At 26.4% G+C, this 57671-nt stretch carries 50 protein-coding genes, 3 riboswitches and 1 other annotated feature (2 of these 54 running past the window's edge); of the genes, 36 read left to right on the top strand and 14 right to left on the bottom strand.

The features are described from left to right. The 3 genes from ACTG47_RS10395 to ACTG47_RS10385 form a co-directional block, all read left to right on the top strand. A protein-coding gene (locus ACTG47_RS10395; protein ID WP_479924483.1) for an SdpI family protein crosses the window boundary here: on the top strand, positions 1-200 show its final stretch. Its footprint begins 442 nt before the window's first position; only the last 200 of its 642 coding nucleotides appear in the window; the start codon falls outside the window, past its left edge; it ends in the stop codon at positions 198-200. Between the two features lie 260 nt (positions 201-460). Next, positions 461-793: a carboxymuconolactone decarboxylase family protein gene (locus ACTG47_RS10390; protein ID WP_479924482.1), complete on the top strand. Its 333-nt coding sequence runs from the start codon at positions 461-463 to the stop codon at positions 791-793. 529 nt (positions 794-1322) lie between these two features. Then, positions 1323-1487, top strand: a complete 165-nt coding sequence (locus ACTG47_RS10385; RefSeq protein WP_003424195.1) for a hypothetical protein — start codon at positions 1323-1325, stop codon at positions 1485-1487. A 397-nt stretch (positions 1488-1884) separates the two neighbouring features. Here ACTG47_RS10385 and ACTG47_RS10380 read toward each other — a convergent pair whose 3' ends face one another. From ACTG47_RS10380 to ACTG47_RS10370, 3 genes are all read right to left on the bottom strand, one after another. Beyond that, a complete protein-coding gene (locus ACTG47_RS10380; RefSeq protein WP_169467033.1) occupies positions 1885-2730 on the bottom strand; it encodes a hypothetical protein in 846 nt (281 codons plus the stop codon). 101 nt (positions 2731-2831) lie between these two features. Continuing rightward, positions 2832-3593 (bottom strand): ABC transporter ATP-binding protein, encoded by a 762-nt coding sequence (locus ACTG47_RS10375; protein ID WP_479924481.1) that lies wholly within the window; start codon positions 3591-3593, stop codon positions 2832-2834. Between the two features lie 10 nt (positions 3594-3603). After that, positions 3604-5934, bottom strand: a complete 2331-nt coding sequence (locus ACTG47_RS10370) for an ABC transporter permease (protein WP_479924480.1) — start codon at positions 5932-5934, stop codon at positions 3604-3606. Positions 5935-6448: 514 nt separating this feature from the next. Then, positions 6449-6542, top strand: a riboswitch (cyclic di-GMP riboswitch). A gap of 84 nt (positions 6543-6626) precedes the next feature. Here ACTG47_RS10370 and ACTG47_RS10365 point away from each other — a divergent pair. The 6 genes from ACTG47_RS10365 to miaB all read left to right on the top strand — a co-directional run bounded on the left by ACTG47_RS10365 (position 6627) and on the right by miaB (position 13594). After that, positions 6627-7118, top strand: coding sequence for an SH3 domain-containing protein (locus tag ACTG47_RS10365; RefSeq protein WP_169467028.1), 492 nt, complete (start codon positions 6627-6629; stop codon positions 7116-7118). A 351-nt stretch (positions 7119-7469) separates the two neighbouring features. Next, the gene (locus ACTG47_RS10360; RefSeq protein WP_479924479.1) at positions 7470-7868 is read left to right on the top strand and encodes a hypothetical protein; all 399 of its coding nucleotides are present in this window, start codon (positions 7470-7472) and stop codon (positions 7866-7868) included. Positions 7869-7959: 91 nt separating this feature from the next. Beyond that, a complete protein-coding gene (locus ACTG47_RS10355) occupies positions 7960-8562 on the top strand; it encodes a TetR/AcrR family transcriptional regulator (protein ID WP_479924478.1) in 603 nt (200 codons plus the stop codon). A 123-nt stretch (positions 8563-8685) separates the two neighbouring features. Beyond that, positions 8686-8949, top strand: a binding site (T-box leader). Positions 8950-9098: 149 nt separating this feature from the next. Continuing rightward, a complete protein-coding gene (locus ACTG47_RS10350) occupies positions 9099-9650 on the top strand; it encodes a tryptophan transporter (RefSeq protein ID WP_479924477.1) in 552 nt (183 codons plus the stop codon). A gap of 845 nt (positions 9651-10495) precedes the next feature. Then, positions 10496-11935 (top strand): cell wall-binding repeat-containing protein, encoded by a 1440-nt coding sequence (locus ACTG47_RS10345; RefSeq protein ID WP_479924476.1) that lies wholly within the window; start codon positions 10496-10498, stop codon positions 11933-11935. A 222-nt stretch (positions 11936-12157) separates the two neighbouring features. Then, positions 12158-13594: a tRNA (N6-isopentenyl adenosine(37)-C2)-methylthiotransferase MiaB gene (gene miaB, locus ACTG47_RS10340; protein WP_479924475.1), complete on the top strand. Its 1437-nt coding sequence runs from the start codon at positions 12158-12160 to the stop codon at positions 13592-13594. A gap of 278 nt (positions 13595-13872) precedes the next feature. Here miaB and ACTG47_RS10335 read toward each other — a convergent pair whose 3' ends face one another. From ACTG47_RS10335 to ACTG47_RS10325, 3 genes are all read right to left on the bottom strand, one after another. Continuing rightward, a complete protein-coding gene (locus ACTG47_RS10335; RefSeq protein WP_479924474.1) occupies positions 13873-14211 on the bottom strand; it encodes a DUF3784 domain-containing protein in 339 nt (112 codons plus the stop codon). A 319-nt stretch (positions 14212-14530) separates the two neighbouring features. Further along, positions 14531-15142: an NUDIX hydrolase gene (locus tag ACTG47_RS10330; RefSeq protein ID WP_479924473.1), complete on the bottom strand. Its 612-nt coding sequence runs from the start codon at positions 15140-15142 to the stop codon at positions 14531-14533. Between the two features lie 233 nt (positions 15143-15375). Further along, a complete protein-coding gene (locus ACTG47_RS10325) occupies positions 15376-16296 on the bottom strand; it encodes a PhzF family isomerase (protein WP_479924472.1) in 921 nt (306 codons plus the stop codon). A gap of 255 nt (positions 16297-16551) precedes the next feature. On the opposite strand from ACTG47_RS10325, the gene ACTG47_RS10320 reads away from it, so the two are divergent. Then, positions 16552-16908 (top strand): winged helix-turn-helix transcriptional regulator, encoded by a 357-nt coding sequence (locus ACTG47_RS10320; protein ID WP_479924471.1) that lies wholly within the window; start codon positions 16552-16554, stop codon positions 16906-16908. Between the two features lie 115 nt (positions 16909-17023). Here ACTG47_RS10320 and ACTG47_RS10315 read toward each other — a convergent pair whose 3' ends face one another. Continuing rightward, complete coding sequence (locus ACTG47_RS10315) at positions 17024-17200, bottom strand: hypothetical protein (RefSeq protein ID WP_054270407.1); 177 nt, start codon at positions 17198-17200, stop codon at positions 17024-17026. 52 nt (positions 17201-17252) lie between these two features. After that, positions 17253-17342: riboswitch (cyclic di-GMP riboswitch) on the bottom strand. 440 nt (positions 17343-17782) lie between these two features. Continuing rightward, positions 17783-17882: riboswitch (TPP riboswitch) on the top strand. 129 nt (positions 17883-18011) lie between these two features. Here ACTG47_RS10315 and ACTG47_RS10310 point away from each other — a divergent pair. The 17 genes from ACTG47_RS10310 (at position 18012) to ACTG47_RS10230 (ending at position 37422) form a co-directional block, all read left to right on the top strand. Next, positions 18012-18302 (top strand): MTH1187 family thiamine-binding protein, encoded by a 291-nt coding sequence (locus tag ACTG47_RS10310; RefSeq protein WP_003424145.1) that lies wholly within the window; start codon positions 18012-18014, stop codon positions 18300-18302. Continuing rightward, positions 18277-19047, top strand: a complete 771-nt coding sequence (locus ACTG47_RS10305) for an ABC transporter permease (protein WP_479924470.1) — start codon at positions 18277-18279, stop codon at positions 19045-19047. The genes ACTG47_RS10310 and ACTG47_RS10305 overlap by 26 nt, the downstream gene beginning before the upstream one ends. A gap of 21 nt (positions 19048-19068) precedes the next feature. Further along, positions 19069-20082 (top strand): ABC transporter substrate-binding protein, encoded by a 1014-nt coding sequence (locus ACTG47_RS10300; protein ID WP_479924469.1) that lies wholly within the window; start codon positions 19069-19071, stop codon positions 20080-20082. Then, the gene (locus tag ACTG47_RS10295) at positions 20051-20785 is read left to right on the top strand and encodes an ABC transporter ATP-binding protein (RefSeq protein WP_479927077.1); all 735 of its coding nucleotides are present in this window, start codon (positions 20051-20053) and stop codon (positions 20783-20785) included. Before ACTG47_RS10300 ends, ACTG47_RS10295 begins: the two co-directional genes overlap by 32 nt. A gap of 165 nt (positions 20786-20950) precedes the next feature. Beyond that, positions 20951-23794, top strand: coding sequence for a DNA mismatch repair protein MutS (gene mutS / locus ACTG47_RS10290; RefSeq protein WP_479924468.1), 2844 nt, complete (start codon positions 20951-20953; stop codon positions 23792-23794). Between the two features lie 10 nt (positions 23795-23804). Beyond that, positions 23805-25769: a DNA mismatch repair endonuclease MutL gene (gene mutL / locus ACTG47_RS10285; RefSeq protein WP_479924467.1), complete on the top strand. Its 1965-nt coding sequence runs from the start codon at positions 23805-23807 to the stop codon at positions 25767-25769. Between the two features lie 37 nt (positions 25770-25806). Then, entirely contained in the window at positions 25807-26742 is a 936-nt protein-coding gene (gene miaA / locus ACTG47_RS10280) for a tRNA (adenosine(37)-N6)-dimethylallyltransferase MiaA (protein ID WP_479924466.1), read from the top strand. Between the two features lie 113 nt (positions 26743-26855). After that, the gene (gene hfq, locus ACTG47_RS10275; RefSeq protein WP_169466998.1) at positions 26856-27125 is read left to right on the top strand and encodes an RNA chaperone Hfq; all 270 of its coding nucleotides are present in this window, start codon (positions 26856-26858) and stop codon (positions 27123-27125) included. Positions 27126-27252: 127 nt separating this feature from the next. Next, positions 27253-28533 (top strand): methionine gamma-lyase family protein, encoded by a 1281-nt coding sequence (locus ACTG47_RS10270; RefSeq protein ID WP_169466996.1) that lies wholly within the window; start codon positions 27253-27255, stop codon positions 28531-28533. Between the two features lie 68 nt (positions 28534-28601). Then, positions 28602-29948: a M20 family metallopeptidase gene (locus ACTG47_RS10265; RefSeq protein ID WP_479924465.1), complete on the top strand. Its 1347-nt coding sequence runs from the start codon at positions 28602-28604 to the stop codon at positions 29946-29948. Positions 29949-30076: 128 nt separating this feature from the next. Further along, a complete protein-coding gene (locus ACTG47_RS10260; RefSeq protein WP_479924464.1) occupies positions 30077-31159 on the top strand; it encodes an SIR2 family protein in 1083 nt (360 codons plus the stop codon). A gap of 85 nt (positions 31160-31244) precedes the next feature. Continuing rightward, a complete protein-coding gene (locus tag ACTG47_RS10255) occupies positions 31245-31877 on the top strand; it encodes a cyclase family protein (RefSeq protein WP_479924463.1) in 633 nt (210 codons plus the stop codon). A 52-nt stretch (positions 31878-31929) separates the two neighbouring features. Then, positions 31930-32469: a prolyl-tRNA synthetase associated domain-containing protein gene (locus ACTG47_RS10250; protein ID WP_479924462.1), complete on the top strand. Its 540-nt coding sequence runs from the start codon at positions 31930-31932 to the stop codon at positions 32467-32469. A gap of 49 nt (positions 32470-32518) precedes the next feature. After that, positions 32519-33205 carry a DUF554 domain-containing protein gene (locus ACTG47_RS10245; RefSeq protein WP_479924461.1) on the top strand — a complete coding sequence of 229 codons (687 nt, stop codon included), beginning with the start codon at positions 32519-32521 and terminating at the stop codon, positions 33203-33205. A gap of 181 nt (positions 33206-33386) precedes the next feature. Next, complete coding sequence (locus tag ACTG47_RS10240; RefSeq protein WP_479924460.1) at positions 33387-34262, top strand: kinase; 876 nt, start codon at positions 33387-33389, stop codon at positions 34260-34262. A 303-nt stretch (positions 34263-34565) separates the two neighbouring features. After that, positions 34566-35864 (top strand): acyl-CoA thioesterase/bile acid-CoA:amino acid N-acyltransferase family protein, encoded by a 1299-nt coding sequence (locus ACTG47_RS10235; protein WP_479924459.1) that lies wholly within the window; start codon positions 34566-34568, stop codon positions 35862-35864. Positions 35865-36030: 166 nt separating this feature from the next. Further along, the gene (locus ACTG47_RS10230; RefSeq protein WP_479924458.1) at positions 36031-37422 is read left to right on the top strand and encodes a hypothetical protein; all 1392 of its coding nucleotides are present in this window, start codon (positions 36031-36033) and stop codon (positions 37420-37422) included. A 65-nt stretch (positions 37423-37487) separates the two neighbouring features. Here the strand turns inward: ACTG47_RS10230 and ACTG47_RS10225 are convergent, their stop codons facing one another. From ACTG47_RS10225 to ACTG47_RS10205, 5 genes are all read right to left on the bottom strand, one after another. Further along, on the bottom strand, positions 37488-39905 hold the full coding sequence (locus tag ACTG47_RS10225) for an ABC transporter permease (RefSeq protein WP_479924457.1): 2418 nt from the start codon (positions 39903-39905) through the stop codon (positions 37488-37490). A 12-nt stretch (positions 39906-39917) separates the two neighbouring features. Beyond that, positions 39918-40583 (bottom strand): ABC transporter ATP-binding protein, encoded by a 666-nt coding sequence (locus ACTG47_RS10220; protein ID WP_479924456.1) that lies wholly within the window; start codon positions 40581-40583, stop codon positions 39918-39920. A gap of 81 nt (positions 40584-40664) precedes the next feature. Then, on the bottom strand, positions 40665-41696 hold the full coding sequence (locus ACTG47_RS10215; protein WP_479924455.1) for a sensor histidine kinase: 1032 nt from the start codon (positions 41694-41696) through the stop codon (positions 40665-40667). After that, positions 41686-42372, bottom strand: coding sequence for a response regulator transcription factor (locus ACTG47_RS10210; protein ID WP_479924454.1), 687 nt, complete (start codon positions 42370-42372; stop codon positions 41686-41688). Before ACTG47_RS10210 ends, ACTG47_RS10215 begins: the two co-directional genes overlap by 11 nt. 132 nt (positions 42373-42504) lie before the next feature. Then, a complete protein-coding gene (locus ACTG47_RS10205) occupies positions 42505-43569 on the bottom strand; it encodes a 4Fe-4S dicluster domain-containing protein (protein WP_479924453.1) in 1065 nt (354 codons plus the stop codon). Between the two features lie 292 nt (positions 43570-43861). On the opposite strand from ACTG47_RS10205, the gene ACTG47_RS10200 reads away from it, so the two are divergent. From ACTG47_RS10200 to ACTG47_RS10180, 5 genes are all read left to right on the top strand, one after another. Beyond that, positions 43862-44509, top strand: coding sequence for a TetR/AcrR family transcriptional regulator (locus tag ACTG47_RS10200; protein ID WP_479924452.1), 648 nt, complete (start codon positions 43862-43864; stop codon positions 44507-44509). Positions 44510-44632: 123 nt separating this feature from the next. Next, positions 44633-45304: a response regulator transcription factor gene (locus tag ACTG47_RS10195; protein ID WP_479924451.1), complete on the top strand. Its 672-nt coding sequence runs from the start codon at positions 44633-44635 to the stop codon at positions 45302-45304. 1 nt (position 45305) lies between these two features. Next, positions 45306-46214, top strand: coding sequence for a sensor histidine kinase (locus ACTG47_RS10190; RefSeq protein WP_479924450.1), 909 nt, complete (start codon positions 45306-45308; stop codon positions 46212-46214). A 77-nt stretch (positions 46215-46291) separates the two neighbouring features. After that, on the top strand, positions 46292-46978 hold the full coding sequence (locus ACTG47_RS10185) for an ABC transporter ATP-binding protein (protein WP_479924449.1): 687 nt from the start codon (positions 46292-46294) through the stop codon (positions 46976-46978). After that, the gene (locus tag ACTG47_RS10180; RefSeq protein WP_479924448.1) at positions 46975-49530 is read left to right on the top strand and encodes an ABC transporter permease; all 2556 of its coding nucleotides are present in this window, start codon (positions 46975-46977) and stop codon (positions 49528-49530) included. The genes ACTG47_RS10185 and ACTG47_RS10180 overlap by 4 nt, the downstream gene beginning before the upstream one ends. A 106-nt stretch (positions 49531-49636) precedes the next feature. On the opposite strand, the gene ACTG47_RS10175 is transcribed toward ACTG47_RS10180, so the two are convergent. Beyond that, positions 49637-50836, bottom strand: a complete 1200-nt coding sequence (locus ACTG47_RS10175; RefSeq protein ID WP_479924447.1) for a coenzyme F420-0:L-glutamate ligase — start codon at positions 50834-50836, stop codon at positions 49637-49639. A 118-nt stretch (positions 50837-50954) separates the two neighbouring features. On the opposite strand from ACTG47_RS10175, the gene ACTG47_RS10170 reads away from it, so the two are divergent. Both ACTG47_RS10170 and ACTG47_RS10165 read left to right on the top strand, forming a co-directional pair. Continuing rightward, positions 50955-51842, top strand: coding sequence for a LysR family transcriptional regulator (locus ACTG47_RS10170; RefSeq protein ID WP_479924446.1), 888 nt, complete (start codon positions 50955-50957; stop codon positions 51840-51842). 190 nt (positions 51843-52032) lie between these two features. Then, positions 52033-52587, top strand: a complete 555-nt coding sequence (locus ACTG47_RS10165; RefSeq protein WP_479924445.1) for a GNAT family N-acetyltransferase — start codon at positions 52033-52035, stop codon at positions 52585-52587. A 124-nt stretch (positions 52588-52711) separates the two neighbouring features. On the opposite strand, the gene ACTG47_RS10160 is transcribed toward ACTG47_RS10165, so the two are convergent. Continuing rightward, positions 52712-53572: a YitT family protein gene (locus ACTG47_RS10160; RefSeq protein WP_169466954.1), complete on the bottom strand. Its 861-nt coding sequence runs from the start codon at positions 53570-53572 to the stop codon at positions 52712-52714. A 392-nt stretch (positions 53573-53964) separates the two neighbouring features. Here ACTG47_RS10160 and ACTG47_RS10155 point away from each other — a divergent pair, with 392 nt between their 5' ends. Both ACTG47_RS10155 and ACTG47_RS10150 read left to right on the top strand, forming a co-directional pair. After that, a complete protein-coding gene (locus ACTG47_RS10155) occupies positions 53965-55362 on the top strand; it encodes a sensor histidine kinase (RefSeq protein ID WP_479924444.1) in 1398 nt (465 codons plus the stop codon). Positions 55363-55534: 172 nt separating this feature from the next. Then, a protein-coding gene (locus ACTG47_RS10150) for an ABC transporter permease (protein ID WP_479924443.1) crosses the window boundary here: on the top strand, positions 55535-57671 show its 5' portion. Its footprint extends 341 nt past the window's final position; the window shows 2137 of its 2478 coding nt (coding positions 1-2137); it begins with the start codon at positions 55535-55537; its stop codon lies off the right edge, out of view.

Below are 57671 nucleotides of genomic sequence, written 5' to 3'. Positions count from 1 at the left end.
CATGGGCTCTTAATGATGAAGACAATTGGAATAAGACACATCATTTAGCTGGCTGGATTTGGATTATTGGTGGGATATTATTAATTATTAATGCTTTTACGAGTATCCCTTTTTATAATATCTTTGTAATTTTTGTAATTGTAATATTTCCATTTATATATTCTTATTTGCTATATAGAGCTTCAATTAGAAATAACTAATACAATCAATTATTACCATAATATTTAGATAAATATAATACATTTCAGAGCTGAAATATATAATTAAAAATTTACTAAGATATTTGTTTTAGCTCTGAAAAAATATTATTTAATGAAATTAATATGGTTTATTCAAAATTTTAATAACTTATATTAATTAGTTTGTTGAATATAAGTTGAAAATTTGTATTTAATGTTGAAAGTATAAGTATAGTGTGCTACTCTTATAAGAAATTATTTATAAATATAGGAGGTATAACATGAATACTAAAGAAATGAAGGAATATAGAGAATTTTACAATAAAAAATTAAGTGACACAGATGAATTTTTTAGAGTATTTGGAAGCCTTGATGATAAGACTTATTCAGAAGGAGCTATAAGTAAAAAAAATAAAGAACTAATAGGATTAGCTATTTCTATTTTAAGTAGATGTGATGAATGTATTTGTTGCCATATTGAGGGTTGTGTTAATTCTGGGGCAAGTAAGTATGAAATTATAGAAGCAATAAAAATAGGTGTAATTGGTGGAGGCTCTATTACATATCCAAATGCAAGATTTGCGGTAAAGATTTTAGAAGAGTTTGACATATAACTTTAATAGCAATAATTTATTTATATTTGTAGCATTGAGTTATTTAAAATTATACTAAATTTTATTCTTATGATTTTATATTTTTATTAAATTTTCCTAGTTGTATCCAAAAATTCGAAAATACTTTTAAGATTTAGAGTATTTTTATTACAGGCTATATTAAGAATTATATAGTGTTGATTAAATATGTTATATTTTTTATTATTTAAAATAAATTGAATATTGGAATAATTGTATTTATATATTTATATTTCCATGTAATATATATTTTATAATTCATATAAATTTTAATAAAAAGTTTTGGCAAATAGATTAAATAAAGTTTTATTTATTGTATTTTATTATCAAGTTTACTACAAATTAAATTGTCTATTTTTATTTATAGAGTAGAATAAACTGTTTTTGTTAAGAATTTTGAAAGTAAAATCAGACTAAAAAAATAAAGGAACTAATTTGTCTAACGTTTATTGGTGAAAAATAAATATATAGAAGTTATAATAAATATATAAAAGTGTATGAGAGGTGTTATATGTTTGGTAAACCAAAAGAAAGTGTTAGATTTCTAGACTTTAATGATGTAGCAGAAAAGTTTGGGGAGAAAAAGGCTGTTGCAATTTTTGATGCTATAGCTGGAAAAAAATCTAAAGAACATATTATCAAAGATATAGAAAAATTAGTAAAAAATGAAGTTTAGACATTTATAAGGTATATTGAGCTTGAGGGTAGCTCTTTATACCTTCTTTTTTATTATTTGATTGTATTTTAATGTTTTAGATTATGTATATGTCTTTGTATACATAGTATAGGGCTCTTAATAAATAGCATCTAACTTTAGATGAGCGAATTAGTTAATATCCTGTTAATAATATAATTGAAAAATCATCAAGATTTTTAATCTGAATTTTCATAATCAAGTTTTTCTAAATTTTAAAAATTGTGTTTTCTTTTTAAATAAAAAAACTTATTGTTATAGAGTAATATTTATATAGCAATAAGTCTTTATCGTTTAAAATTGTAATTAGTTTCACATAAATTATGATTTAGCAGTTAACCATATATAAGAATGATTTATATAGCTAAAAATTAAATGCTTACATTAAATTATTTTTTAATGTATTAAGATTAAGTTTTGAATCTTCATTATCTTTATTAAAGTATAACGCTTTATTTAAATATTGTTGAGCTTCATCAAATCTTCTATGAAACATAAGTATAACTCCTTTTAAGTTATATATATTACTTGCATTTTTTTTGTAGTCAGAGTCCTTTTTATCTATATATTTTAAAGATTTGTTAATTGAATTCAAAGCATTGTATATTGCATTTGGATAATCAGGATACCCATCAAAACGCATGTAATTACATGCTTGTGCATAATAAAGGTCTGAATCAGTAGGATTAATAGTAATAGCTTTTTTTAGTATGATGTCGACCTCTTTAAAGATTTCCAGTCCATGATCATCAAGTTTAAGTTGAGCAAAATCCATACTATTAATGCCAAATTCTTTTTTAAAATCTTCGTATAACAAGAGCTTGTATTTATTATTTTCTACTATAAAGTATCTATTTACCTTTAAAGATTCATCTTTTTTATAAAGAAGATTTTTTATCTCAAAAGTTTCTTCTAATTTAACCACATTTTTATACTCTTTACCATCATAGTTGTACGTTTCTATAGTTTTCTCTTTACCTATTTTATAGTTAATTATTCTTTTTGTTTCAACTAAAATATTTTGAAATTCTTCAAGATTCTCTAAAATAATTTTTTTCTTGCTGTCTTTACTTAATAAACTATATGCTGTTTCATAGTCGCCAGAGTTCATTCTATCAATATATTGTTTTGCTACTTCACTAGCACTTTTTTTTGGGGAACATCCTGCTAATGATATTACAATTGATAATGTTAAGAGTAAAGTTATGCCTTTAGTAATATTCATAATGCAATCACCTATAATTAAATTTTATTAATTATATTTTAGCATCAAATATTGAATAAGTCATTAGCTTTAAAGTACATAAAGTGAACAGTTTAATAAACTTAAAAATCTAACTCTGATAACCAACTTATTAGTTTATTTTCTCGTTCTTTTAAATTATTATTATTAAACTTGCCTAATTTAATTTCTCCAACAATCATACCATCAGACATAAATAGTACTCGTTCTGTCTTTATTGCTACTTTAGCATCATGAGTTACAATCATAATAGTTGTACCTAATTGATTAATATCTGTAAGAATATCAATTATTTCATTTGTTAACTTGGAGTTAAGTGCACCTGTGGGTTCATCTCCAAATAAAATTTTTGGGTTATTAATTAAAGCACGGCATATAGAAGCTCTTTGAAGTTGACCTCCAGAGACCTGAGTAATATCTTTATCTTTTATTTCTAGAATATTCATTTTTTCCATAAGTCTTGTTGCTTGTTCGTTGATTATTTGACGACTTTTTTCTTTATTTAAGTAAGCAGAAATAATTATGTTATCAAATATATTTAAATTTTTAAGTAAATTACTTTGCTGAAAGATAAAACCCATATTTTTTAACCGAAATTTTGATAATACTTCTTCTGACATATTAGAAATCATTTCACCTGAAAATCTGACTGTACCAGAAGTTAATCTATCCATTCCGCTTATGTTATGTAGTAGTGTTGATTTACCAGAGCCAGAAGCACCCATAACAGATATAAATTCACCATGTTTAATTGACAAATCTATTCCTTTCAAAACTTGTTGTACATTTCCTTTACCAATAGTATACTCTTTAATAATTTTTTTAGTTTCTATAATATTATTCATAACATACTCCTTATTCTATAATAGACATAATTTTTATTTTATTAATTTCTCTACTAATTAATATAATTGTAGTAAATACTGTGAGAGTTAAAACTGATGGACAAAGTACATATACAATTAATGGATTTACTACAAATTGGAGATTGGAGATACCAGAAAGTAGTAATCCTGATATTTTTTGTCCAAGTGTATTTGCCATAACAACACCTAAAATAGTTCCAATTATAAGTACTAGTAAAGCTCTAGTAATATATTGAATGCGTATATCTTTAGTAGAAAATCCTAAGCTAAGCATAATTGCTGTTTGTGGTGTATCTTTAGCTATGAGCATTTTAAAAAACATTGATGTAATTAGTGAAGAAATTACAATAGATATAACAATAGCTAATTTTATAACAAGTCTTAACTGGTTGATAACAGAGCCCAATGTCTGATTTATATAATTATTCATATCAGTAATTTTAGCAGGGTAATAACTTATGCTATATTGCTCTAATTTATCGGCTACATTGACTCCAGATTTTAGATTTAAATTTATAATATGCCATAGAACATTATCTTCACTAGATGGTAGCATAGCTTTTGCAGTCTTACCACCATGTGTAATGTCTTGATATATACCACTAACAGTTAGAATTACCTTTTTATCTTTTGAGAAAATTGATAATGTATCTCCAATGCTTTTTTTTAGTTCATTTGCATTTATAACGGATAATGCAATTTCATTTTCTTTAATTGGAGCAGAACCTTTTACATATGTCAGTGGGAAAGTTTCAAAGTTTCCATTTTCTATTTTAATATTTTCTACTTTACCATCTTTATTTTTTATTTTATATGAACTTGTTGTAAAGGATTCATATTTTTTTATATCATTGTCATCGCTGATTTTTTGTAATATGGAATTAAAAAGATGCTGAGTTTGTTTTGTTTGAGGTAAGTCAATGCGAATATCGCTCTTGCCAGCGCCCATATAAGTGATAAATTCAGGTGATTGAATAGTATTTAAAAAATTAATTGGTACAATCATAAGGAAAATACAAATCATGTATACAAAACAAAGCAACCCATAGACAGTAAATTTTTTTACCACTTCATTTAATCCCAAAAATATGTTAGTATCTGTTATTTTATTTTTGTGTAGTTGAAAGATATAACCATATTTTACCAAGTTAGTAGAATGGCTACCTCTTAATGCATCAACTACAGATATTTTTTTGAATCTTTTAAGAATAATTTTACAAAAGAATATAACACTTAAAAATACAAGAACTGAACCTATAAATGGAATAAGAATGCTAAAAATGGTTTTATCTACTGTTCCCATATAAATATAAATATTTTTTGTAAAAAAAGGTTCTATAAGTAATGAGAGTATGTAACCAAGAAAACTTGCAAAAGATGCAATTAAAAGGTATTTTATCAAATATAGTTTTTGGATGTTATTATTTTGAATACCAATAGCCTTCATAACACCAATTTCTCGATAATCTTCTTCAATTGTTGTAATTAAAGTAAATCGTAAACATAAAATAGAAATTATAATAAGAAGAATACTAATTAAGATAACAATAGCAATTACAATTCCATCAGACACAGAATTTAGTAGTTGGTAAATAGAATAAGTTATTGATGTACCTGTTTGAGGGAGCTCAGTTGATTGATATAGTGCCTCAAACTCACTAATTTTATTTATATCATTTAATAGAAATTCGATTAAATATTCACTTTCTCCTAGATTAGACTTTAACATGTTCCAATCATTATCACTGATTAAAAAACGCTTTGAAGTAACAAGAGAAGGGTTCATTTGTGAGTCACGTATAAAGTCTTTTATTGTAAATTCTATAAAGAAATTACCATTAATAATTTTTATTGTGTCTCCTTTTTTCAAATTGCATTGCTTCATGTAATATACAGGAACTCCTATTTCTCCATCTTTTATTTGCATTATTTGATTGTTCATATCTAATAAAAAATCAAATTTATTGTTTTGCTTCGTAAAACTATTTTCTAGTACACTATTAGCTTGACTTTCTCCTTTACCTCCTAGAAAGATATTAGCTCCATTTATATTTAAAAGTTCAGTAGTTTGCTGTTTTTTTACATATGGAGTTTTAGTTGAAAATTTATCAATTTTTTCTTGGTCTAATTTACCAGAATACATTTGGACATAATGTGGTGTCTGAGATTTTTGAAACAAGGCAGTCACTGAATCAGTGAGTTTTATAGCGATATTTGTTGCACTAGATGCTAACATTGATGCAAGTAAAATAAAAATAAATAGAGTAATTGTTATTACTTTATTTCGTGTTAAATCTTTTAATAATATTCTTTTTAGCATAAATAATCCTCATTTCTTAAAAATTTTATATTGAATATTTTAGATTTAGTTCATAGCAGTTATAGATATATAAGATATAAACTGACCGTCAGTCTATAATGATAATATTATAATATATTTATTTTGTCAAGTCATTTAAAAAATAAAATATACATGTCTTATGATAAAGCCTTTAAAGAGAAGGTACTATAAAAGAGATTAGTAAAAATTTTAAAAAGGGAATAATTAATATAAATTATTTTTAGGCTCTATTAATTAATAATTTTTTAGATTAATTGAATATGTAAAAAGTTATTGATTATTTTGATATATTGATATTTATTGAAAAAGATTTGTTAAAAGTAGAGGTATCATATATAAATTACTATTTTTTGGATGAATTATGAAGAACAATAATTAAATTAATAAATATAAAGATATTTTTTGGTTATTATTAATTAAAAATTTAATTTATATTTAATTAATATAAAATTTGAGAGAATATCATTTTTAAATTGTTTAAATTATGTTATTATTCAGATATAGGCAATATTAGATAAATCTAATGACGCAAAGCTATAGGGACTAAAATCTTTATATAATAAAGGTCATGTCAGCCAGTTGCCAAAAAGATAATAATTCTTTTTGTTAAAAGTATTTTTTAAAGTTATATATTTTTAATAACTTAATATTTGGCAAGAGGAGGGCTTAAGATGATATCTGAGTTAATGTTAAAAAAATTTGGCGAATCAAGCATCAATTTTAAGACTAAGATTAAATTAAATTTAAGGGAAAGACCAGACATAAATAGTATGAAGTTGAAAAGTATACCAGAAGGTAAAATTGTTAAATTAAAATGTGTTGATGGAATATGGGCAGAAGTTGAAAGTAATTATGACAAAGGTTGGTTACTTTATAAATATCTAGAAAAATTTAGCAATGCTAAAAAAAATAATAATAATGACATGATAAAAAACAGAAAAAAGAATTATGTAGGAAATATAAGAACTAATGGTTTAAGTTTAGAACTTAGAAATGATAGAACATTAGACTCTAGAATTATAACTACAATTCCTGATGGTTTTAAGGTTGAAGTATGTTATAGTGTGGGCAAATGGGCAAGAGTTAATATTGATAAAAATGGAAACAGATATTCTGGATATGTATATAATCAATACATAGAAGAATGTTTAAGTTTATCATAATTGGATACTAGTAAGCTTTAAATATACTAAGAAATTTCAGAAAAAGAATCCTATTCATGGGATTCTTTTTCTTTTGTAAAAAACATTATTATAATATTAAATAGAATAAATTAATTAAGTAATTTTAATTTTAAATGGAAGATTTAAGTAAAAATAAGCTTAGCGTGTATTTTGTATGTTAAGTATCATAAATTAATATTGATTTAAAAAAGTTTAATAAAAGAAAGAATTGATGGAATAAAAATTATGTTAAAGATAAGAGAATATATAATAAATTTGAAAAAAATTGTAATTTTTAGTTTCATATATATTATAATAAATTAGATATAAGATTTTTATGAGGGGGAAAATATGAAAAAAAAGAAAACATTGATTGGGTTAGCCATATCTTTTTTACTTATAATTAGTATTATAAATCCATTACAAGTTAATGCAGAAGCTATTATTGATTCTGGTGTATACATTTCTTCAACACAAGAGAATTATAAATCTAATTATACTAGATTTAAAACTATTAAATCTAAAAGTAAACATAAACGTAGTAGGTCTAGTAAAAGCAGAGTAAAATTGAAAAAAAGAATGATAAGAACTAAAAATTATGGACATGGAACTTTAAATAAACATAAAAATCAAGGCATAAGAAGACATAATATTCTATCAAGATTGATATTTTCAATAATGGTTATATTTATTGTTATAGTTTTAATTGTACTAATATTTATTAAAAGGAAAAAGAAGAAATTTTATTAAAAAGAATATCACTTTGCCAACTGTTGATGTTTATTTTATAGCATGATATAATTTAATCGGAATAATGTTCTGTTTAAAAGGAGATATAAAAATGGCACGAAAACGAATATTAAATGGTGGTAAACGAGATGAACTTATTGATAATGCACTTAATTTATTTTTAGAACATGGGTATGAAAATACTTCTATAAGAATGATTTTAGATAGTGTAGGTGGTGAAGTTGGTATGTTTTATCACTATTTTAAATCAAAAGATGAAATATTTAATGAAGTGATAAAATTGTTTCTAGTTCAGTATGAAAAAAGTTTTTCTGATGTTTTATATGATGATTGTATACCAAATAATCTGAAGATTGATGTTGTATTTGAGTTATTACAAAAAACTCTTTTAAAGTATAAAACATTCAAATCAGGTAAATTTCATTGGAGTATGCAAATTGCACTAAATCAATTAACTTTAAAGAGTTTAGTTCCTCATATAGCAAAATATATAAACTATATGCGTGATAAAGGTGTGATTGGAAGTTGTGCAATTGAAACAGATTTAGAGCTTGCAAATGCTGTTCTTTATTCATCATTTGCAATATTACATCAAGACTCACTAACTGAATTAACAGAGGAAGAATTAAAGCAAAAAAAACAGATTATTAGAGGGATTATTCACAGGATTTTGGATATAAAAAGAAATACATAATCTTATTTACTATTTTTTAGAAAAAATAGATTACGAAATATATTTTTAAATTTATAAAAATATATTGACATTTTTTAGAAAAAATAATATTATTATTTCAACGACAAAATTTAATAGAGTAAATTAAATCCTATGACAAGGAAAAGTAGTTAAATTTAGGTTCATTATAGAGAGCTGAGGATGGTGGAATCTTAGCAAGAAAAAATTTGATGAATGGCCCTTAGAGGAGTAAATTGAAATCAGAGTTTTGAGAGTAGACTTTATCGTCAGTCGCACGTTATAGCGAATAGGGTATGTAAGTACCTGACAATGAGATATATAAAAATTGGATTTTGTATTAATTTTTATATAATTTAGGTGGCAACGCGGATAATCTCCGTCCTATTAGTTTAGGACGGAGTTTTTTATTTTACTGAAAAATTAAAATATAGAAGGTGGTGAAAAAGATGTCATGAATTTCCAGCGTTAAAGATGATGATATAGTGAATTGGCAAAAAAATAAATTGAAAATTAAAAAAACAGGAGGAAGTACAAAAATGAAAACAAATACAAAAAAACTAACTTTAAATGCAATACTTTTAGCGATGGGATTATTAATACATCAAATTACACCAGCTATAGGATTACCAATGAAACCAGATATACCACTAGCAATGTTATTTGTAATATTAGTTCTAAATAGAGATGATTATAAAACTTGTTTAATAGCAGGTATAGTAACGGGAATATTTACAGCTCTTACATCAAGTTTTCCAGGAGGTCAAATTCCTAATGTAATAGATAAAACTCTTACAGCAAATGCAGTATTTTTATTAATGAACATTAGTTATAAAATGCCTTTTATAAAAAAATTAGCTAAGAAGGCACAAGATACTATAGTAGTTACAATCATAATGCCAATAGGAACACTTGTAAGTGGAACAATCTTTTTATTAGCAGCTCAAGCTATAGTTGGTCTTCCAGGTGCTTCATTTACAGCTTTATTTTTAGCAGTAGTATTACCAGCTGTTTTAATAAACTTAGTTGCTGGACTATTTTTATTCAAGATTGTTAGCCTATCAATAAGAAGAGTTAGTTATCAAGCTTAAATATGAAATAATACTTTACTTTATAAACTATTATAATAATCAAACAATATAAGAATAGAGTAGATTTTAACTATTCTATTCTTATATCATTTAAAGATTTAGCATTATATTTTTTTCTTTTTAATAAAATATTTATATAATAGTAACATATCTTAAACCCAACAAATAAATTTTCACACCTATGTTAATGTTCTTATATGTATCTCGTTTGTAGTTATTAAATATATAATTTGTTTAAATTTACTTTTTCAGGATAAATTTATGTACTAATTTACTTTGATTTATTAGATTTTTTAATCTGCTAAAATTTCACCTAATTTAATCTGTATATACTTACATTTATAGATTTCTAAAAAATATGGAAAAAGTGAATTTTTTGTGAAAAACTTGCTTAAATTTGATTGAAAAAAGTATATAGTCTACAGTATAAAACGATTTTAGTTAAAACTTATAAAATTGTATCTGTGAAATATATTTTTAATACATAATTTAAATTTCTAATTTTAAATAGCGCTTTAACTGAAGAAAGTAAGTGTAACTATAATAGAAATAGAATATTTTGAGAAATATATCTATATACTTAAAAAAGAAAAATAAATCTATTAAAATAACATAATAAAAAAAATATTAAGAATAAAAATATAATTATAAGCATTTATATAAATCTAGTTGATTTTTAATATAAATGTAAATACAATTATATTTAAATGAATAATTGCATTTGTAATTATTAGCAATACAATCTAATATAGTTTATGATTTGACATAAGTTTGTTAAGTCCATAACCTAATTAAGAAAATGTATTCATATATTAAAAATTTATTATGAGGGGGATAATTTTATTATGAAATTCTGTAAAAGAATGTTAACATTGACTTTGAGTATTTCTTTTGCATTTGCAAATATTCAACTAGTAAATGCAATATCATCTGTAGAGAAAATACAAGGAAATAATAAGTATGAAATTGCAGGTAATGTAGCAGATGAAAATGCATATAAGACTGCTATACTAATTAATACTAATAATTCTATAGCAGATGGTTTAAGTGCAAGTGGATTAGCAGGAGCTTTAAATGCACCTATATTATTAACTGAAAAAAATACTATACCAACTGAGACATCTGCAAGATTAAAAAATGTATCAAAGGTTTATATAATTGGAGGAACATATTCTATTAGTACAACTGTGGAAAGTTCATTAAAATCTAAAAATATAAAAGTTGTAAGAATTCAGGGAAGTGACAGAATAAAAACAAGCTATAACGTTGCAAAAGAAATAAACTCAATAAAAAAAGTTGATACTGTAATGTTAACAAATGCATATAAAGGAGAAGCTGATGCTATAAGTATTGCATCTGTAGCTACAAGAGATAGTACACCAATAATTCTTACTAATGGACGAAGCATACCTTTTTCAACTAGTGGCTTAAAATCTTATGCAATAGGTGGAACATCTTCAATGAGTACTGCTTTAGTAAACAAGACTAAATCCACTAGACTGGGAGGAAGTACTCGCTTTGAAACTAATAAAGCAATAATAAATAAATTTTACAAAGATGCTAAAGATTTTTATATAGCTGGAGCATATGAATTAACAAATGCTCTTGTAGGTTCATCTTTATCAAAAAATAGTCCAATGGTATTAGTTGATAATGGTAGCAATAAAAGTGTCCTAAAGAATGCTAAGAAGATAACTTCTATAGGGTATATAAATTCAACTATAATTCAACAATGTCTAAATGTAACAAATGGAATTGGAGATATTAATACTGGCATTATAAAAGATGATGCTAAGCCAACTACAAAGACTATAAAAGCTGGTATGTATAAAGTTGGCAAAGATATATCAGCAGGGGAATACTTAATAACTTCAAATTCAGGAAGTTATGCTTCTTATTATGAAGTTACAAGTGATAGTACAGGAAATGCTGATAGCATACTTTCAAATGATATTTTTAGTGGAACTAGATACATAACTTTAGAGAATGGGCAGTATATCAAAATTGAGGATTCAACAATGATATTAGCCAAGTATGCTAAAGTTCAAAAGGCTAAGAATGGCAAGTTTGGAAATGGTATGTACAAAATTGGATTAGAAATTCCTGCTGGAGAATATACTATAGTTTCAAATTCTTCTGATGCATATTATGAAGTTAGAGATGATAGCTTAGGTGCTGTAGATGGAATAGTTACTAATGATGTTTTCTCAGGAAACAGATATATAACAGTTGAGGAAGGACAATATTTAATACTAAATAATTGTTACTTGATTGAGAGTAAATAGGTTTTATTGTATTCAGTAGGAAATGATGTTTTAATATAAGAAAGGTGTTTTAAACTAAAATTTAAAACATCTTTTTTTATTGTTTAGAAATAAACTACGCTTAAATTATTAAATTTATTATCAAAATACACATAGAAAAATAATAATATCTTTAAAAGATTTTTCTTATTTGATATAATTAAGGTTATGTGTAATATAAGAAATTAACTAGGAGGAATAGAAGTGAGCAAAAGAAAACAAGTAACAATACCTATAGAGAAAATACAAGAACAAGATAAATATATAGAACAAATACACAGACAAAATGAAGAATACTTCAACAGAACTGGAAAGAGAAAACTCGTGTTTACTCAAACCTTTGGATGTCAGATGAATGAACATGATTCAGAAAAATTATGTTCAATGCTAGAAGAAATGGGATACCAAATGTCAATGATGCTTGAAGAAAGTGATTTAATAATATATAACACATGTGCAGTTAGAGAAAATGCAGAGTTAAAAGTATATGGAAATTTAGGACAATTAAAGCATCTAAAAGGAAAAAATCCAAATATGAAAATAGCTGTGTGTGGATGTATGATGCAACAACCACATGTTGTAGAAGAATTAAGAAAAAAATACAAACATGTGGACCTTATATTTGGGACACATAATCTATATAAATTTCCACAATTACTTACAGAATCAATGAATTCTGAAAAAATGTTAGTAGATGTTTGGGATGTAGATGGAGAGGTAATAGAAGGTCTTAGAAGTAATAGAAAATTTGAATTAAAGGCATTTGTAAATATAATGTATGGATGCAATAATTTTTGTACATACTGTATAGTTCCATATACAAGAGGTAGAGAAAGAAGTAGAACACCTGAAGATATAATTAATGAGATAAAAGAGCTTGTAGCAAATGGGACAAAAGAAATTACTTTACTTGGACAAAATGTCGACTCTTATGGCAAGACACTTGAAAATCCAGTTACATTTTCAGAACTTCTAAGAAAAGTAAATGAGATAGAAGGAATTGAAAGAGTTAGATTTATGACATCTCATCCAAAAGATATATCTGATGAAGTAATATATGCAATTAGAGATTGTGATAAGGTATGTGAATTTTTACACTTACCAATACAATGTGGAAGTAGTAGTCTTTTGAAAAAAATGAATAGACATTATACAAAAGAATATTATTTAGAAATAATAGAAAAGGCTAAAAAAGAAGTACCAGATATTGCTTTTTCAACAGATTTAATGATAGGTTTCCCAGGAGAAACAGAAGAAGATTTATTAGATACTTTAGATGTAATTGAAAAAGTAAAATATGATTCAGCTTTTACGTTTATTTATTCCAAAAGACAGGGAACACCTGCTGCTAAAATGGAAAATCAAATACCAGAAGAAATAAAACATGATAGATTTAATAGAGTGTTAGAAGCTGTAAATAGGATTTCAGCAGATATAAATAATGGATATAAAAATAGAATAGTTGAAGTTTTAGTTGAAGGAAGAAGTAAGAATAATGAGAATAAATTTGCTGGTAGAACTAGACAGAATAAACTTGTAAATTTCGAAGGCGGAAATGATGGTTTGATTGGAAAATTAGTTATGGTTAAAATTACTGAACCTAGGACTTTTTCATTAAATGGTATACTAGTAAATGATTAATATTGTACAATATAATAAAATTATGTAAACTTATTGGAATAGATGTGCTATAAAACAAAATATATTATTTAAAAAAATACATCATATATGTTAATTTTAATTTTTATTATAAATAAGTTTTATATAAAATGTAAACTGATAGTACATCTATTTTTATTCTATTTTATAAAGTTTTACCTAACTATATATTAGTATATCCTTATTATATACTAATATATTATAGAATAACTATAAAAAAGCAGTTAATCTTTCAAAATTAACTGCTTAACTTAAAATTATTATTTTTTACATTTCTTATTAGAATAATAGATATTGAAAAGCACACTAGCAAGTATAACTATTATAAATATTACAGCAAATGGAAGCATTTCTTTTTCAGCCATTTGTCCATTCTCTACTCTATAACCAAAGAATGACATAATAAATAACATTATAGATACAATGAAGGTAACAATACTAGAACTTCTACATAATTTTTTCTTATCATATTGAGCTTTTTCTTTATCACTCATAGTATTATAACCTGCCAATAGCATACTGGCTTTTCCATTAAATAATAATATACTTAAAATGAAAAAGGCAATTGCTGATATAACTATGAATACTACTGCAAACATTATAAGTACCTCCATATATTTTGACTTACAGTTTACTAATTTATTAATATTTTACCATAAACATACATTAAAATCATTTATTTCATACCTTAACCTTATTAGATATATTATTATGCTATAATTTATCCATAGTTTAATAATAATACTTAGAATTTATCTTGAAATTGTATTGGTAATTATGAAATAATAACTGAGCAATAATTAAGTAGAAAAAATATTATAAAATATAGTTTCTTATATTTCTTGGAAGTATCACATTTTAAATTTAGAAAATTTTAAAAACTTATTATCTAAAAATTTAAGTGTTTACTTACATTTATTATTCTGATAAGAAGTTTAAAAAGTTTTCTAGTATTTTTGCTGTCATACCCCAGATTACATAATCTTTGTATTTATAGAATAGAATAGGGTAACTTCCACTTTCAAACTTATAATCTTTTTGGTTTGGAATTGACCCATAAGGTAGATTTTCATCAGGAAAAACTTTTACAGTATTATTATAAGTATGTGGAGGATTTTCTAAAAGATATTTTATAGGGACCAAAAAAGTATGGTCAACTTCATCCTTATTTATATTTAAATTATTAATGTTTTTTATATATCCTAAATAAGGATGTATTATGAATTTTACAGGTGTTATAAGTAGGTCCAGACTTGCTATGATTTCTATATTGTCATTAAAAGTACCTAATTCTTCACAAGTTTCTCTGATAGCAGCATCATATGGAGTTTCGTTGGATTCTATCTTGCCACCTGGAAAAGAAATCTCATTAGGTTGATGTTTTAAATTCTTTGAGCGAACTTCAAATAATATATGATGTATGTTATTTATTTCTACTATTGGAATTAGAACAGATGCTCTTTTCATATTTTTATATCCATTTATATATGGCTTGTAATCTTTGAACTTATTTTTAATATCGTTTATCATTTTTTCCTCCTAAAATAATATTATTAAAAATTATATAATTGAGTTTTAACAATAATATATAATTATGATTTATCTAATTTAAGATATAGTAACTATCTATATTATTATATAATATAATGATAAATATATATTAACAAATAATAAAAAAATTAATTTGATTGTATATAAATTAGTTTGTTATCAATTTATTATTAATTAGAATTAAAAAGTTTGGAATTTTATTTAGAAAAAAACTATAATTCAATTTCTATATTTGTTGAGAATGCAATTATAGCTTTCCCAATTATTTTTACTTCAACTGGCTTATTATCTGAAATAATTACTTTTACTAACATCTTGCCTTTGCGTTTTATTGTTTCTCCTTGTATTGCTTCAAATATAAACTCTGTGTCAGGTATAGGTATTACTTTATAATGTACAAGATATGCACCTAAAGGACCATTAGCATTTCCTGTAACAGGGTCTTCTGAAATACCAATTGCAGGAGCAAACATCCTTCCATTAACCTGTAGATTTTCTTTATTATGTAATGTAAAAATATAATATCCATTACATTTTATTTCTTGACTTATTTTCGATAACTCATTTAAATTTGGAGATAAGTTATTTAATGCTGATAATTCTTTTATTCCAATCATAACTTTTGAATGTCCTGTAGATGCTATGGCAATAGGACAGTCTGTACGAATATCTTCCTTTGAAATACCAAATGCATGAAGTAATCTTTCTTGATAGGTTTGTTGTAATGGTGGAGATACTTCAATTTTTCCTTGTGTCATAATTATTTCATAATCATTACCTTTTTTAATAATATCAACTGGTAATATTCCAGCACCAGTTTTTTGAAATACTGTTGTGTTATGGATTTGATTTTCTACTGCTCTAGCATAGTGAGCAGCAATAGTAGCATGACCACATATAGGAACCTCATTAGTTGGTGTAAAAAATCTGATATGTACATCATAATTTTCTTGATGACTTTTAACAAATTTATTGAAAATAAAAGCAGTTTCTGAATTATTTAATTCTCTTGCTATTTTTTGCATTTGTGATTCAGATAAGCCATCAGCATTTGTAATTACACCAGCTGGATTACCTGTAAATTTTTCTTTTGTAAATGAGTCAACTTGATAAAGATGAAATATTTTATCCATATTATATAATCCTTTCTAAATATTAGAATAGTTTGTGTACATAGAAAACTTGAGATGGATTATTACCTACTATCATCTGTTTAAATAAAATTAATAAGATAGTATATGTCTATATTAGAATTTAAACATATACATCTAAAAAAGTAGTATTATGTAAGGCTCTATGCTACAATCAAAATTATATTACGAATTAATATGTTAAACAAGAATGTACTTTTTAGTTAGCTACTTACCATTTTGAAAGAGAGGATTGGGATGAATATAGATAATAATTTTGAAGAATTTCCAAATATTGAAGAAAGACAAAAAGATTTTAATTGTTCAATTGGTTTTACCATGACTGTGATAGGAAGTAAATGGAGGGCAATTATTCTATGGCATATTTTAAAACAAGAGGCAATACGTTACAGTCAATTAAAAAAAGAAGTTGTTCATATAAGTCATAAGATACTGTCACAAGAATTAAAGCATCTTGAAAGAGATGGGCTTATTAAGAGGGTTTCTTATCCTACTATTCCTCCAAAAGTCGAATATTTGGCTACTAAACGTGGGAAATCATTGGAATCTATATTATTAGAATTATGTAATTGGGGTAAACAGTATATGAGATAAACTCAACTGTTTACTTCATAAAAAGTAGACAATAAAGCCTACTTTAATTAGTTTTTTTAATGCATTATAAAACGTAGATAAAACTAAAAAGGGTTTTCTAGAAAATAAAATTTCTTTAATTATATCTGCTTACCAATACCATCACTTGATGCAAACAAGATTCTACCACGTTCTCTCCATATTCTAGTATAAAGTCATTTAATTGTGTATCTATAAAATTGCAGTAATCGTATGAACTACATATATATGCAGTTAGTATATGTGTACATCTATCCATCTTATCTATAAACATATATCATTTATCCCCCTAAAAAACTTTCATAAAAACAAAAAGAAAATATCTTTTTGGCAACTGGCTGACATAACTTGTTTTATAAGTCTTAGTCCCTATAGCTTTGCGTCACTAAATTTCTCTAGTTTTGCCTATTTAGTTTTATTCTACAATTACAATCATATAGGAAAACGTTTGATTTTTCAAGGTAGATATTAAAAAATTTAAAAATTAAAAAAAATAATTTGTTTTTCAAAAATAAATTAGGTAAAATAATTATATTATATAGCTTATATATGCAAATCATAGTAATAGCTTTTTATTATTAATTTAAATTGAATTAATTTGAGGAAGGAAAGTAAAACTAAACAAAGTTAAACAGTTAATAAAATAAAAAAAGTTTCTTAGAATAGTATATTTTTGTAGATAAACTTTAAATCTTAATCAAATTCTAATAATTTATGATGAGTATGTATAGTGTAAATATAATTTCTAAAAAAATATTATTTTGGTATTATAGATTTTAAAATGTACAAAATATATAATATGAATAAAAAATTTGTTAAAATATGATAAGTGTAGTATAATCAAGTAGAAAAGATATAATATATTTCGGGGAGCTAATGTGCTGAGAGGAGATTTTATCTCGACCCTTTGAACCTGTTTGGATAATGCCAGTGTAGGGAGACCAGTAAAGATGAAAATAAGTCTTATCCTATTGTGGATAGGACTTTTATTTTATTCAAATATAGTATCTTTTTGGAAATAAAATTTTTAATAAAAAACAAAATATACCTAGTAGGTATTAATTATTTTTAAAGGAGTGATTTAAATGGTAATTGCAGACATAGCAGTAATGCCACTAAGACCTTATAAAGGTGAAGAAGAAATGTACAAAGTAGTAGATGCTTGTATTGCTGAAATTGAAAAAAGCGGTCTTAAATGTGAAATAGGTGCGATGAGCACGACTGTTGAAGGTGATTTTGATGAAGTTTTTGAATTATTGAAGAAAGTACATAAAATCCCTTTTAATCTTGGATGTGAAAGAGTTATAACAGTAGCTAGAGTGGATGAAAAAGCTGGAGGCTTGACTATAGATGAAAAACTTAGAAATCATAGATAAAGTTAAAGATAGTATATATCCAATAGCAACATTTTTGTTTATACTTATTCTTTGGCAATCTGTGGTAGAAGTTTTAAAAGTTCCGCAGTATATACTACCCACGCCAGTAGATATACTTAATGTATTTTTTAAAGACTCTCAAAATTTATCCATGCATGCTATAGTTACTATAGGAGAGGCAATACTTGGTTTTATAGTTGCAATTATAATATCATTAACAATTGGTGTATTGATGGATTTTGTGTTGATAATAAAAAAATGTCTTTATCCTATTATGTTGGTCACTCAAATGATACCTACAATAATTATAGCTCCACTTTTTATGATATGGTTTGGCTTTGGAACAATGCCAAAAATATTGATGGTAACACTTACTTGTTTTTTTCCTATATTAATAAGTTTTGTGGATGGAATTGAGAATATTGATAAAGACTATTTAAATTTATTTAAGACTATGAATTCAAACAAAATTAATACATTTATTCATCTTAAATTTCCTATGGCAATGGATAAATTTTTTTCTGGTCTAAAAATATCTGCAACTTATGCTGTAATGGCAGCAACTGTTGCAGAGTGGTTAGGTGGAACTAAAGGTCTTGGTGTTTATATGCTAAGGTCAAAAAGTGCATATGCTCTTGATAAAGTATTTGCATCTACTATATTGGTAGTTATATTTAGTTTGATATTTGTAGGCGTTGTACAAGCAATAAAAAAAATTGTTATAAGACATAGATTAGCAGATTAAATGTATTTGAGGGAGGATATTATGAATTTTAAAAAATTAGGAATATTAGGTTTAGCAAGTGTCTTTACACTAGCAACAATAACTGGATGTTCTTCAAATAATAATAAGGATAAAAATAATGCTAAAGATGATTCTTCTAAAAAAGTGACTATGGTACTTGATTGGACACCAAATACAAATCATACTGGATTATTTGTAGCACTTGATAAAGGTTATTATAAAGAAGAAGGTTTAGATGTAGAAATAGTACAACCTCCTGAAAGTGGAGCTGAGACTTTAGTTGCAACAGGTAAAGCTGACTTTGGTATAAGTTATCAAGAACAAGTTACCTATGCAAAGACTAGTGAAGACCCACTTCCAATAAAAGCTGTAGCAGCTGTTATACAACATAATACTTCTGGGTTTGCATCACCAAAAGAAAAAAATATAACTACAGCTAAAGATTTTGAAGGAAAAACTTATGGTGGTTGGGGTTCTCCATCAGAAGAAGCTGTGTTTAAAGCAGTTATGAAGAAAAATGGAGCCGATTTTAATAAGTTAAAAATAGTTAATACTGGTCAAGATGATTTCTTTGCAGCTATGAAAACTGTAGATTTTGCATGGATATTTGAAGGCTGGGATGCAGTTAAGGCAAGCTTAATTGACTATGATTTAAACTTTATACCAGTAAAAGATTTAGATGAGAGATTAGATTATTATACACCACTTATAATTTCTAATGAAACTGTACTTAAAGATAATCCAGAATTAGCTAAGAAATTCTTAAAAGCTACAACAAAAGGTTATGAATATGCAATTAAAAATCCAGAAGATGCAGCAAAAATATTAGTAAAGCATGCACCTGAAGTAGATGAAAAATTAGCACTAAAGAGTCAAGAATATCTAGCAAGTAAATATAAAGATGATGCACCTAGATGGGGAGAAATGAAAGACAGTGTATGGAATAACTACACATCATTCTTAAAAGAATATAAATTAATAGATAAGGATATGAAGGCAAGTGATGCTTACACAAATGAATTCTTACCACAATAAAAAAATAAAAGTATCTATAGAAAATGTATCAAAAACATATAAAGAAGTTGAAGTTTTAAAAGATATAAGCATTGATGTATATGAAGGTGAATTTGTTTCTATATTAGGTCCAAGTGGATGTGGAAAAAGTACTATATTTAATATTATAACTAAACTTACAGATTATAATAGTGGTAATGTAGATATAAATGGGAAATACAGTTACATGTATCAAAAAGACTTACTTTTACCATATAAAACTATAATAGATAATGTGTCACTACCACTAGTCTTAAAAAAAGAAAAAAAGAGTAAAGCAAGGGAAATGGTAAAACATTATTTTGAGGTTTTTGGTTTAAATGGATATGAAAATAAATATCCGTCTGAACTTTCTGGAGGAATGAGACAGAGAGCAAATTTCCTGAGAACCTTTGTAAATTCTAATGACATAATGCTTTTAGATGAGCCTTTTGGAGCACTTGACTCATTGACTAAGACATCTATGCAAAAATGGCTTTTAGATGTTAAGAAAAAGGTGAATTCAACAATACTTCTTATAACCCATGATATTGATGAAGCTATAATGTTGTCAAATAGAATTTATGTTATTTCAAAAAAGCCATCAGTAATAAAAAAAGAATTTATTATTGATAATAAAAAATTAAATGAAGATAACCTTGAAAATGTCATTAAACTTAAGAAAGAAATAATATCTTTGCTGTAAAAGTTCTATATATGTTTTATTTAAAAAATATTAAACTTAACAATCCAAAATGTAATTATACATTTTGGATTGTTTTTTAGTTATACGTCAAAATTTTATATATTATGTTAATAATAATCATCTACTATGATATAATATTTAATTAGAAAAGAAGGAGGTTTGATAATGCAAATAGATATGAATAAATTAACTCCTATGATGAAGCAATATCTTGAAGTGAAAAATAGATATAAAGATTGTATACTGTTTTTTAGATTGGGAGATTTTTATGAAATGTTTTTTGAAGATGCATTAGTAGCTTCAAAAGCTCTTGAAATAGCATTGACAGGAAAAGCTTGTGGTTTAGAAGAACGTGCTCCTATGTGTGGTGTACCTTTCCACTCAGCCAATTCATATATATCGAAATTAGTTGAAAATGGATATAAAGTAGCAATAGGTGAACAAATGGAAGACCCATCCACTGCAAAAGGGATTGTTAGAAGAGAGGTTATAAGAGTAATCACTCCTGGAACCGTTTTAGATGGAAACTTACTTGAAAACAAAAAGAATAATTATTTATTATCTCTATATAAGGATGGTTCTAATATAGGATTAACTTATGTTGATATAAGTACAGGAGAAACTAATGCAACATGTTTAAATGAAGATAAAGTAATTGAAGAGATTGCAAAAATCCATCCAACAGAAATAATTATAAATGATTTAGACTTTATAGAAAAGCTTAGAGATATAGCTACTGTAAGTAACATATACATAAATGAAAGTTTTAGTGATAACTATTTGGATATAAACATATTAAGAGAATATTTTCCAGAGGTTTATCTACAAAAATTAAAGTTTGATGATAAAGGTCTTATAAAGTCAAGCTTATCAATTCTTCTGAATTATATATATAACACTCAAAAACAAATAACATCTAATATAAATAATATAAATATATACAATTCATCAGAATATATGGTTTTAGATATGTTTACTAGGACTAATTTAGAACTTACTCAAACTATAAGAGGTAACAAGAAGAAAGGTTCATTATTGCATGTTCTTGATAAAACTTCTACAGCAATGGGAGGTAGACTTTTAAGAAAATATGTTGAAGAACCTTTGATAAATAAATCTAAAATTGAAAATAGATTGGACGTAATAGAAGAGATAAAAGATGACTTTATATTAAGAGAAGATTTAAATGATATACTTAAAAACATATACGATATAGAAAGAATATGTGGAAAGATAGCATTTGAAAGAGTAACACCAAAAGAATTAATTCACTTAAAAAATTCAATAGAGAAATTACCAAATTTAAAAGACACAATAGATTTATCAAATGCGACAATACTAAAAGAGTATGTTTCAGAAATGGATAAATTGGATGATATATACAATTTAATAGATGAATCTATTTTAGAAGAACCTACAATAACTATAAAAGATGGAAATATAATTAAATCCGATTTTAGTGATGAGCTTAAAGAATTGAGAGATATTTCTAAAAATGGAGCTTTTCTTGTAAAAGAAATAGAAAACAGGGAAAGAGAAAAAACAGGAGTTAAATCGTTAAAAATAGGTTTTAATAAAGTTTTTGGTTACTATATAGAAATAACAAAAGCTAACTTTAAACAGGCAAAACTAGATGAGACATATATAAGAAAACAGACACTTAGTAATGCAGAAAGATATATAACTCCAGAATTAAAGGAAATAGAAGAAAAAATATTACATGCTGAAGAGAAAATCAAGTCTCTGGAATACGAGATATTTGTAGGTATAAGAGATACTATATATAAAAATATAGATAGAATACAAAAAGTAGCTAAGACTATAGCTAATATAGATGTTTTTGTATCTCTTGCAACAGTTGCACACATAAATAACTATGTAAAACCAGCAATAAATGAAAATAATAAACTTGATATAAGAAATGGTAGACATCCAGTTGTTGAAAATATAGTAGGTGAGGAAAATTTCGTTCCAAATGACACATATCTAAATCGTGGGGAAAATATCATTAACATAATAACTGGTCCTAATATGTCTGGTAAATCAACATATATGAGACAAACTGCTATAATAGCACTTATGGCACATATAGGTTCATTTGTACCAGCAGAATATGCTGATATTCCAATCTTAGATAGAATATTTACTAGAGTTGGAGCTAGTGATGACCTATCTCAAGGTCAGTCTACTTTTATGGTGGAAATGAATGAAGTTTCTCTCATACTGAAAAATGCAACAGAGAGAAGTCTAGTTATATTAGATGAAATAGGTCGTGGAACTAGCACTTATGATGGTATAAGTTTAGCATGGTCGATAGTGGAATATATTCAGAAGAATATTAGGTGCAAGACATTATTTGCAACTCATTATCATGAACTTACTGATTTAGAAGAGGAATTTAAAGAAGTTAAAAATTATTCAATAGCAGTCAAAGAAGATGGAGAAGGAATAATCTTTTTAAGAAAAATAATTCCTCAAGGGGCAGATAAGAGCTATGGAATATATGTTGCCAAATTAGCTAAATTGCCAGATGAAGTCATAGAAAGAGCAAAATATATACTTAAAGACTTGGAAAAAAATCATGTTTATAACAGTGTAGCAATAAATGGAGATAAAGAAAAAACTAATGTGCCTAATATTAATTTAGATGAAGAATTGCTTAAAGTAAATCAAAGTAATTTTAAGAATAAATATGAATCTCTAAAAATAGAACATGAACTTGTAGTAAAAGACTATAAGCATATAAAAAAGGATTATGATAAATTAAATTCTAAATTTAAATTATTAAATGATGAAGTTGCTTTAATAAGGGAAAATGATACTAAAGATAAAACTAATAAAGAAGATTCTGTAAAAGAAGTAGCATTAACTCAAATATCTTTTGATAGTGTAAAGAGAGATATATTATCAGAAGAAATTTTAAATCTAGATATCTTAAATATGACTCCATTAGATGCGATAAATTCTCTTTATAATCTTCAAAAAAAAGCAAAAGAAATAAAATCTTAGAGGTGTACAAATGAAAAATATAATTAACATCCTAGATGATTTGACTATAAACAAGATAGCAGCAGGTGAGGTTGTAGAAAGACCTTCTTCTGTAGTGAAAGAGCTTATTGAAAACTCTATCGATGCAGGTGCAAACAAAATTTCTATAGATATAGTTGATGGAGGCAAGAGTTTAATTAAGATTACAGATAATGGAATAGGAATACATTCAAGTGAAGTTGAAAAATCATTTTTAAGACATGCTACTAGTAAAATTAAAAAAATTGATGATTTATACGATTTATATTCTCTTGGTTTTAGAGGAGAGGCATTAGCATCTATATCAGCTGTATCTAAATTAGAGATGACTACTAAAACAAAGGACGAGATTATAGGAACTAAAATATATGTTGAGGGTGGCAAAATAATGTCAAAAGAACCAATAGGTTCTACTAATGGGACTACAATTATTATAAAAGATATTTTCTTTAATACACCAGCAAGACAGAAGTTTTTAAAATCTACTCATGCAGAAACTATAAATATAAGTGATTTAATAAATAAACTTGCAATAGGTAATCCAAGTGTTCAATTTAAATATACAAATAATAATAAACAAATGCTAAATACTCCAGGAGATGGGAAGCTTGTAAACACCATTAGAAGTATATATGGAAAAGAGATAACAGAAAATATAATAGATGTGGAGTTTAAATGTAATCATTTTAAAATGAATGGATATATAGGTAATAACAATATATATCGTTCTAATAAAAATTTACAACATATCTATATAAATAAAAGATTTGTAAAAAGCAAAATAATCATAGATGCAATAACAGAAAGTTATAAGTCTATAATTCCAATAGGTAAGCATGCAGTTTGTTTTTTAAATATAGAAGTAGACCCATCGTGTATAGATGTAAATATACATCCTAATAAACTTGAAATTAAATTTGAAAAAGAACAAGAAGTGTATATAGAACTTAGAGATTTTCTAAAGGTTAAACTGATACATTCAAATCTTATTGGTAAGTATGCTACTTATACTGATAAAAAAACACAACCTAGAATTGCTATTAATAATAGAGAAAAAAGTACAGTTTTTGAATCAAAAAATAATAATTTATTAGAATCTAATTCTCAAAATAATAATATTACTAGAGAAAAAGATGAAGCTATTGAATTTATAACTTTATCGAGTGAAAGACCAATAAATGAATTTCAATCAGTAAGTGAAGTCTTAAGTGCAAATGTAGAAGATGAATTAAAAAATACTAAGTATCTAAGTGAAGATAATGTAAATGACAATATGCAAGAAGAATTTCAAGTTGATGCTTCTGTAAACAATAGAAACTGTTATCATGATGGTGTTAGAGATGGTGAAGAAGAATATCTATATAGTTCAAAAGCTAAGTTTTCTTTATATGGATATTCTGTTATTGGAGTAGTGTTTAATACTTATATAATTTTAAGCAAAGATGATTCTATGTATTTGTTGGACCAACATGCTGCACATGAAAGAATATTATATGAGAGATATATGGAAAAGTTTTATAGGCAAGATATTAATATGCAAATACTTTTAGACCCTGTGGTAATTGAAGTATCAAATGTAGATATGCTTCAAATTGAAAATAATTTAGAGTTATTTATGAAATTTGGTTTTGAACTAGAAGTATTTGGTAATAATCATATAATGATAAGATGTGTACCAACTATATTTGGTGTTCCTGAAACTGAAAAATTCATACTTCAAATAATAGACAATATAGAAGAGATTACAAGCAATTATGATTTAAAAGGAGAAAGATTTGCATCTATGGCATGTAGGTCTGCTATAAAAGCGAATGATAAAATATATGATATTGAAATAAAAAGCCTATTAAAACAGCTAGAAGAGTGTGAGAATCCATTTACATGCCCTCACGGAAGACCTATAATGGTTGAAATATCTAAGACAGAAATAGAAAAAATGTTTAAAAGAATCATGTAAAATATCTGGATAGTTAAAATATATGGAAAGGAATATTATGAAAAAAATACCACTTATAATACTTACAGGTCCAACTGCTGTTGGAAAGACAGATTTATCAATAAAATTAGCAAGAGATGTGAATGCAGAGATAATTTCAGCAGATTCTATGCAAATATATAAATATATGGATATTGGAAGTGCAAAAGTTACAGAGGAAGAGATGCAGGGAATAAAGCACTACCTTATAGATGAAGTTAAGCCTGATTATCCATTTTCAGTATCAGAATTTCAACAGAGAGCAAAAAAATATATATATGAAATAACTCAAAAAGGAAAATCTGTTTTAGTAACTGGAGGCACAGGGCTGTATTTGAATTCTTTAATATATAATATGGATTTTGCAAAGTCTGATGCAAATAATGAGCTAAGAGATGAACTTCAAAGTCAGCTTGCTGAAAAAGGCATAGATTACATGCATAATAGATTGAAATCACTCGATGAAGAAGCTGCTAATAGAATTCATAAGAACAATACTAAAAGAGTTATAAGGGCACTTGAAGTTTGTCTAAGCGGTAAGAAAATGGATGACTTTTCAAGTGATTTAAAACTTAATGAAGAGTATGAACCCATAATAATAGTATTAAATAGAAATAGAGAACACTTATATGAAAGAATAAATATGAGAGTTGACATAATGTTAAAAAATGGGTTAGTTGAAGAAGTCAAAAAACTTTTAAGTATGGGATTTAAAAAAGATATGATATCTATGCAAGGTATAGGTTATAAAGAGATATTAAAGTATTTAGATGGAGAATATACATACGAAGAAGCTATTGAAATAATCAAAAGAGATTCTAGAAGGTATGCAAAGCGTCAAATAACTTGGTTTAAAAGATATGAAACAGCAAAATGGTTTGATTTAGACAAATATGAAAGTATAGATACATTAAAAAATGAAATAATCTTATATATTAAAGATTCTATAAAATAATATATAATTTTTTAAGTATACAACTTAATATTGAAAATTTATCATAACTTATATAGAATATAAGGTAGGAATATTTTAGAAGTTCAATTTAATCTTGGGAGGGTACAAATCTAATGAAAAATACAGTTTTAAATTTACAAGATTTGTTTTTAAATAATGCTAGGAAAGAAAGGATACCTGTTACTATATATTTAGTTAATGGTGTACAAGTTAAAGGGCTTGTAAAAGGATTTGATAGTTATATAATATTAATAGAAGGAGACAATAGACAACAAAACATGATTTATAAACATGCTGTTTCGACTATACAACCTGGAAAGTATATTAATCTAACAAATCAAAATCAAAACAACAATAATAACAACAATAATAACAACAGATAGATAATTAATTTAATTTAAAATGATTGAGAGGAGACTTATACTAACCTATAAACTATGATTTATTTGTTTTAGTAAAATAGTCTCCTTTGACATGTTTAAATAAAACAATAAAGAGACAGGTGATAAAATGCTTAATGAGACAAAGGAATTATTAAAAGATTACTATGGGATAGATAATGATACTTTCAAACTATCACAAGAAGTAATGGAAGATATAAAGGATAAGTTTGAAGAAATAAAGGAAATAAGAGAATATAATCAATATAAAGTTTTAAAAGCTATGCAAGAATCTAAACTAAGTGACATGCACTTTAACTGGACTACAGGATATGGATATAATGATATTGGTCGTGAAAAAATAGAAGAAATTTATTCTAAAGTTTTTAATACAGAAGATGCTCTTGTAAGACCAATAATTGTAAATGGAACACATGCACTTACTTTATGCATACAAGGTATAGTTAGACCAGGAGACGAAATTTTGTCTGTTACTGGTAGACCATACGATACTTTAGAAGGTGTTATAGGGATAAGAGAAGAAAAAGGTTCATTAAAAGAGTATGGTGTTACATATGATGATGTAGATTTTTTAGAAGATGGTAATTTAGATTTAGAAGGAATTAGAAATAAAATAAATGATAGAACTAAACTTGTTATGATACAAAGGTCAAAAGGTTATTCTTGGAGAAAATCACTTTCAATTAGTGATATAAAAGAAGTTATTGATGTAATAAAGTCTGTCAAACCAGAAGCTATCGTAATGGTTGATAATTGTTATGGTGAGTTTTTAGATACTAAAGAACCTACTGATGTTGGAGCAGATGTTATGGCTGGCTCTTTAATAAAAAATCCTGGTGGTGGACTTGCATTAACAGGTGGATATATCGCTGGTAAAAAAGATTTAATTGAACTTATATCTTATAGAATGACTTCTCCTGGAATAGGAAAAGAATGTGGTCTTACTTTTGGAACTACTAGAAATGTACTTCAAGGATTCTTCTTAGCACCATATATAGTGTCTCAGGCTGTAATGGGAGCCATATTTTGTTCGAGAGCTTTTGAAAAGTTAGGTTATGATGTATTGCCAAAATACGATGACTTAAGAAGTGATATTATTCAATGTATTAGACTTAATGATGCTGATGAAGTAATAAGTTTTTGTGAAGGAATACAAGAAGCTGCGCCAGTTGATTCTTATGTAAAACCTGTTCCTTGGGACATGCCTGGATATGAAAGTGAAGTCATAATGGCAGCAGGAGCTTTTATTCAAGGTTCTTCTATAGAATTAAGTGCAGATGCTCCAATAAGACCTCCTTATAACGTTTATTTTCAAGGTGGACTTACATTTGACCATTCAAAAATGGGGACATTAAAAGCAATTGAATTTATAAAAAAACTGAAAAAATAGGCATATTTTTTTTTAAAAAGGTCAAAATATTTATTAGTATATTATGATGAAAATTGAAGGGTGATAATATGAAAGCGCAAATTAAAGAAAAAGTAAATTCTCTACAAGATGAAATGATTTCTTCTATACAAGAAAGTGTAAAAATACCTAGTGTTATATCTGAAGCAACTGAAAACTGTCCGTTTGGTGAAAATGTAGATAAGGCTTTAAGAGGTATATTAGACTTATGTAAATCTCTAGGGTTTAAGACCGTATATAAGGATGGATACTATGGATATGCAGAAATAGGACAAGGTGAAAAAATGATAGGCATACTTGGTCATGTTGATGTGGTTCCAGAAGGTGATTTAGAAAGTTGGAATCATCCTCCATTTGAAGCTATCTTAGAAAATGGTAATTTATATGGAAGAGGAACACAAGATGATAAAGGTCCTACAATATCAGCAATTTATGCAGTAAAAGCTCTTATGGATTTAAATGTAGACTTTAATAAAAGAATAAGATTTATTTTTGGAGCCGATGAAGAAAATCTTTGGAGATGTATAAATAAATATAAAGAGAACAATGAAGAAATACCAAATTACGGATTTACTCCAGACTCTAGATTCCCAATAACAAATGCAGAAAAAGGACTTTTACAAGTTCATTTAACTTGTGATAGTAAAAGTGATATAGAACTGTCAGTTGGAAAAGCTTTAAATGCAGTTCCAGGAAAAGCAATTTATATCGGAAAATATTCTGATAAATTAAAAAAAGAACTTGATAAGTTAAATTTTGAATATAATGTTGAAGGAAATAAAATATGTATAATAGGAAAAAGTGTCCATTCAGCAGCAAGTGATACTGGTATAAATGCAGTAGCTAGACTTTGTATAGCTCTTAATAATATAGGTATAGATTCTAATATAATTAAGTTTTTAGCAGAAGTCATTGGAGAGGATGCTAATGGTAATAATATAATTCCTAATTGTAAAGATGATGTATCGGGCAAGTTAACAGTAAATATAGGTAAAGTAACTATTGATAGTGAGAAAGAATTTGCCGGAATAGACATAAGAATCCCAGTAACATACAAAAAAGATGACTTTGTAAAAGAATTAAAAAAGATGACAGATAAGTACAATTTAACTTATAAGGAGTATGATTTCTTAGATTCAATCTATGTTCCAGAAGATACACTTCTTGTAAGAACACTTAGAAAAGTATACGAAGAAGAAACTGGTCTTGATGGAACACCACTTTCATCTGGAGGAGCAACTTATGCAAGAGCTTTAGATAATTGTGTTGCATTTGGAGCTATTTTCCCAGGAAAACCAGAAACAGAACATCAAGCTAATGAATATTTAATAGTAGAGGATATTGTAAAAGCTACTCAAATATATGCTCTTTCTATTTATGAATTATTAAAGATTTAATATAAATATAAAGCTGTCTTGTAATAGGATTTTTTCTAGGAAAAGATAGCTTTATTGTTGTATTATCAAAGATATGAATATTTAATAGATATAAAAATAGTAGTAATATTTATATTAGGAGGAATCGTATGAAAATAGCTATATTTTTAGGAGCAGGAGCTTCAGCAGCAGAAAATCTACCTATTCAAAATGAACTTTTTAGTGAATATTTTAAAAAACTAAATCCTAAAAATTATAATACAAATATGAATAGAGAATTGTACAATTTTTTTAAACAGATGTTCAATATTGATATAGTAAAAGATAATTTAGATAATGCAAATTTTCCTACATTTGAGGAAGTTCTAGGTCTTTTAGATTTAGCAGAACAAAGAAGAGAGGCTTTTAGAAACTTTGGCCTAGAGAATTTAAATAACAAAAGTGATAGTATACGTTTTTTGAGACAATATTTAATATTGTTAATGGCTGAAGCAATTCATAATACACCTAAAACAGATAATAAACATCATAAACTTTTAGTTGAAAACCTTTTAGAAAATGATTTACTTCTTGATACCACTTTTATTAGTGCAAATTATGATATACATATAGATAATACAGTCACTGGTTTAAGAGACAAAAATAATTCTCCAATTATGCTTGATTATGGTATAGAATTTACTAATTTTAAAGAAGGAATAAACTGGAGGAAACCAAAAGAGCCTCTAATAAAATTATATAAGGTGCATGGGTCATTAAATTGGCTTTATTGCCCTATTTGTAATAGCGTAACTCTTACACCACATGAAGGTGGTGTTATGAAACTTATTGAAAATAGTTCAGAAACAAAATGCCTAGAATGTGGTGAATTGACAGAACCTATTATAGTTCCACCAACATATTTTAAGAATATGTCAAATATATTTTTAAGTAATGTATGGAATGAAACAGAAAAAACTTTGAGAGATACTGACCTTTTAATATTTTGTGGATATTCATTTCCTGAAGCTGATATGCATATAAAATACATGCTAAAAAGGGTTCAGACAAATAGAAAAAAAGCCCCACTTAAAGTAATGGTTTTTAACAATCATTCACAGAAGCAAAGAATTACACTAAAAAAGGAAGAGGGAAGATACAAACGTTTTTTGGGCGAAGATGTTATATTTACTGATAATTCTTTTCAAGATTTTTCTATAAACCCCTTGAAATTTATAAAAACTATATATTAGTATGGTATATAATGGAATAAAAACTGATAGAAATAAAGTGAATTTAGGTATATAATAGAAAGTAAAACATAGGGGGTATATAAAGATGAAGGTTTTTGATTTAACTCATGTGACACATAACGACATGCCTGTATATGCAGAGCCTAATAGACCAGATATCAAAAAAGTAGCAATTATTGAAGAAAATGGTTATCAAGAAACACTAATTAGTGTATTTTCCCATAATGGAACTCATATGGATTCACCAAGACATATGTATACTAAAGGTGAAACCCTAGATAAATTAGACATAGAAAATTTTGTTGGAAAAGCTTATGTACTGGAACTTGAAAAAGGTAATAAGAATATAGAACTAGAATATCTAAAAAAATATGAAGATGAAATAAAAAGTAGTGATTTTATAATATTTAAATCAGGTTGGTCAAAATTTTGGGATAAAAAGCAGTATTATGTAGGTTATCCTACATTAACAGAAGAAGCTGCAAATTATATAGCTGATACTAATATAAAAGGTATAGGAATAGACATGCTATCAGTTGATAGATATGATACATCAGTTTTTGAAGTACATCATATTTTATTTGAGAAAGGTAAAATAATAATAGAAAATCTTACAAATTTAGAAAATATTCCAGAAAGATTTCTATTTATAGCAGCTCCATTTAAATATAATGACGCTGATGGTGCTCCAGTAAGAGCAATGGCTATTGTAGAATAATATCTTAAAGAGGGTCTAGAAATAACAAAGTGTTTAAGGAGAAAAGAGAAATATGAGTGATTTGAATGATAAAGTTATTAAAGAGCAAGATGAAAATGAAGTGAGTATGAATGAAACTAAAATATATGGTGTCTTGGACAAATTAAATATTGAATATGATGTAGTAGAACATGAAGCTGTATATACAGCAGAACAACTAGTAATTTTAGATGAAATAACAAAAGGATGTCAATGTAAAAATTTATTTTTGAGAAATGCTAAAGGAAATAAGTATTACCTTATTGTAGTTAAAGGAGAAAAACAAGTCGATTTAAACTCACTTAAAGATAAGATAGGAAGTTCTAGATTATCATTTGCTTCACCTGAAAGATTATACAATGTACTTAAACTTCTTCCAGGAAGTGTAAATCCTTTTTCATTGATAAATGACACAGAAAGAAAAGTCGAACTTTACATAGATAAGGATGTAATTAAAGAAGATTACTTAAATTTTCATCCAAATATAAATACTAAAACTGTAAATATATCTAGAAAAGGCTTTGAAGAGTTTTTGGAATATTTAAAATATCCACTACAAAGCATTGATGTTTAAGTTTTAATAAAGGGAGCAAATTTTAATTAGCTAATCGAGGGGAGAAAAAATGTTTGGAGTAATAGCAAATAGTTTAGCAATTGCAGGTGGATGTATAGTAGGTCTTATAATCAAAGGAGGGCTACCTCAAAGAGTAAGTGATACTATAATGAATGGAATTGCCTTATGTGTATTGTATATTGGTATATCAGGAGCTTTAGAAGGAAAAAATACGTTAGTAACAATAACATCTATAGCTATAGGTGCATTAATAGGAGAATTAATAGATATAGATAAATGGGTAAACAAGCTAGGAGTTTTTTTACAAAGTAAATTCTCTAAAGGAAATAAAAAAGATTCTATTGCAGAGGGTTTTATATCATCTAGTTTATTATTTTGTATAGGGGCTATGGCAGTAGTTGGGGCACTAGAAAGTGGACTTACAGGAAGCCATGATACTTTATTTGTAAAATCCGTAATAGATGGAATAGCTTCTATTATATTTACTGCCTCTTTAGGTATAGGGGTAATGTTTTCTGCAATCTCTGTATTTTTATATGAAGGTGTTATATGTGTGGGTGCATCGTTTTTAAATGGATTTTTAAGTGACCCTGTAGTTACAGAGATGACAGCAGCTGGAAGTTTACTGATTATAGGTCTTGGTTTAAATGTACTCAAATTAACAAATATAAAAGTAGCAAATTTATTGCCAGCCATATTTATACCAATATTATTTGGAGTATTTGGAATAATTTAAAGAATAATAATCTAAGATTTGTCTAATTTTTTTAGAAACTTTAGACAAATTTTTTATTTAGAAGGAAAATAGCTTTTATCATCAAATTAATAATTATAGTATAAATAAGTTTAATATTATGATTATAAAGTTTATATTAAATTTATTTTATTGATGAAACTAATGGGGAGGTTAAAACTCAATGATTACTTTTGATGTAAATGGAGCTATTATCAGATTTGATGATACGAAAAATAATTATAATAAGATAAGGAAAATCTTTAAACTATATGCTTTAGAAATTTCTAAAAACTTTGAGAGAGATTGTTTAAATAATTTTCAAAATCTAAAACAAATATCAGATAGAGGTTTAAATTTAGGAGAAAAATATATAGAGGAATCTTTTAAGAAAGGCATTGAGACTATAGTAAGTTTTGGAATTATAACTATAGATATCGATACCTTTAAAAGTGTTTATTGTGAAAAATACTTAGATTTTAAGAGACTTTTTAATAACTTGAATAAAACTTTTATTATACCGAATAAAAATAAAAAAAATGGTCATGCTAGCTTTTTAGAAATAGAATCAACAGTAAAAAAAATGAGCAATTATTTATATAATGATTGTTTTAAAATTCATTATGCTGTTGTTGATGCTCTTATAGAAAATAGAGTAACTGAGGTACATTCTTATATTGATGAAGAATCTATAAAAAAATCTAACGCATTATTTAATAATTATAAAGATGGATTTATTGGAAAAGCTGATGAATGTAAGGTCGTAAAACAAATAATAACTTTAAATCCATATAGAGAAGATGTATACGAATTCTTGGTAAAAGAAGATGGAGATTTCAGTAAGGAAATTGAGAGGTTGACTGAATTTTTAGGTTATAATATAAAAGATTATAAAGCTTCCTTAATGGACCTTTATATAAATGAGTTAATGGATAGCGATGAAAGTGATGTTGAAAATGCAAAAGAAAAGATAGAGAAATATGCTAAATATATTGGATGTAGTGATGAAAATTTATATATAGCAAGAATTAATGCCATATATACTTTTGCAAATGCATAATCTTATTAAATATTAAATATCTAATTATATAAATTTAAATTAAAAAAGAAACTTATTAATAGAAAACAACATCTATCAAAAACCATTCTTTAAAAAGAGTGGTTTTTATTTATGATGATATTAAATAGAGGTAGTATATGGAGATAATCTAAATTAAACACAAAAGACAATATATTGACAAAATAGAGATGGATTGATATAATGAAATAGTCAATATGATGTCTTAATTTGAATAATTCATATTACATTGGATAAGGTTTTTTTAAATATATAAATTACTAATATTATAAGGAGAAATGGATTATGAAAGTAAATGTATACAATTTAGAATCGTTTGTAGATGAAAGACTTGAGATTACAGTTTCAGATTTAACTCCAAATACTAAACTTAAAGTAAGTATGAAAATGGAATTTCCATGGTGTAAGGGAGAAGAATTTTCTTCTTATGGAGTATTTTGCTCAAATGAAAATGGAGAAGTAGATTTAAATTCAGTTGAACCTATAGAAGGTACTTATAAAAGCACTGATTGTATGGGATTAATCTATTCACTGGAAAAATCTAAAACTGAAGGCAAAAACTTTGCAGAAAATATATCTATAGATAAGCCAATAATCATGAATATGATATTTGAATCTTCTACTGAAAGAGAAGAAGTTAAATTGAAAAGATTATTTAAAACAGACGATATTACTACAAAATATATATCTGATGAATTTATAGGAAAATTATTTTATAAACAAAATTCTAATAATAAAACAATTTTAATGTTAGGTGGTTCTGATGGCAGTTTAGATGCTCTAGACCTTTTAGCAGCTCCACTTGCATCTAGAGGGTTTAATGTACTAACAGTTGCTTACTTTGCTTTAGAAGGTCTACCAGATAAATTAGAAGAAGTTCCATTAGAATATTTTGAAAAAGTATTTAAATGGATTAGTGAAAATGAAATTACTAATACTAAAGAAATATTTGTGCATGGAACATCAAAAGGTGGTGAACTAGCACTTTTACTTGCTTCAAGATATGAACAAATTAAAAAGGTTGTAGTATCAGCACCTCATACTTATTGTTTCCAAGCTCTTAATGGATTGGTGAATGGAAAGGATACTTCATCATGGTCGTATAAAGGGGAGCCGTTTTCATATATCCAATTGGATGATGATATATTCTTTGAAGAACAGAAGAAAGATATATCAAAAGGGATTCCATTTGGATTTGCTAGTGCGTATAAAAAAAGCCTTGAAAAAGCAAATAATAGAAATGAAGCTAGAATAAGAATAGAAAATTCCAAAGCAGACATACTTATGATTGCTGGAAAAAAAGATAATATATGGAATAGTTATGATGCTTGTTTAGAAGCAGTAGAAATACTTGAAGAAACAAAGTATCCATATAAAGTAGAATTATTAACATATAATAATATGGGGCATCCATTACCGATTCCATATACTGTACCTTTAAAAGAAACTTTATGTATGAATGTGGGTGGAGGAATCTTTTCTTCAGGAGGAACTATAGAAGGAAATACACAAGGGCAATTTGAATCATGGAAAAGAAGCCTTGAATTTTACAAAGAGCCTTTATCAAGCGATATGAACAACTAAAAATGAAGAGGTCTTTCCATATATGCACAAAATCTATCAATTTTATAAATTTAATTTATTGTTTATGTAATTTGCATGTTATATACTAGTTTTAACGACATTGATAATTTATAAACAATTATAAGGTTGTAAATTTATAAGAGTTATTGAAAGGAGGAGTGAAATTATGGAAAGACTCACTAGAAGAGAGCAACCTCATATAAAATTTGGATTGTTTAAGATACGAATTCCATTTATACATTACAGATTTGAGAAACCAGAGGCTATTCAAGGAATAATATCAAGTATGACAAGTTTAGGAACTATTGGTCTTAGTACACAAATTTTGGGATTACCATATGAAGTAGCATGGAGTATGGCTATAATCAACTCTATATTATACTGCTTACATGCTTTTATGGGAGACCCAGTTGTACCTGGTTGGATTACAGCTTCTATAACTCTTACAACTGCATATTTGTTAAAGTTTACCATGGGAATTGAAAGAATACAAGCACTAACAGCTTTGCAAATAGATTTAGGAATTATATTTATTTTGATGGGAATAACTGGAGTAGCTGGGAAATTAGTTAGTAAAATACCAAATTCTATTAAAGGTGGCATATTAATGGGCGTTGGTATTTCTACTGTAATATCAGAATTTAGTCCTAAAGGTAGATTTGATTCTTATCCAATAGCTATAACAGTAGGAATCTTGGTTGCTTGTTTTGTAATGTTTTCTGAAAGATTTGAAAATCTAAAAGTTAAGAATAAATTTTTATTTCATTTAGGAGAATATGGAGTAGTATCAGCCATTTTAGTGAGTTTAATTATAGGTATATTTAGTAAAGAAATAGGAATTCCTAGTTTCAGTTTTGATAAAATAATTTACATAGTAGACTTAAAAAATTTAATAAACACAGTGTCTCCTTTTGGAATAGGTTTTCCAAGTATGATGCTATTTATACAAGGGTTGCCAATGGCTTTTATGATATACATAATTGCATTTGGGGATTTTATAACAGGTGAAAACTTAGTACTTTCTGAAAGTGAAAATAGAAAAGATGAATATATAGATTTCAATTCAAATAGGTCTAATGTTATAAGTGGTATAAGAAATATTGTCATGGCAGTTATTTCTCCATATATACCAATGTGTGGTCCATTAGCTGCGACACTTACTGGAAGTGTTGCTCAAAGATATAAGGTTGGAAAGGAAGCAATGCAGTCAATTTTTAGCGGTATGGGGACATTAGTGTGGGTTTCAGCTATTTTCATATGTTTTTATCCAATTGCACAGATTGCTACTCCTCTTATACCATTGGCACTTTCAGTAACGCTTTTAGTTCAAGGTTACTTATGTACAAAGTTGTCAATGGAACTGTGTGATACTGGTGTAGAGAAGGGATTGATTGGTCTTATGGGAGGTGTAATTGCTGCTAAAGGTGGAACATGGGGACTTGTTGTAGGATTTATACTGTATTTTGTTTTAATTGATTCTAAAAAAAGAAGAGAAAAAGAAATTAACTCAACAGAAGATTATGTATATGAAATATCAGATAAAAAGAAAAGTATTTAAAGTAAAATATGAGTTGAAATTCATTATCTATTGATAGATTGATTTCAACTCATATTTTTTTATTTTTATTGAGAGTGTAAGCGTTCTATAAGAGATTTCTTTTCTATATTTCTTACAAGTAATTCAGTTGTTAAAACTTGTATTCCGATTAATATAAATGAAAAAATTAAAATTGTAAATATAGAAAATTTAAAATTAATAAAATCTATTCTAACAACATCTTTCATAAAAGTGCAAAGTAAGCTTGAACCCAAATAACCCAATAAACTTGAAATACATACAGCTTTGACACTTATATTTAGTCCTTCTGTGTAAAGCATATTTCGAAGTTGCTTTTTTGTCATTCCAACAGCTTGAAGTAAGGCAAATTCTCTTTTTCTGATTAAAACACTATTTATTAGAATATTGGTCATATTTAGTATACCAAAACAAGAAATTAAACCAACAAAAATGTATGAAGTTACAACTATATACTTAAATGCTCTAGTAATCATTTTGTAATCATCCTCATATGAATAAAGCATTAAACTTGAATTTTTCTGAATGATATTCAGCAACTTATCCTCAACTTCTTTAGAATAATTTTTATCTAAAAAAATAGAAAAATCTAAATTTGTATTATATGGAGTTATAGATTCTAAGGTTTTATCCAGTGCAAAAAACATGCTTCCTGAATTAGAATTGTCAATAACTCCTTTAATTTTCATTTGTTTTTTAATAATATTATTTCCACTAAAAATATTAAATGTAACTGTATCTCCAATCTTTAAATCTAACCCATATGTTTTCGTTCTATACTTATTTATGATTAAATCATCTGAGCTGAGTTTTTTATAATCTGTTCTACCACTGACAATATATTTTTCAAATGATTTTGAAAGTCCAGGTGTAATACCTTTAATTAAAGTAGTAAATGGTTTTCCATCTGTATCTTTAATATAAGGTTCTATAATATTAGCTTTAATTGATTTAGATTCGATTACTTTTTTTACTCCATGAATAGATTCAATCTCATTTTTAAGAGAATTTGTTAATGGATTGTTTTGTTGAATTTGTGCAATACGTTCATATAAGTTATCAATCTTAATACTAATAATATAATTTTCGTTATATACAAACTGTTGTGATAATTGTTTCTTAAAGTCTATTGAGTTAGCAAGATTAGCAATTGAAATAAATAAAACTCCACTAATACTTAATGAGATTAATGCAATTAAATTTTTCTTTTTATTTGACTCAATATTTTTTAATGCTAAATTTTTAGTATTTATATAATTAAAGCTTTTGATTTTTTTTCTAAATCTAATTTCTGTGTATTGCATAGCTTCAATAGCAGATATTTTAGAAATAATTCTAGCTGGTTTATGTAAAGAAATTCTAACAGTTAAGAACATTATTAGTGATAAAATTAAGATTATAAATAAATCATCTATCAGTTGCCATGCTAATGGTTGAATTATGTAAGCAATTATACATGAGATAATAATACCTAATGGAATAAAGATAATGGATAAAATATTTCCTTGTAGAAAAATAATCTTTTTTAATTGAAAAGAAGTCATACCCAAAGAATTCAACTTAGCATACATATGAACCAAATTAACAACTGAAACATAAAAAATACTATATATAACAAAAATACTAGAAAAAAGAATCACCATTCCAACTGTTAAAACTGTAATAACCTGTTCACTATCAATTAAATTTGACTCAATATATTTATCATTCAAGTATATATTATATTTTTCAATACTCAAAGAAAAACCAATATCTTTTAATTGTGTTTTAATTGAAGCTGAATCTTTCTTTGTATTTTCTTCTGATAATTTTACTAATATATCTACATCATCAGGTCTTGTATTATCAAAATTACTACTTTTATTTTTCAGAGATGTAGATATTGTGTTCTTAAAATATTCGTTTGAAACAACTGTATAATATTGTTTAGCATTGTCTTGATAATAATTTTCTAAAAGACCAACAATAATGAAATTTCTTTCTATTTCTTTATTTGTAATATTGTCACGATAACTTAATTTGATACTGTCTCCAATATTTTTATTTAAAGAAAGTTGTTTTAAATATTTTTCTGAAATAGCAATCTCATTTTTCTTTGTAGGCATGATACCTTTAACTGGTTGAAAATTCATAAGTTTGATTGCCATATTATCTGCATAAACAGTTGACATCATGTAATCTGCTTTCTTATTACTGCCAAGTAACTTGTATGTTCCTACATTACTAAAGTTTTTATCTTGATACAGTTTATTTTTTGATTTTTCATTTACAGATTTATATATAGCGTGATATGGAGATGAATTAACTAAATCTACAGAACTATTATATGAAACTAAGGTTACTGTTAACAGTAAACATGTAGCAATCATTATAATAATACCCGAAAGAGATGTTTTAAGTTTATTAATTTTCAAATCATTTAAGGCTATTTTTCTTATAAAGGCATGATTATTATTTCTAAACATGTATTACACCTCCTAATTATCAATTTTTCCATCTTCAATGCGAATAATTCTATCAGTTAGTTGAGCAATTTCATTATTATGAGTAATCATTACAATTGTTTGATTGAATTTTTCACTTGTCGTTTTTAGTAAAGCTAATACGTCTGTACTCGTTTTACTATCAAGATTTCCTGTTGGCTCATCTGCTAGTATAATAGCAGGTTTTGTTACAAGAGCCCTAGCTATAGCAACACGTTGTTGTTGCCCACCAGAAAGATTGCTTGGTATATCATATAGCTTTTCTTCTAGAGAAAGCATACTTATAATTTCATTTATAAAATCTTTATCTAGAGTCTCTCCATCTAGTCCTATTGGTAAAATAATATTCTCATATACATTAAGCAAGGGAACAAGATTATAATTTTGAAATATAAAACCTATATTTCTACGTCTAAAAATTGTAAGTTGTTCGTCAGTCATATTTGATAACTCTTTACCCCTTATAATAACATTTCCAGATGTAGGAGTATCTAATCCTCCCATCATATTCAATAATGTTGATTTACCACTTCCAGATGTACCTACAATAGAAATAAACTCACCCTTCTCAATAGATAAACTTACACCATCGAGAGCTTTTGTAATATTTGAATTTTCACCATAATATTTCTTCAAATCAATTACTTGTAAAATACTCATCATAAAACCTCCTTAATAGATTATAAGAACAGTATAAAATCAAAATGTTGCAGAATTATCACAAATAAAATATTTAAGGAATTATTTATTTGGTAAGAATATAGAGAATGTAGACCCTTTTCCAATATCCGATGTAACTTTAATATATCCGCCTTGAAGAGATATAATTTTTCTTGAAAGATATAGACCTATTCCAATACCATCTATATTATGTACATCTTCCTCACGATAAAACCTTTTAAATATTTCTGCTTGATGACTTTCTGATATTCCTTTTCCAGTATCAGTAATATCTATTTTGGTGTACATAACCCAACGTTCTGTAGATATATATATTTTCCCATTAGCATTCGTGTATTTTACTGCATTATCCAATATATTAAAAATAGCTTCAGAAGTCCATTTTTTATCATGAACTATATATAAATTAGGGTCACAATCGACTCTAACTTCAATGTTCTTTTTTTCAGCATCAAATAAAATTACACTAAGCGCTATAGCAATTGTTTCATAAATTAAAGTTTTCTTTTTAGATAGTGTAATTATACCTGTTTCTAATCTAGATGTTTTCACCATAGATTGCATCAAAAAATCTAATTTATCTAATTGACCTTCCATATCCATCAAAAACTCATTTTGAATTTCTGTTTTAAATTTTTGATTGAGTAGAGTAGTATTAATCATCTTTAAATTTGCAATCGGAGTTTTAATTTGGTGAGATATATCAGAAACTAATTCTTGCAAGTTAGCTTTTTCCATTGCAACATTATGACGATTTTCTTGAATAACTTCATACATTCTAACTAATCTATGATTGATACGTGATAAAATAGTTTCTTCTTCTAATGCAATCTCAACATTGTCTTCACTATTCATCATACTATCTAAAGTGTGACATATTTCAGAACAAAACAGAGTTATTTTTTTATGAAGTAAAAATACTATTAGAGCTATAAATCCACAAAGTATTACTGTATATATTAATAATAAGGCAACTAGTTTTATATCATCAGTTATTACATAAATTGCTATACTAAATAAAATGGCTGTAAAAATTAGACCAACGGCAATTATTAAATAAATAGAGCTAAAAGAAAATTTTTTAAACTTCATTTCTTTCACCTAACCACATATATCCCATGCCATATACTGTTTTAATATATTGAAAATTATCCTTTTCAATTTTGCTTCTAATTCTACTTATAACAGATGTTAAAGTATGTTCATCTACAAAGTTAGCATCTATATCCCAGAGTTTTTCTAAAAGTATTTTTCTTGTTAATATATTTTTAGGATTTTCAGCAAATAGCTTCAAGGTACGAAATTCTAATGGTGTAAATATAATTTGATTTCCATTTATGGTTGCAGATAACTCAGAAAAATTAATTTCAAGATATCCATCATTATAGCAATCTTGTTTTGTTTTTGTTGTAACATAATTTAAAAGAGCCTTTACCTTCTGTTTAAATACATTTATATTAAAAGGTTTTGTTATATAATCTAAAGCTCCAAGCTCATAACCTTTAATCATATCGTATTCCATATCATTAGCAGTTAAAAAAATTATTGGGATATCCCAGTTCAACTTTATTTCTTTACATAATTCAAATCCGCTCTTATCTGGTAAATTAACATCTAAAATTATTAAGTCGAATTTATACTCAATAATAGATTTTAATGCAGATATAGCTGTAAATTTTGAAGTAATCAAATATCCATCTTCAGTTAGGTTATATGATAGAGTCTTATTTAATACAATATCGTCTTCCACTACCAATATTTTTTCCATATATATACTCCTTTTATGTTTGACATTTTATAAGGTCAATTATAAATCTAAAATATTGCTGAATTGTTGTAAAAAAGAAATAAAAAGTCTGGCCTAGAATTTATCATAGGACAGACTCTTGACTAAATAGAACTATTTTAACCAAGAAGGATTTCCAGGCACAAATATTCTTTTACCAAATTTTGAACTATACTCATCTAAAGCTTTTTCTATAAGCTCATTATTACCCTTAAAGGAAGTAGTATTTTTTATAGTTTCAAGATTTTGACTAAATGGACAAGCAGATATACACATACCACAATCTGTTCCTAAATATCTCCATTTAATATAACATGTTTCATGTTCAATTACCCAATTATACTTTCCATCATCTCCAATCTTAATATCATTAGAAAGTGAATGAGAAGGGCAATTAAAAGAACATTTTTTACATACCTTGCAAAAATCTTCTAATCCAAAATCAACATATTCGTCTTCTAAAAGTGGAATATCTGTAGTAACAACACCTAATCTAAGTCTAGAGCCATAATCTTTATTTGTAAGTATAGCATTTCTTCCAATATCACCCAATCCAGCATCGCGAGCTATAAAAACAGGCATTACTAAATAATTGGCATCCATATGATTTCTAGCATCATATCCTAAGTTTCTTATATAGTAACTTAAAATCATTCCAACGATAGAAGCATCTACATAACATTTTGATGTTTCTATAACTTCACATATCATTGGAGCTCTATTTATCATTTCTTTATCCATTTCACATCCAAATACAATGGCATATTTGTGAGTTAGATTAACTTCTTCTCCATAATTTTCTTCGTGTCTCCCCCTATTTGTGTAAATATGATGGTCTTTTAATTTAGTTATACCAACTACAGAAGCACCATATTGTTTTGCAAAACCCTTTATTTTCTTTGTCATTGATTTTGCATCTACATCTACTTTTGTGTCAGAAACTTTTCCTTCACATAAGGCTTTTATATCAGATAAAAAATCAAATGCACTACTTGCCATTGGAGAGTTTAACTTATTGTAAGTCATAGTACCTTCACTGCATAAATTTGGTCTACTTCTTATACTATCATCAATTTCTTTTTTCTCAGGATTTTTCTTATAGTAGTCATTATAAGCAGTACTATCCTTTTTATAATTTGCTCTTGCAAACATAGTATTTCTTTCATCAACCCTTTTCATTTCTATTCCCCCTAGTAAAAATATACTTAAAAAATATATCATTATTGTTGTATAATTTAATTATATAAGAACAACGTTGTATTTTCAATTTAAGTGTAATTAAATTGAAAAATGTGTGACTACATCATTAATTATAATATTTTTATAAGAAAATTATATTAATATTAAAAAATTTAGAAACAAATAAGTTTTACTGTCTTTAAATGGAGTGCATTGACATATTGTAAAGAATCTTATTATAATTAATATACTAATGATTAGCATAAACTAATAAAGAAAGAAGTGAATTTATATGTCAAGAAATAAATACTCTGATAAAATAAGAACTCAGATATTAGAAATAGCATGGAAGATATTTGAAGAACAAGATTATGATGATGTAACTATGCAACAAATAGTTGATACTCTTGATATATCTAAAGAGGTTGTGTATTATCATTTTAAAGACAAGGAAGTGTTGTTTGAAGAGATTGTATCAAATAGTTTAAGAGTGGAAGTTGAAAATCTGAAGTTAATATTAAACAATTCCAAATTAACTGTTAGAGAAAAGGTATCTGAATTTATCTTACATATATCTAGTTCAAAAATAAGAAAAAAATTGATTGATTATATGTGTAGTCAAAGAAAGCCAACTTTTTTTATAAAGAATATACGAGCATCTACTATTGAATTAACACCTTTATTATCTTGCCTAATAAAGCAAGGTATAGAAGAGGGTATTTTTAAAACAGATTATCCAGATGAAGTATCTGAAGTATTCATAATTTTAATTAATATTTGGCTAGACCCTATATTATTTAGAGATAGTATAGAAAAATATTTTAGGCGTATTGAATTTCTATCTGAGTTTTTAAGTGCGAGTGGTGTACCTATCATAAGTGAGGATAATTTAGAATCAATCAAAATATTTTATAAGGAATATTCTAATAATGAAGAGTAAGCACAGGATATAAGACTGTAACTAAATTTGAAAAGCAAATTTAATTACAGTCTTTTTAGTGAAATAAATGTATATTAAAACTATAACAAGACAAAAATAATTAAAATTTAAAGGAGTATAAAATTGAACTTATTAATTATTGAGGATGATATAAACTTAAATGAAGGTCTTTTTTATGCGTTTGAAAGTGACGGATTTAATGTATTCAAAGCATATACAGGACAAGAAGGATTGCATGTATTTAATAATAAAAACATAGACCTTATAATTTTAGACTGTAATCTACCAGATGGAAATGGATTTGATGTGTGTAAACTAATAAGAAAAAAGTCAGATATCCCAATTATAATGCTTACTGCAAGAGACTCAGAAATTGACGAAGTAAAGGGATTAGAAATAGGACTTGATGATTACATTACAAAACCATTTTCTTTATCTGTATTAAAGGCAAGGGTTAAAGTAGCAATAAGAAAAAAATCAAATAATAAAACAATATATTCTAATAGAATAAAATTGGACCAAAATTTACTTAGAGTATATAAAAATGAAGTATGTTTGGAGCTTAGCTCTGTAGAATATAAGCTTCTAAGCTACCTAATTGAAAATAAAGGTCAGATACTATTAAAGGAACAAATTTTGCATCATATTTGGGACAGTGAAGAAAATTATGTTGATGAGAATATTGTATCTGTAAATATAAGAAGACTTAGAATAAAAGTAGAAGATGACCCATCCAATCCAAAATATATAAAAACAGCTTATGGAATGGGTTATCTATGGAACGAGGTAGAGTAAGATGTTGGTATTAACCTTTATTATATGTACAGTAGTTATATATGTTATAATCACTAAAAAAAATCAAAACAGATATGATGAATTGAGTTTAATGTTAAATCAAATATTAGAAGGTAAAGAAGTCACTTATTCAGATACTAAAGATACAAGATTATCAAAAATTTCTCACCAAGTAAAAAAAGTTAAAGATATGATAGAGATAGAAGTAGAACAGTCAAAATTAGAAAAAGAAGCAATTAAAAGTTTAATCTCAAATATGTCACATCAATTAAAAACGCCACTTTCAAATATAACTATCTATTGCGAACTTCTAGAGAATATAAATATTTCTACTTCACAGAAGATGGAGTTTTTACAAAAGATGAAAAATGAAACCTTCAAGATTGATTGGTTACTACAATCTTTATTTAAAATGACTAAGTTAGAAGATGGAGTTATTAAGTTTGAGGTAGAAGAACTATTAATTAAAGATACTATCCTTCAAAGTATTAGTACTGTTTTTAATAAAGCAGAAGCTAAAGATATAAGAATAAGTCTAGAATCATTTTCGGATATAAAGCTGGTTCATAATAAAAAATGGACTATAGAAGCAATTGTAAATGTATTAGAAAATGCAATAAAATACTCACCATCAACTAGTATAATTACTGTCTCTGTAATAAAAATGGAATTGTATACTAAAATTACTATTAAAGATGAAGGCATCGGCATTGATAGTAAGGAGTTAAATGATGTTTTTAAAAGATTTTATAGGAGTAAGAATGTAGAAAATCAAAATGGAACAGGGATAGGTCTATATCTTGCAAGATTAATTTTGGAAAAAGAAAAAGGGAATATTATAGTAGAATCTAAATTAGGAAAAGGAAGTTGTTTTAGTATCTTCTTACAAAACTGTAAGAGTTTAAATTAACTCTGTAGGATGAGTGTAATTATCGTCATTTACAATATCTTATAAGAACATATACCTGCACTGAAAGGAGAAATTAAATGAGTATATTAATGACAAATAATTTAGTAAAACATTATGGAAAAAATGAGACTAAAGTCAAAGCTTTAAATGGAGTCAGCATAGAAATTGAACGAGCCACATTTACTGCTATAGTTGGAACTTCTGGTTCTGGTAAAAGTACATTATTAAACATTATAGGTGGATTAGATAATCCAACCTCAGGTGATGTAATAATTAAAGGAAAGAATATATCTAAAATAGGAAAAAAAGACTTAACAGTATTTAGAAGAAGAAATATAGGTTTTATATTTCAAAATTACAGTTTAATACCAGTACTAAACACTTATGATAATATCACTCTTCCAGTTACATTAGATAAAGGAAATAATGTAGACCATGAATATATTGAAATGTTAATGAATACATTGGGGATTTGGGATAAGCGTCTAAAGTTTCCAAGTGAACTTTCTGGTGGACAACAACAAAGAGTAGCAATTGCTAGAGCTTTAGCAAATAAACCTGCACTTATATTAGCAGATGAGCCAACAGGAAATCTCGATAGTAAAACCACAATGGAAGTAGTCTGTTTGTTAAAAGAAAGTAGTGCAAGATTTCATCAAACAATACTTATGGTGACACATAATGAAAATATAGCACAAGTATGCGATTCAATTATACATATTGAAGATGGAATTGTCGTGAATAATGGTGGTGGAGCACTATGATGTCTTTAATAAAATTTGCAATTCAATATATCAAACATTATAAAAAACAATCTATGTCTATAGTCTTAAGTATAGTACTATCAGTTGCGCTATTGACAGGAATTGGTTCTCTAGTTCATAGCGCAAACAAAAGTACAATAGAAAAGATAAGAGAAGATAGTGGTGATTATCATTTTTACTATAAAGTAGATAAGGAACAACTTAAAAAAATTAAAGAGAGTAAAAAGTCAAAAAAATACACTATAGATAAACTTGGGGTTACAAATACTAAATCTCAGATAGATGAACCTTTTATTATAGAGTTTTTAAATGCAGATTCTTCCTATCTAGATATGACAGGTAGGAAATTATTGCAGGGGAGTCTTCCTCATAAAGATGGAGAGATAGCCTTTGACACATATTCACTAAATAATTTAAATGTAAAAAAAGAGATTGGGACTACAATTAAATTAGATGGGAGAAATTATAAATTATGTGGTATTTTATCAAACCTTACAAATCCAAAAACTGATATGCAAGGATTTGTAAATGATTATTCACAACAGAAAGAAAATGATTCTTATTTAGTTTATGTAAAGTATGATGAAAATAAAAACATAAATAAGCAAAACTCTAAATTTATAAAAGAATTTAATATATCAAAAGAAAATGCTCGTGTAAATTGGCACTTATCAATTGAATTCGGGGTAAAACCTCCAAAAGGTATAGAAAGATATAATATATTTGAGTTCTTAAAAAATCTAGAGCTAAATACAAATGCAATTATCTTACTTATTGGAGTATTTGGTGCAGCAGCAGTATATAGTATTTTCCACGTTTCAATACTTCAAAGAATATCACAATATGGAGTCTTAGAAGTATTAGGTGCCAATAATAAACAACTCTTATTCTTACTCTTTTTAGAATTATTTTTACTTTTTATTATTGGATTTCCTATAGGTTGTATACTAGGACTTGGAGTAGCATCTACAATATACGAACAATTTCCACATATATTTTTGAGTAGCGATATTACTCCAGGAGCATTTTTTATAAGTGAAAAATCTATTTATTTTGGATTCTTATTTATCTTATTACTGTTAATTTTAATTACTGTATGTGTTGTGCATCAATTGAATAAATATTCTAGTTTAGAATCTATGAAAAATTTTAAGGTAACTAATAAGCAAAAAAGAATTTTAGAAAGTGTAAAGCATTCTAATATGACAAAGGTATTATCTCATAAATACATGACCCAAAAAAAGGGAATGTTTGTGGGTATTTTGTTTTCATTGTCACTTGGAGGAATTATATTCCTATGTTCTAGTTACTCTATACAGCTTACTAAAAATAATAATGAGCTTACAATGAAAGCTGATGATGGCTTAAATTCTGATTACCAAATAACTATGCAAACAACAGATTTTGATGTAGGTATACCTAAAGATAAAATTTCAATACTTAATGAGGTTGAAGGAGTATCACGAGTTTATCCAGTAAAATATTTATTTGGAGCTATACAAATTAAAGAAGAGCAATTATTTTGGAAAAACTTCTTTAAACCTCTTGAAAAAGATTACAGAATAAAGAATTTTTTTAATGGCATTTGTACAAAACAAAGTGAAGGTGGGTATCTTTTAAAAACAAATATCTATGGATATAACAATGGAATGTTAGAAGGGTTAAATTCTTATACTATAGATGGAAAAATCAATCATGATGATATGGTCAAAAATAATAAAGTTATAGTTAGGTTACCTATGGATGGGACTGGTATGTATGATGCAGTTGATATAAAACCAGGAAATACAATAAAGGTTAAAGTTCCAAAAACAATGAAACCCACAAGTGAAATTGTTAAATTTAAAGAAGAAAATAAATATGATTATATAACAAAAGAATTTATAGTTGCTGCTACTGTAAAACGTGTAATGGCTAATAACATGTATTTTATTGGTGATTATGGTATGGATATAGTTATGACAAATGAACAAATGAACAATAATTTTAATATTGGAAATTACAATTCAGTAAGTATAAAAAAGACAGAAGAAAGTAGTAGTATAGAGTTGTCTGAGAATATAAAAAGTATTGTAAATAATATAAAGAGATGTATAGTAACAGATTATACTATAGCTATTGAAAAAAATAATACCTATTTAAATCAAAAACTTTTATTTATATATGGAATTGTATTTGTACTTCTTGCAATAAGCTTGTTTCATATTATCAATACAGTAAGTTATTTAGTTTTTTCAAGAAGACATGAATTTGGGATTTTAAGAGCTATGGGTATTACAGATAATAAATTTTTACTTATGATGATGAGGGAAGGTTTCTTATATGGATTATATGCAAGTATTATAATGATAATCGGAAGTATTATTGGACAATTTCTGATTTATTTTATGGTAAAACGTATATATTTATATATAAATCCAATCTTTGAAGTAAATATACTTCTGTATATAAACATGATTATTTTAAATATTGTAATTAGTATCATTGCAGTTATTATTCCAGTAAGGCAAATTTTAAAAAATGATATTATCTCAGAAATAAGCAAGAGTTAGAATTATTAAATAAACCTCTTAATCGATACATTTTACTATGTATCAATTAAGAGGTTTTAATAAATTGTAAATTTAATATAGAGAAATAAAATCTCATTAAAAAAGATTATTTTGTATAATTATCAAAATATCCTTGTATGTAAATAATAGGAGTACCTTTATCTCCACTTCCAGATGTTAAATCTGCTAAAGAACCTATAAGATCTGTTAATCTTCTTGGAGTAGTACCTTGAGAAACCATATTTCCTGTTAAATCATCAGATTTATTGTCTTTTTCAACTATGTATTTTGAAATAGCTTCTTTTAATTCATCACCAGATAAGTCAGCAAAATCATTATCTGCTAAATATTTTAGTTTTACTTCATTTGGAGTTCCTTCTAAACCGTTTGTATAAGCAGGAGATACTACTGGGTCAGCTAACTCCCATATTTTACCTACAGGGTCTTTGAAAGCTCCATCTCCATAAACCATTACTTCTACATTTTTCCCTGTGATTTCTTTTATATCACCTTGGATTTTGTTTACAACTTCATCACAATTTATAGGGAATAATTTTACTGTTTCTTCTGTAGCTTTGTTTGAACCTAAAAGTCCGTATTGGTCATTATACCCGCTACCATCTACACTTGCTGTCATTATATCATCAAGAGAATACACTTTTTTAGCACCATTTTGTCTTAAAATTCTCTTTGTTCTTTGTCTTGTATGTATATCACAAGTTAAAATACTTGTTGTATAGTCAAGAATAGTTTTTGGATTATTGGCAAATATAATTTCTACTTCTGCACCACAATCTTTAATTAAATTCTTATAATAATCAACATAATCTACACCAGTAAATGTATGTTTGTTGTATCCAAATAACTCTCTATATTTTTCCTCTGTTAAAACATCTGACCAAGGATTTATTTCCTTTTCATCAAGTTCATCAATACTTATTAAGTGATTTCCAACTTCATCAGAAGGATAACTTAACATTAATACAACTTTTCTACATCCTTTTGCAATCCCTTTTAAACATATTGCAAAACGATTTCTACTTAAAATTGGGAATATAACACCAACAGTATCATCTCCAAATTTATCTTTTACATCTTTAGCAATATTATCAACATGAGCATAATTTCCTTGTGCTCTAGCTACAACAGCTTCTGTAACTGCAATTACATCTTTGTCTCTAACTTCAAAGTTTTCACTTTTTGACGCATTTAAAACAGAATCCACAACTATTTTAACTAAGTCATCTCCTTGTCTTATAATAGGAGCTCTAACCCCTCTTGAAACAGTCCCAACTAATCTATTCATTATTCAAAATCCTCCTAAAGAATTAATATTGTCATATTAGTACCATGTATATTATAATTCAAATATGATTATAAGTAAAATAAATAATACTAATATTTGACATAAGGAGAAATTATATATGAATATAAAACTTGAACTATATAAGGTTTTTAATGCAGTTGCAAATAATAAGAGTTTTTCTCTAGCTGCTAAAGAATTATTTATGTCACAGCCTGCTGTAAGTCAGTCGATAAAACAATTAGAAGAACAATTGGATACTATACTGTTTTATAGGAATAATAAAGGTGTAAAATTAACACCAGAAGGAAAGATTTTAAGTGAACATGTAACTACTGCATTAAAGCTAATAGCATCTGGAGAAGATAGGATAAATAAATTCAAAAAATTAGAATATGGTTCTTTAAAAATAGGAGTAGGAGATACAGCTGCACGTTTTTTCTTATTAAAATATTTGGAAATCTTTCATAAGAAGTACCCACATATACATGTATCTACAATAAATAGAACGAGTAGAGAACTTATATCTTTACTTAAAGATGGGAATATAGATATAGCAATTATAAATATGCCCATAGAAGATGATTCACTAAACATTGTTGAATGTATTGAAATACATGATATATTTGTGTGTTCAGATGATTACATAGAGTATAAAGGGAAAAAAATATCATTAGAAGAATTAAATACATTGCCTTTGATAATGTTGGAAAATAAAGCAAACTCAAGGTTGTATGTAAATGAATATTTTTTATCAAAAGGTATAAAACTAAACCCAGATATAGAATTGGGTTCTCATGAATTACTTTTAGAATTTGCGTACATAAATCTTGGCATATCTTGTGTTATAGAAGAATTCAGCATAGACTATTTGGAAAGTAAAAAACTATTTAAATTGGATATAAAAGAGCCAATACCTAAGAGAAGTATAGGGTACTGCCATTTAAATGATATATCCTTGTCTTTAGCAACAAAAGAATTTTTAAGTATGATTTCAAATAATATGTAATTTAGAATGTATATCACAAGTAAATTAATATGAAAAATAGATGTAAATTTGTATATTTAAAAGATTTATATAATAAGCTAGTTTTTATAAAAAATAGAAATAAAGGTTAACTTGAGAACATTTATATAATTAATATCGTATTTTAAATATGAACAGTATATTTAGATTAATGTATAAAGGGGGATTAGAAATGTCTGATTCTGTATATCCTCAAATGAAAACCTTAGAAACTAGAAACTGTATACTAAGACCTGCATCATTAGATGATGTTGAAGATTTTTTTGACTGTTATAAAAATAAAGTAGTAGTAAAGCATTTACCATTTAATGAACACAAATATTTAGAAGATACAAGAAAATTTATAAAATCTTTTTTTCTAAATCCTTATAAAAAGGGAAAGATTGGCCATTTTGCTATAGTATATAAGAAAGACAATAAAGTTATTGGAAATATGGGGTTTAATAATATAAATCCCAAAGCATCAGAAGCAGAAATAGGTATATGTATCAATCCAAACTATTGGGGGCATGATTTTGCTACTGAAATAACTAAAAGAGTAATACAGTATGGATTCAAGGAATTAAACTTAAATAAAATCATTGCTATAACATATGAAGAAAATCAGAATTCTACAAAATCATTAGATTTGCTAGGATTCAAATGTACAGGAAAATACATTAAAAAGATTCATGCTGGTAGTATTGTAAAAAATGTTCCTTGTTATCAATATGAATTGATAAAATAATAGATATAAATATTTAACATTTTAAATGGATTTTACACAAAAAGGGCATAGAAACTAAAAGTCCGATGTCCTTTTTGTATAAAGTTCTTATTAACTAAAATATTTTAAAGTATTAATTCTTTAATTAATTTTCTAATTTTTTAAAGCCTTCTCCAAGAACCTCATGTACATCTGTAACTATAACAAATGCAGTAGGGTCAGTTCTTTTAACCAATCTCTTTAGATAAAGTTCTTGTTTTTTAGAAACTACAACTAATAAAACTTCTTTATTTTCTCTAGTGTATCCACCTTTACCATCTAGAATAGTGAGACCTCTATCAAGTTCTTCTGTTATAGATTTTCTTAAATTTTCTGGTTCATCAGAAATAATAAAAAATGCTTTTGAATGGTCAAATCCTTCCATTATCATATCTGCTATTTTTATCAATATACAAAGTGCTATACCAGAGTAAAGAGCAGTTTCTAAACTACGATTTACTATACCAGAAGATATAACAACCATTCCATCTAGACACGACATGAATTTTGTAGCTTTTATTCCTGGGAATTTTTTACTAAGTATGAGTGCAATTAAATCTGTTCCCCCAGTAGAAGCATCTGATTTGAACATTATTCCTAAACCAATACCAACTAATATTCCTCCTGCAATAGCAGATAATAATAAGTCATCAGTAAATCTTAACTTTGATAATGGGTCTGTTAATTGGACTATAGCAGAAAATACGATTGTTCCAAATAACGTTTTTAGTGAATTTTTTGTACCCATAATTCTAAAAGCAAGTATTACTAATGGTACTCCTATAATTAACATGATAGCTGATACTGGAAGTCCTGTAACTTTGTTTAATACTAATGATAGACCACTAAGCCCTCCTGGAGCAATTGTATGTGGTTTTAAAAACATATTTATACCAATACTCATTGATATACAACCAAAAAATAGACCAAACATCTCAAGTAAAATTGGCGACTTTTGTTTTTTCATATAAACACCTCCATGAACTTGTCACAATTTAATATTATAACATATTTGACCAATTTATATTATATAAATTTTTCTTGATATAAGTAATTTCAAGTGTTTCATTATTCTTAATATTTGTGAATCTTTATATATTATTTTAATATCATTGCTAGTATTGTTATTTATCTGTGAAACTTTTTATATGTTATAATTTTTTAGTCCTTTTATAAAGTATCCCCTATAAAAACAGTTCTATGAAGAATTTCTTTATATTATTTAATATGCTGAGATACTTTTATTTGAAGTTATTGAATGCAATAACTATCTTGATAACATAAAGTAATATAAATATAATTTATATTGATAGTTATATTTTTAAATTAAAATACAAGTTTAAGAAAAGAGTTGATTAAATGCAGAAACCTAGTTACAAGACAATACTACATTCATACCTTATTTTTTTCGTAATTTTTCTTTGTTTAATTTTTATTGTAATAGGTATTTTCTTATCCCTTATTACAATTCAACAGCCAAATGGAAGATATGTACATAGTGATTGGGCTAAAAAATTTACAGAAGATTTTAATGAACAAATAATGTTTATAGATAATAAACCACAGATAAAAAAATCTGGATTAGAAAAACTTCAAGAAAACAAATTGTGGTTGCAAATTTTAGATTTTAATGGAAATATAGTTTATGGATTTTCAGAACCCAAAGACCATAAAAATTACTATTCTAATTCTGAGTTATTAGCATTAATCGAGCAAAATAATTCTAGTGATGGAACTATATACATTAATACTATTACAAATAACAAAAACGATTTTATTTATATTATACATTTTCCATTAAATATATCTAAAGTAAATATGTTTTTTGATGGTAATAAATTTATAGGCGGAAAGTCGATTATATTTTCAATTATGGTAATTATACTTTTAATCATTTTGATTTTTGGAGTCATTTATAGTTACTGGGTAACAAAGTGTATTTCAAATATCACAACTGCTGTTAGTGATGTTGCAAAAAGAAAGTATCTTCCAATTAAGATTAAAGGCGTTTTTTCAGATGTATATGATAGTTTAAATCTTCTAAGTGAAGAAATTCATAAAAGTGATGAGATACAAAAGAAAACTGATATTATGCGAGAAGAATGGATTTCAAATATAACTCATGATTTAAAAACTCCACTTTCACCAATAAAAGGATACGCAGAACTCCTTGCAGATAACAGTATTACTCATTCATCTGAAAAAATACATAAATACGCTTCAATCATGCTAAAAAACGTAGAATACACAAATAAACTTATAAGTGATTTAAAGTTAACATATCAATTACAAAATGGAATCATTCCTTTAAATAAGAAAAATGATGATTTAGTAAGGTTTTTGAAGGAATTATCCATTGATATTTTAAACTACCCAGAGTATGAGTCAAATACAATTGAATTTAAGACTGATATAGGCATTGTTAGCTTTAGTTTTGATTATACACTACTAAAAAGAGCTTTTAGCAATCTTATCATTAATGCTTTTACATATGGAGATAAGGATACTAAAGTTGTTGTACATATAGTATTAAATGAAAAAATTGAAATTACCATTTCAGATAATGGAAAAGGGATGACAAAAGAAGAAGTATTAAGTTTATTTAATCGTTATTATAGAGGAACCAATACAAAGCGAAGAATAGAAGGCACTGGTTTAGGATTGGCAATAACAAAGCAAATTATTGAGATTCATGGAGGTAATATATCTGTTGAAAGTGAATTAGGACTAGGTAGTTCATTTCATATCTATTTTTAACCTTAATTAAGGTTAATTAAGGTTAAATAAAAAATATATTAAGATTGGTAGATTATTATGTTTATATAATAGTTTATCAATCTTTTTTATTTAAGATGTTATTCAGTTAAAACATCATAAAAAGTTACATTAAAGGTTAAGTCTAAATTAAATTAAGGAAGTAGGTGTAAATTTGAAGATTATATTAAAGTATATTTTCACAAATGTTAGAGAAAGAAAAATTAGGACAGCAGTTATGTTACTGTCCATAGTTCTATCAACAGTTTTACTTTTTGTTTCATTTTCAATTGGATTATCTTACGAAAATGCACAGAGAAAGATGGCAAGAGGTATGTTTGGCAGCGCAAATATATCTGTCCAAAATAAAAATCCAGATATATCAACTAGTATAGAAGATATTCCTAATCTAAACTCTATAAAATCAAAGGTTGGGATATTGGAAAGTTCTGCTGTTTATCATAAGGATGGATATTATGAATCATTTAGTCTTATATCAGCAGACTTAAATCAACTGAATAAAATCAACAAACCACGATTAGAAAATGGAAATAGTATTACTGACTTTTCTGGAAATAAAATTATTCTTCCTAATCGTTTTACATCAAAATATAAAATAAAAAAAGGTGATTCTATTATTTTACAAATTCATGGTAAGCCTTATACTTTTGAAGTTAGTGATATTGCTTCATATGATACAGTATTTTTGAGACATACAAGAGGTGTAAATGCACTACTACCTAAAGAGACCCTATCAAAAATTTTAGATAAAGGAAATGGATATACAAGAGTTCTTATCGAATCAAAAGAAGAAAAGACAGAAAGTCTAGTAAATAAATTATCTGAAGAACTTTCAACTGAAAAATATAAAATATCAAGTACCATAAATGAAAGTAAGATAGTTGCAGATGCTAGACAAAAAACAATGCCTTTCTTTTTAATAAGCTTTTTCGCATTAACTCTTAGTATATTTATCATATATAGTAGTTATAAAGTAATTACACTAGAACGTCTTCCATTTATTGGTACCTTTAGAAGTGTTGGCGCTAATGAAAAAACTGTAACTTATATTTTAATGTTTGAAAGTTTGCTATATGGAAGTATTGGAGGGTTGATTGCTATTCCTATTGGTATAGTTGTTTTAAATATTATGCTTCATGGACTTGGAAATTCTCTTGAACAAGGAATATCAATTCCAACAGTAATATCTCCTCTTGGGGTGATGGTCTCTGTTATAGTAGCGATAATTGTTTCTTTATTTAGTGCATATATACCTGTTAAAAAAGCTAGTCATTTACCTATTAAAAATGTCATATTAGGAACTGTAGAAGAAAAGAATGTTTCAAATCGTTATATACTTTTTATAGGCACTATTATACTTATTTTGTCTATTCTACTGCCAAGAATATCACCTGAAAATACACTGTATCTAGCTGGTGGATTTTCATTACTGGGATTAATCGTATCTACTATTGTGTTAATACCTCTTTTTACTGATACCATGTCTACAATTTTTGAGTTTGTTTATGAAAAGATTCTAGGTAATGAGGGTAAATTAGCTGCTAGAAATATGAAAAATAACAAAAATGTTACACAGAATATTACATTATTATTTATAAGTATTTCTGCAGTGATTGTAATAAGTGTTGTTGGCAGTTTTGTTAAAGCTTATATAGGTGATGTATTTCGAGATGCAGAGCTACAAGGTTTTGCAGATGGAAAGATGGATGAAGAGTTTATTGAAGATGTTAGACATATAAGTGGAATTAAAAATGTTTTACCTATCTATGTTATGAATAATGAGATTTATAGTAACAATATAACATTTTCAAGACTAGAAGCCACAGATAATTTAAAACTGTATAGTTCTATGCTTGCAATCAATTATACAAATTCTGATACAAAAGAACAAGTAATTGAATCTTTTGAAGATAAGCGTTCTGTTATTTTGAACGAAGATACTTTAAAAAAACTAGGTTTATCTATAGGAGATACAGTAACTTTATCTAATGATAGATATGAGTTTTCTTATAAAATACTAGGTAGTTTTAAATCTCGTGCAAGTGATGTAGAAGCTATTATACCATCAAATTATGCTATTAGTGATTTTGATAAGGCTAATTATGGCTTTTTAGCATATACAGCAGTCAATCCAGATGCTGTTATGATTCAGATAAGGGATTTATTTGGAGATACACCTAACTGGAGTCGTACCGTTGAAGAGTTTAATAATGATTCTTTAAAAACTATAAGCAGTTTTTTGTCTCCTATGAATAAAATGACCTATTTTATTTTTATTCTTGCTACAGTAG

The organism is Clostridioides sp. LIBA-6622 (genome assembly GCF_056716095.1).
The sequence above is the reverse complement of the archived record's forward strand: the minus strand, read 5'-3'. Positions and strand labels throughout refer to the sequence as shown.

Coding starts and splice junctions, on each gene's coding strand:
- ACTG47_RS10390 (WP_479924482.1), top strand. CDS start 461: ATGAATACTAAAGAAATGAAGGAATATAGAGAATTTTACAATAAAAAA.
- ACTG47_RS10385 (WP_003424195.1), top strand. CDS start 1,323: ATGTTTGGTAAACCAAAAGAAAGTGTTAGATTTCTAGACTTTAATGAT.
- ACTG47_RS10380 (WP_169467033.1), bottom strand. CDS start 2,730: ATGAATATTACTAAAGGCATAACTTTACTCTTAACATTATCAATTGTA.
- ACTG47_RS10375 (WP_479924481.1), bottom strand. CDS start 3,593: ATGAATAATATTATAGAAACTAAAAAAATTATTAAAGAGTATACTATT.
- ACTG47_RS10370 (WP_479924480.1), bottom strand. CDS start 5,934: ATGCTAAAAAGAATATTATTAAAAGATTTAACACGAAATAAAGTAATA.
- ACTG47_RS10365 (WP_169467028.1), top strand. CDS start 6,627: ATGATATCTGAGTTAATGTTAAAAAAATTTGGCGAATCAAGCATCAAT.
- ACTG47_RS10360 (WP_479924479.1), top strand. CDS start 7,470: ATGAAAAAAAAGAAAACATTGATTGGGTTAGCCATATCTTTTTTACTT.
- ACTG47_RS10355 (WP_479924478.1), top strand. CDS start 7,960: ATGGCACGAAAACGAATATTAAATGGTGGTAAACGAGATGAACTTATT.
- ACTG47_RS10350 (WP_479924477.1), top strand. CDS start 9,099: ATGAAAACAAATACAAAAAAACTAACTTTAAATGCAATACTTTTAGCG.
- ACTG47_RS10345 (WP_479924476.1), top strand. CDS start 10,496: ATGAAATTCTGTAAAAGAATGTTAACATTGACTTTGAGTATTTCTTTT.
- ACTG47_RS10335 (WP_479924474.1), bottom strand. CDS start 14,211: ATGTTTGCAGTAGTATTCATAGTTATATCAGCAATTGCCTTTTTCATT.
- ACTG47_RS10330 (WP_479924473.1), bottom strand. CDS start 15,142: ATGATAAACGATATTAAAAATAAGTTCAAAGATTACAAGCCATATATA.
- ACTG47_RS10325 (WP_479924472.1), bottom strand. CDS start 16,296: ATGGATAAAATATTTCATCTTTATCAAGTTGACTCATTTACAAAAGAA.
- ACTG47_RS10320 (WP_479924471.1), top strand. CDS start 16,552: ATGAATATAGATAATAATTTTGAAGAATTTCCAAATATTGAAGAAAGA.
- ACTG47_RS10315 (WP_054270407.1), bottom strand. CDS start 17,200: ATGTTTATAGATAAGATGGATAGATGTACACATATACTAACTGCATAT.
- ACTG47_RS10310 (WP_003424145.1), top strand. CDS start 18,012: ATGGTAATTGCAGACATAGCAGTAATGCCACTAAGACCTTATAAAGGT.
- ACTG47_RS10305 (WP_479924470.1), top strand. CDS start 18,277: ATGAAAAACTTAGAAATCATAGATAAAGTTAAAGATAGTATATATCCA.
- ACTG47_RS10300 (WP_479924469.1), top strand. CDS start 19,069: ATGAATTTTAAAAAATTAGGAATATTAGGTTTAGCAAGTGTCTTTACA.
- ACTG47_RS10295 (WP_479927077.1), top strand. CDS start 20,051: ATGCTTACACAAATGAATTCTTACCACAATAAAAAAATAAAAGTATCT.
- mutS (WP_479924468.1), top strand. CDS start 20,951: ATGCAAATAGATATGAATAAATTAACTCCTATGATGAAGCAATATCTT.
- mutL (WP_479924467.1), top strand. CDS start 23,805: ATGAAAAATATAATTAACATCCTAGATGATTTGACTATAAACAAGATA.
- miaA (WP_479924466.1), top strand. CDS start 25,807: ATGAAAAAAATACCACTTATAATACTTACAGGTCCAACTGCTGTTGGA.
- hfq (WP_169466998.1), top strand. CDS start 26,856: ATGAAAAATACAGTTTTAAATTTACAAGATTTGTTTTTAAATAATGCT.
- ACTG47_RS10270 (WP_169466996.1), top strand. CDS start 27,253: ATGCTTAATGAGACAAAGGAATTATTAAAAGATTACTATGGGATAGAT.
- ACTG47_RS10265 (WP_479924465.1), top strand. CDS start 28,602: ATGAAAGCGCAAATTAAAGAAAAAGTAAATTCTCTACAAGATGAAATG.
- ACTG47_RS10260 (WP_479924464.1), top strand. CDS start 30,077: ATGAAAATAGCTATATTTTTAGGAGCAGGAGCTTCAGCAGCAGAAAAT.
- ACTG47_RS10255 (WP_479924463.1), top strand. CDS start 31,245: ATGAAGGTTTTTGATTTAACTCATGTGACACATAACGACATGCCTGTA.
- ACTG47_RS10250 (WP_479924462.1), top strand. CDS start 31,930: ATGAGTGATTTGAATGATAAAGTTATTAAAGAGCAAGATGAAAATGAA.
- ACTG47_RS10245 (WP_479924461.1), top strand. CDS start 32,519: ATGTTTGGAGTAATAGCAAATAGTTTAGCAATTGCAGGTGGATGTATA.
- ACTG47_RS10240 (WP_479924460.1), top strand. CDS start 33,387: ATGATTACTTTTGATGTAAATGGAGCTATTATCAGATTTGATGATACG.
- ACTG47_RS10235 (WP_479924459.1), top strand. CDS start 34,566: ATGAAAGTAAATGTATACAATTTAGAATCGTTTGTAGATGAAAGACTT.
- ACTG47_RS10230 (WP_479924458.1), top strand. CDS start 36,031: ATGGAAAGACTCACTAGAAGAGAGCAACCTCATATAAAATTTGGATTG.
- ACTG47_RS10225 (WP_479924457.1), bottom strand. CDS start 39,905: ATGTTTAGAAATAATAATCATGCCTTTATAAGAAAAATAGCCTTAAAT.
- ACTG47_RS10220 (WP_479924456.1), bottom strand. CDS start 40,583: ATGAGTATTTTACAAGTAATTGATTTGAAGAAATATTATGGTGAAAAT.
- ACTG47_RS10215 (WP_479924455.1), bottom strand. CDS start 41,696: ATGAAGTTTAAAAAATTTTCTTTTAGCTCTATTTATTTAATAATTGCC.
- ACTG47_RS10210 (WP_479924454.1), bottom strand. CDS start 42,372: ATGGAAAAAATATTGGTAGTGGAAGACGATATTGTATTAAATAAGACT.
- ACTG47_RS10205 (WP_479924453.1), bottom strand. CDS start 43,569: ATGAAAAGGGTTGATGAAAGAAATACTATGTTTGCAAGAGCAAATTAT.
- ACTG47_RS10200 (WP_479924452.1), top strand. CDS start 43,862: ATGTCAAGAAATAAATACTCTGATAAAATAAGAACTCAGATATTAGAA.
- ACTG47_RS10190 (WP_479924450.1), top strand. CDS start 45,306: ATGTTGGTATTAACCTTTATTATATGTACAGTAGTTATATATGTTATA.
- ACTG47_RS10185 (WP_479924449.1), top strand. CDS start 46,292: ATGAGTATATTAATGACAAATAATTTAGTAAAACATTATGGAAAAAAT.
- ACTG47_RS10180 (WP_479924448.1), top strand. CDS start 46,975: ATGATGTCTTTAATAAAATTTGCAATTCAATATATCAAACATTATAAA.
- ACTG47_RS10175 (WP_479924447.1), bottom strand. CDS start 50,836: ATGAATAGATTAGTTGGGACTGTTTCAAGAGGGGTTAGAGCTCCTATT.
- ACTG47_RS10170 (WP_479924446.1), top strand. CDS start 50,955: ATGAATATAAAACTTGAACTATATAAGGTTTTTAATGCAGTTGCAAAT.
- ACTG47_RS10165 (WP_479924445.1), top strand. CDS start 52,033: ATGTCTGATTCTGTATATCCTCAAATGAAAACCTTAGAAACTAGAAAC.
- ACTG47_RS10160 (WP_169466954.1), bottom strand. CDS start 53,572: ATGAAAAAACAAAAGTCGCCAATTTTACTTGAGATGTTTGGTCTATTT.
- ACTG47_RS10155 (WP_479924444.1), top strand. CDS start 53,965: ATGCAGAAACCTAGTTACAAGACAATACTACATTCATACCTTATTTTT.